Origin of the sequence: Paenibacillus sp. SC116 (genome assembly GCF_024733555.1) — a bacterium.
GTDB lineage: Bacteria > Bacillota > Bacilli > Paenibacillales > Paenibacillaceae > Paenibacillus_B.
Map to the genome: position 1 here is coordinate 1,837,240 of NZ_JANIOF010000001.1, position 57,671 is coordinate 1,894,910.

Annotated in this window: 55 protein-coding genes (2 of these 55 only partly in view); 20 read left to right on the forward strand and 35 right to left on the reverse strand. The window is 43.9% G+C overall.

Features of this window, described 5'->3' with window-relative positions; all coding sequences use genetic code 11:
• Together NQ117_RS08050 and cydS are read left to right on the forward strand one after the other, a co-directional pair.
• Window positions 1-259: the 3' end of a cytochrome d ubiquinol oxidase subunit II gene (locus tag NQ117_RS08050; protein WP_258277451.1), read on the forward strand. 770 nt of this gene lie to the left of the window's left edge; 259 of the gene's 1,029 nt are visible here — the last part of the coding sequence; its start codon lies off the left edge, out of view; the stop codon is at window positions 257-259.
• Window positions 260-276: 17 nt separating this feature from the next.
• Entirely contained in the window at window positions 277-381 is a 105-nt protein-coding gene (gene cydS / locus NQ117_RS24155) for a cytochrome bd oxidase small subunit CydS family protein (protein WP_375163031.1), read from the forward strand.
• 210 nt (window positions 382-591) lie between these two features.
• Here cydS and NQ117_RS08055 read toward each other — a convergent pair whose 3' ends face one another.
• The 4 genes from NQ117_RS08055 to NQ117_RS08070 all read right to left on the reverse strand — a co-directional run bounded on the left by NQ117_RS08055 (window position 592) and on the right by NQ117_RS08070 (window position 5,873).
• Window positions 592-1,317 (reverse strand): response regulator transcription factor, encoded by a 726-nt coding sequence (locus NQ117_RS08055; protein ID WP_258277452.1) that lies wholly within the window; start codon window positions 1,315-1,317, stop codon window positions 592-594.
• A 96-nt stretch (window positions 1,318-1,413) separates the two neighbouring features.
• Complete coding sequence (gene pnpS, locus NQ117_RS08060; RefSeq protein WP_258277453.1) at window positions 1,414-3,237, reverse strand: two-component system histidine kinase PnpS; 1,824 nt, start codon at window positions 3,235-3,237, stop codon at window positions 1,414-1,416.
• Between the two features lie 84 nt (window positions 3,238-3,321).
• A complete protein-coding gene (locus tag NQ117_RS08065) occupies window positions 3,322-4,296 on the reverse strand; it encodes a bile acid:sodium symporter family protein (protein ID WP_258277454.1) in 975 nt (324 codons plus the stop codon).
• A complete protein-coding gene (locus NQ117_RS08070; protein ID WP_309137856.1) occupies window positions 4,296-5,873 on the reverse strand; it encodes a fumarate hydratase in 1,578 nt (525 codons plus the stop codon). Before NQ117_RS08070 ends, NQ117_RS08065 begins: the two co-directional genes overlap by 1 nt.
• Window positions 5,874-6,048: 175 nt before the next feature.
• Between NQ117_RS08070 and yfbR the strand changes: the two genes are divergently transcribed.
• On the forward strand, window positions 6,049-6,651 hold the full coding sequence (gene yfbR / locus NQ117_RS08075) for a 5'-deoxynucleotidase (RefSeq protein ID WP_258278203.1): 603 nt from the start codon (window positions 6,049-6,051) through the stop codon (window positions 6,649-6,651).
• A gap of 92 nt (window positions 6,652-6,743) precedes the next feature.
• Here the strand turns inward: yfbR and NQ117_RS08080 are convergent, their stop codons facing one another.
• The 4 genes from NQ117_RS08080 to citZ all read right to left on the reverse strand — a co-directional run bounded on the left by NQ117_RS08080 (window position 6,744) and on the right by citZ (window position 10,870).
• Complete coding sequence (locus NQ117_RS08080; RefSeq protein ID WP_258277455.1) at window positions 6,744-7,169, reverse strand: hypothetical protein; 426 nt, start codon at window positions 7,167-7,169, stop codon at window positions 6,744-6,746.
• 184 nt (window positions 7,170-7,353) lie between these two features.
• Window positions 7,354-8,295 (reverse strand): malate dehydrogenase, encoded by a 942-nt coding sequence (mdh, locus tag NQ117_RS08085; RefSeq protein WP_258277456.1) that lies wholly within the window; start codon window positions 8,293-8,295, stop codon window positions 7,354-7,356.
• Window positions 8,296-8,308: 13 nt separating this feature from the next.
• Window positions 8,309-9,607 (reverse strand): NADP-dependent isocitrate dehydrogenase, encoded by a 1,299-nt coding sequence (icd, locus tag NQ117_RS08090; protein WP_258277457.1) that lies wholly within the window; start codon window positions 9,605-9,607, stop codon window positions 8,309-8,311.
• Between the two features lie 150 nt (window positions 9,608-9,757).
• Window positions 9,758-10,870 (reverse strand): citrate synthase, encoded by a 1,113-nt coding sequence (gene citZ / locus NQ117_RS08095; RefSeq protein ID WP_258277458.1) that lies wholly within the window; start codon window positions 10,868-10,870, stop codon window positions 9,758-9,760.
• A 361-nt stretch (window positions 10,871-11,231) separates the two neighbouring features.
• Here citZ and ytvI (NQ117_RS08100) point away from each other — a divergent pair, with 361 nt between their 5' ends.
• Window positions 11,232-12,347, forward strand: coding sequence for a sporulation integral membrane protein YtvI (gene ytvI / locus NQ117_RS08100; protein ID WP_258277459.1), 1,116 nt, complete (start codon window positions 11,232-11,234; stop codon window positions 12,345-12,347).
• A 388-nt stretch (window positions 12,348-12,735) separates the two neighbouring features.
• Here the strand turns inward: ytvI (NQ117_RS08100) and NQ117_RS08105 are convergent, their stop codons facing one another.
• From NQ117_RS08105 to NQ117_RS08140, 8 genes are all read right to left on the reverse strand, one after another.
• Window positions 12,736-13,125, reverse strand: coding sequence for an FxsA family protein (locus NQ117_RS08105; protein ID WP_258277460.1), 390 nt, complete (start codon window positions 13,123-13,125; stop codon window positions 12,736-12,738).
• Window positions 13,126-13,152: 27 nt separating this feature from the next.
• Window positions 13,153-13,677: an acyl-CoA thioesterase gene (locus tag NQ117_RS08110; RefSeq protein ID WP_258277461.1), complete on the reverse strand. Its 525-nt coding sequence runs from the start codon at window positions 13,675-13,677 to the stop codon at window positions 13,153-13,155.
• A 92-nt stretch (window positions 13,678-13,769) separates the two neighbouring features.
• Entirely contained in the window at window positions 13,770-15,200 is a 1,431-nt protein-coding gene (pyk, locus tag NQ117_RS08115; RefSeq protein ID WP_258277462.1) for a pyruvate kinase, read from the reverse strand.
• Window positions 15,201-15,366: 166 nt separating this feature from the next.
• Window positions 15,367-16,332, reverse strand: a complete 966-nt coding sequence (locus tag NQ117_RS08120; RefSeq protein ID WP_258277463.1) for an acetyl-CoA carboxylase carboxyltransferase subunit alpha — start codon at window positions 16,330-16,332, stop codon at window positions 15,367-15,369.
• Window positions 16,322-17,206 (reverse strand): acetyl-CoA carboxylase, carboxyltransferase subunit beta, encoded by an 885-nt coding sequence (gene accD, locus NQ117_RS08125; RefSeq protein ID WP_028594235.1) that lies wholly within the window; start codon window positions 17,204-17,206, stop codon window positions 16,322-16,324. Before accD ends, NQ117_RS08120 begins: the two co-directional genes overlap by 11 nt.
• A 137-nt stretch (window positions 17,207-17,343) precedes the next feature.
• Window positions 17,344-17,532 carry a hypothetical protein gene (locus NQ117_RS08130; protein ID WP_028594234.1) on the reverse strand — a complete coding sequence of 63 codons (189 nt, stop codon included), beginning with the start codon at window positions 17,530-17,532 and terminating at the stop codon, window positions 17,344-17,346.
• 198 nt (window positions 17,533-17,730) lie between these two features.
• A complete protein-coding gene (locus NQ117_RS08135; protein WP_258277464.1) occupies window positions 17,731-18,225 on the reverse strand; it encodes a phosphatidylglycerophosphatase A family protein in 495 nt (164 codons plus the stop codon).
• 168 nt (window positions 18,226-18,393) lie between these two features.
• Entirely contained in the window at window positions 18,394-22,008 is a 3,615-nt protein-coding gene (locus NQ117_RS08140) for a DNA polymerase III subunit alpha (protein ID WP_258277465.1), read from the reverse strand.
• Window positions 22,009-22,207: 199 nt separating this feature from the next.
• On the opposite strand from NQ117_RS08140, the gene NQ117_RS08145 reads away from it, so the two are divergent.
• The 4 genes from NQ117_RS08145 to NQ117_RS08160 all read left to right on the forward strand — a co-directional run bounded on the left by NQ117_RS08145 (window position 22,208) and on the right by NQ117_RS08160 (window position 24,209).
• Window positions 22,208-22,534: a YtrH family sporulation protein gene (locus tag NQ117_RS08145; protein ID WP_258277466.1), complete on the forward strand. Its 327-nt coding sequence runs from the start codon at window positions 22,208-22,210 to the stop codon at window positions 22,532-22,534.
• A gap of 5 nt (window positions 22,535-22,539) precedes the next feature.
• Window positions 22,540-23,022 carry a sporulation membrane protein YtrI gene (locus tag NQ117_RS08150; RefSeq protein ID WP_258277467.1) on the forward strand — a complete coding sequence of 161 codons (483 nt, stop codon included), beginning with the start codon at window positions 22,540-22,542 and terminating at the stop codon, window positions 23,020-23,022.
• Window positions 23,023-23,104: 82 nt separating this feature from the next.
• Window positions 23,105-23,401, forward strand: a complete 297-nt coding sequence (locus NQ117_RS08155) for a YtpI family protein (protein WP_258277468.1) — start codon at window positions 23,105-23,107, stop codon at window positions 23,399-23,401.
• 181 nt (window positions 23,402-23,582) lie between these two features.
• On the forward strand, window positions 23,583-24,209 hold the full coding sequence (locus tag NQ117_RS08160) for a nitroreductase family protein (protein ID WP_258277469.1): 627 nt from the start codon (window positions 23,583-23,585) through the stop codon (window positions 24,207-24,209).
• 67 nt (window positions 24,210-24,276) lie between these two features.
• Here NQ117_RS08160 and NQ117_RS08165 read toward each other — a convergent pair whose 3' ends face one another.
• From NQ117_RS08165 to NQ117_RS08180, 4 genes are all read right to left on the reverse strand, one after another.
• Window positions 24,277-25,611, reverse strand: a complete 1,335-nt coding sequence (locus NQ117_RS08165; protein ID WP_258277470.1) for a DRTGG domain-containing protein — start codon at window positions 25,609-25,611, stop codon at window positions 24,277-24,279.
• A 240-nt stretch (window positions 25,612-25,851) separates the two neighbouring features.
• The gene (locus tag NQ117_RS08170; RefSeq protein WP_258277471.1) at window positions 25,852-26,160 is read right to left on the reverse strand and encodes a hypothetical protein; all 309 of its coding nucleotides are present in this window, start codon (window positions 26,158-26,160) and stop codon (window positions 25,852-25,854) included.
• 191 nt (window positions 26,161-26,351) lie between these two features.
• Window positions 26,352-26,702, reverse strand: a complete 351-nt coding sequence (locus NQ117_RS08175) for a YlbF family regulator (protein WP_258277472.1) — start codon at window positions 26,700-26,702, stop codon at window positions 26,352-26,354.
• Between the two features lie 162 nt (window positions 26,703-26,864).
• Window positions 26,865-28,043: a DUF445 family protein gene (locus tag NQ117_RS08180; RefSeq protein ID WP_258277473.1), complete on the reverse strand. Its 1,179-nt coding sequence runs from the start codon at window positions 28,041-28,043 to the stop codon at window positions 26,865-26,867.
• 144 nt (window positions 28,044-28,187) lie between these two features.
• Here NQ117_RS08180 and NQ117_RS08185 point away from each other — a divergent pair, with 144 nt between their 5' ends.
• Genes NQ117_RS08185 through NQ117_RS08205 form a run of 5 tightly spaced genes read left to right on the forward strand, consistent with a single transcriptional unit; the run spans window position 28,188 to window position 34,388 of the window.
• Entirely contained in the window at window positions 28,188-29,558 is a 1,371-nt protein-coding gene (locus NQ117_RS08185; RefSeq protein WP_258277474.1) for a YheC/YheD family endospore coat-associated protein, read from the forward strand.
• 24 nt (window positions 29,559-29,582) lie between these two features.
• On the forward strand, window positions 29,583-30,731 hold the full coding sequence (locus NQ117_RS08190) for a YheC/YheD family endospore coat-associated protein (protein WP_258277475.1): 1,149 nt from the start codon (window positions 29,583-29,585) through the stop codon (window positions 30,729-30,731).
• A complete protein-coding gene (locus tag NQ117_RS08195) occupies window positions 30,728-32,104 on the forward strand; it encodes a YheC/YheD family endospore coat-associated protein (RefSeq protein WP_258277476.1) in 1,377 nt (458 codons plus the stop codon). Before NQ117_RS08190 ends, NQ117_RS08195 begins: the two co-directional genes overlap by 4 nt.
• Window positions 32,101-33,210, forward strand: a complete 1,110-nt coding sequence (locus NQ117_RS08200) for a YheC/YheD family endospore coat-associated protein (protein WP_258277477.1) — start codon at window positions 32,101-32,103, stop codon at window positions 33,208-33,210. Before NQ117_RS08195 ends, NQ117_RS08200 begins: the two co-directional genes overlap by 4 nt.
• 23 nt (window positions 33,211-33,233) lie before the next feature.
• Window positions 33,234-34,388, forward strand: a complete 1,155-nt coding sequence (locus tag NQ117_RS08205) for a YheC/YheD family endospore coat-associated protein (protein WP_258277478.1) — start codon at window positions 33,234-33,236, stop codon at window positions 34,386-34,388.
• A 114-nt stretch (window positions 34,389-34,502) separates the two neighbouring features.
• On the opposite strand, the gene NQ117_RS08210 is transcribed toward NQ117_RS08205, so the two are convergent.
• Window positions 34,503-35,186 carry an HAD family hydrolase gene (locus NQ117_RS08210; RefSeq protein WP_258277479.1) on the reverse strand — a complete coding sequence of 228 codons (684 nt, stop codon included), beginning with the start codon at window positions 35,184-35,186 and terminating at the stop codon, window positions 34,503-34,505.
• Window positions 35,187-35,551: 365 nt separating this feature from the next.
• Here NQ117_RS08210 and NQ117_RS08215 point away from each other — a divergent pair, with 365 nt between their 5' ends.
• Entirely contained in the window at window positions 35,552-36,535 is a 984-nt protein-coding gene (locus tag NQ117_RS08215) for a YpdA family putative bacillithiol disulfide reductase (protein ID WP_258277480.1), read from the forward strand.
• A gap of 106 nt (window positions 36,536-36,641) precedes the next feature.
• On the opposite strand, the gene ytvI (NQ117_RS08220) is transcribed toward NQ117_RS08215, so the two are convergent.
• The 5 genes from ytvI (NQ117_RS08220) to NQ117_RS08240 form a co-directional block, all read right to left on the reverse strand.
• Window positions 36,642-37,664 (reverse strand): sporulation integral membrane protein YtvI, encoded by a 1,023-nt coding sequence (gene ytvI, locus NQ117_RS08220; RefSeq protein ID WP_258277481.1) that lies wholly within the window; start codon window positions 37,662-37,664, stop codon window positions 36,642-36,644.
• A gap of 82 nt (window positions 37,665-37,746) precedes the next feature.
• The gene (gene yfkAB / locus NQ117_RS08225; RefSeq protein WP_375163032.1) at window positions 37,747-38,904 is read right to left on the reverse strand and encodes a radical SAM/CxCxxxxC motif protein YfkAB; all 1,158 of its coding nucleotides are present in this window, start codon (window positions 38,902-38,904) and stop codon (window positions 37,747-37,749) included.
• A gap of 20 nt (window positions 38,905-38,924) precedes the next feature.
• Entirely contained in the window at window positions 38,925-41,177 is a 2,253-nt protein-coding gene (locus NQ117_RS08230; RefSeq protein ID WP_258277482.1) for an MMPL family transporter, read from the reverse strand.
• Between the two features lie 57 nt (window positions 41,178-41,234).
• A complete protein-coding gene (locus NQ117_RS08235) occupies window positions 41,235-42,326 on the reverse strand; it encodes an HD-GYP domain-containing protein (protein ID WP_258277483.1) in 1,092 nt (363 codons plus the stop codon).
• 119 nt (window positions 42,327-42,445) lie between these two features.
• Complete coding sequence (locus NQ117_RS08240) at window positions 42,446-43,270, reverse strand: undecaprenyl-diphosphate phosphatase (RefSeq protein ID WP_258277484.1); 825 nt, start codon at window positions 43,268-43,270, stop codon at window positions 42,446-42,448.
• Window positions 43,271-43,594: 324 nt separating this feature from the next.
• Here NQ117_RS08240 and NQ117_RS08245 point away from each other — a divergent pair, with 324 nt between their 5' ends.
• The 3 genes from NQ117_RS08245 (at window position 43,595) to NQ117_RS08255 (ending at window position 46,031) form a co-directional block, all read left to right on the forward strand.
• Window positions 43,595-44,704 carry an HD-GYP domain-containing protein gene (locus tag NQ117_RS08245; RefSeq protein ID WP_258277485.1) on the forward strand — a complete coding sequence of 370 codons (1,110 nt, stop codon included), beginning with the start codon at window positions 43,595-43,597 and terminating at the stop codon, window positions 44,702-44,704.
• Window positions 44,705-44,903: 199 nt separating this feature from the next.
• On the forward strand, window positions 44,904-45,344 hold the full coding sequence (locus NQ117_RS08250) for a hypothetical protein (protein WP_258277486.1): 441 nt from the start codon (window positions 44,904-44,906) through the stop codon (window positions 45,342-45,344).
• 228 nt (window positions 45,345-45,572) lie between these two features.
• The gene (locus tag NQ117_RS08255; protein WP_258277487.1) at window positions 45,573-46,031 is read left to right on the forward strand and encodes a hypothetical protein; all 459 of its coding nucleotides are present in this window, start codon (window positions 45,573-45,575) and stop codon (window positions 46,029-46,031) included.
• A 389-nt stretch (window positions 46,032-46,420) separates the two neighbouring features.
• Here NQ117_RS08255 and sufB read toward each other — a convergent pair whose 3' ends face one another.
• The 7 genes from sufB to NQ117_RS08290 form a co-directional block, all read right to left on the reverse strand.
• Entirely contained in the window at window positions 46,421-47,818 is a 1,398-nt protein-coding gene (sufB, locus tag NQ117_RS08260; RefSeq protein ID WP_258277488.1) for a Fe-S cluster assembly protein SufB, read from the reverse strand.
• 58 nt (window positions 47,819-47,876) lie between these two features.
• Entirely contained in the window at window positions 47,877-48,296 is a 420-nt protein-coding gene (sufU, locus tag NQ117_RS08265; protein WP_258277489.1) for a Fe-S cluster assembly sulfur transfer protein SufU, read from the reverse strand.
• A complete protein-coding gene (locus NQ117_RS08270) occupies window positions 48,283-49,509 on the reverse strand; it encodes a cysteine desulfurase (RefSeq protein WP_258277490.1) in 1,227 nt (408 codons plus the stop codon). Before NQ117_RS08270 ends, sufU begins: the two co-directional genes overlap by 14 nt.
• Window positions 49,506-50,816: a Fe-S cluster assembly protein SufD gene (gene sufD / locus NQ117_RS08275; protein ID WP_258277491.1), complete on the reverse strand. Its 1,311-nt coding sequence runs from the start codon at window positions 50,814-50,816 to the stop codon at window positions 49,506-49,508. The genes NQ117_RS08270 and sufD overlap by 4 nt, the downstream gene beginning before the upstream one ends.
• Window positions 50,817-50,852: 36 nt before the next feature.
• Window positions 50,853-51,635 (reverse strand): Fe-S cluster assembly ATPase SufC, encoded by a 783-nt coding sequence (sufC, locus tag NQ117_RS08280; RefSeq protein ID WP_028594200.1) that lies wholly within the window; start codon window positions 51,633-51,635, stop codon window positions 50,853-50,855.
• Window positions 51,636-52,122: 487 nt separating this feature from the next.
• Window positions 52,123-52,902 carry a carbonic anhydrase family protein gene (locus tag NQ117_RS08285; RefSeq protein WP_258277492.1) on the reverse strand — a complete coding sequence of 260 codons (780 nt, stop codon included), beginning with the start codon at window positions 52,900-52,902 and terminating at the stop codon, window positions 52,123-52,125.
• A 215-nt stretch (window positions 52,903-53,117) separates the two neighbouring features.
• The gene (locus NQ117_RS08290; protein WP_258277493.1) at window positions 53,118-53,570 is read right to left on the reverse strand and encodes a Dps family protein; all 453 of its coding nucleotides are present in this window, start codon (window positions 53,568-53,570) and stop codon (window positions 53,118-53,120) included.
• A 306-nt stretch (window positions 53,571-53,876) separates the two neighbouring features.
• On the opposite strand from NQ117_RS08290, the gene mtnK reads away from it, so the two are divergent.
• Together mtnK and mtnA are read left to right on the forward strand one after the other, a co-directional pair.
• Window positions 53,877-55,124 (forward strand): S-methyl-5-thioribose kinase, encoded by a 1,248-nt coding sequence (gene mtnK / locus NQ117_RS08295; protein WP_258277494.1) that lies wholly within the window; start codon window positions 53,877-53,879, stop codon window positions 55,122-55,124.
• Window positions 55,121-56,257, forward strand: a complete 1,137-nt coding sequence (gene mtnA / locus NQ117_RS08300) for an S-methyl-5-thioribose-1-phosphate isomerase (protein ID WP_258277495.1) — start codon at window positions 55,121-55,123, stop codon at window positions 56,255-56,257. The genes mtnK and mtnA overlap by 4 nt, the downstream gene beginning before the upstream one ends.
• A 102-nt stretch (window positions 56,258-56,359) precedes the next feature.
• Here mtnA and NQ117_RS08305 read toward each other — a convergent pair whose 3' ends face one another.
• Complete coding sequence (locus NQ117_RS08305) at window positions 56,360-56,662, reverse strand: YunC family protein (protein WP_258277496.1); 303 nt, start codon at window positions 56,660-56,662, stop codon at window positions 56,360-56,362.
• A gap of 195 nt (window positions 56,663-56,857) precedes the next feature.
• On the opposite strand from NQ117_RS08305, the gene NQ117_RS08310 reads away from it, so the two are divergent.
• Complete coding sequence (locus NQ117_RS08310) at window positions 56,858-57,427, forward strand: hypothetical protein (RefSeq protein ID WP_258277497.1); 570 nt, start codon at window positions 56,858-56,860, stop codon at window positions 57,425-57,427.
• A gap of 64 nt (window positions 57,428-57,491) precedes the next feature.
• On the opposite strand, the gene NQ117_RS08315 is transcribed toward NQ117_RS08310, so the two are convergent.
• A protein-coding gene (locus NQ117_RS08315) for a GGDEF domain-containing protein (RefSeq protein WP_258277498.1) crosses the window boundary here: on the reverse strand, window positions 57,492-57,671 show its end. 1,803 nt of this gene lie beyond the right edge of the window; the window shows 180 of its 1,983 coding nt (coding positions 1,804-1,983); the start codon falls outside the window, past its right edge; its stop codon occupies window positions 57,492-57,494.

Below are 57,671 nucleotides of genomic sequence, written 5' to 3' on the forward strand. Positions count from 1 at the left end.
TTACGGTGTGTCGTTCATTGCTGTTATTTTGCAATTTGGATTCGCATGGTTCGGCTATGGCAAAGCCCATTTACCCTACTTGCTCTATCCATACTTAACGATCGAAGAACATTTTACAAATGCGACAATGGGCGCTACGTTAGTGACCGTGTTTATGTTGGGCTTGCTCTTTCTTATCCCGTCTCTATACTTGCTGCTGCGATTGTTCCTATTCGACACCAACTACGTTAAAGGCAAGCATAGCAAGCCAAAATATTAGAAGGGAGCAACCTGCTCGTGACTGTGTTTCTTATTTTCTTCCTTCCTTTGATTATTGTCGTACTTTCCATTGTGGCTGTTTTTACTTGGGGAGCGATGGCAAGTACAAAAGAAGATGCATAATGTTCATTGGACATAAATGTTAGATAGTAAAATGACTCAGATGTATACCACTAATACAAAGAAAAGAGCATCCTTCTATCACATTGGATAAAGGGATGCTCTCTTTTATGAATCATTTTATGATACGCTTGTCCTACGCTGCCGTTTACATCATTTCTAAATTAGAATAGATTCATGCAGACATATGACACCGATATAAAACACTATAAATTATGACGAAGATGTCTTACTTACAACCAACTTGTACCCTACGCCTCTTATGGCGTCAATATGCACCGATTGCTGATTAAGCTCTAACTTCTTTCGCAATGAGCTAACATGAACATCCACTGTACGTTGACCACCGATATAATCAAATCCCCATACTTGGTTCATCAGCTCATCACGGGTTATGACAGTCCCAGGTCGTTTAGCCATATGCAGCAGTACTTCAAACTCCTTAGGACGCAGTGATATTCCTTCTCCCATTAACGTAACCTCATATTTGTCAGGGAATATATGAAGTTCTCCAAGCTTAATGCCTGTATTGATAGGCTCATCGATTGCTTCAAGTGTCATACCGTCTGCGGAAGTGCGGCGCAGTACTGCACCTACACGAGCCAGCAATTCAGCTACTCCGAATGGCTTCGTAATATAATCATCCGCACCATATTTGAGTCCTTGTACGACTTCTTCTTCCGCATTGCGAGCTGTCAAAATAATAATCGGTGTAGCCACCTTCGCTTGACGAAGCTTCTGCAACACTTCGAATCCGTTCATACCTGGAAGCATAATATCAAGTACAATGAGCTCGAATGGTTCATTCAAGGCCATCTGAAGTCCATCACGGCCATTATCAACAAGTGTTGTCTTGTACCCTTCTTGGGTCAAATTATAAGATAGGAGCCGCGCCAAAGTAGGCTCATCTTCCACGACTAATACTTTTGGTTCCGACATGTTCTCCTCCATGTTACCAATAGGAATCACCATTCCATCTATATTGCTATCCTATCACATTCTATTGTGGATGCATAACCTCTTATCCCATCCAAATTATTCGAAATCAATAGGAACGTCTTGAATGATCGGCAGTGTAATTGTAAAGGTAGTGCCTACACCAACCTCACTCTCAACTTTTAGCGTCCCTCGATGTGACTCTACAAGATGCTTCACGATAGACAAACCTAGTCCCGTGCCTCCTGAGCTGCGGGAACGAGCCTTGTCTACCCGATAGAATCGTTCGAAAATACGAGGCAGATCTTTCTTCGGAATGCCAATACCCGTATCGGTAATCGAAATCTCAATTTGCTCATCGGGCTCACTATCGTTAAAGGCATCAACAAGTATCGGCTTGGCACTAAGCTTCACTTTACCTCCCTCAGGCGTATAGTTAATGGCATTGGACAATAGGTTCAACACAATTTGACGCAGCCTGTCTTCATCAGCCTCGATAAACAAGTCATCGGTTACTTGCAGCGTAATTTCAATTTCTTTGCGATCTGCATTTTTTTCCAATATGTGAACAGTCTGTTCCAATAAACTCGGTAGGTGTACCGGTGAGTACTGCATCGGCACTTGTCGTGACTGAATCTTGGACAGCTCCAGTAAATCTCCAATTAATCGATTCAAGCGTTCACTTTCATCATGAATAATTTGCACAAAGGAATGAGCCGTCTCAGCATCCTGAATTGCCCCATTCAGCAGTGTCTCAGCAAAGCCCTTGACAGCAGCAATCGGTGTCTTTAATTCATGGGAAACGTTAGCGACGAATTCACTTCTCATTCGTTCAAGTCGACGCAGTTCGGATAAATCTTGCATCATCAATAGCAAGCCTGCCCATTCCTCATCCGTATAATAAACAGGCACAGCGTGAATATCCAATAGTCTCTCTTCTGGATAATACACTGTCGTTTCGTGCTGAACGTAGTTGCGATACATCATGACTTCCGAAATAATGACCTGTAGCTCACTTGGAATTCGAATGTCCGTGTAGTTCTTCCCTAGACATTCTTTACATGACAATCCGAATAGCTGCTCTGCTTTACCATTCATTAAGCCAACCTTACCGTTCGCATCTATCATAACTATGCCATTCATCATATGGTCAAGTACGCTTCGCAAGCGGCTTTCATTTTCACGGATTTCATCCACCTGCTCCTCCAAGCTATCCGCCATTGCATTAATAGCGGAGCCCAGCTGTCCAAGCTCGTCCTTCCCAGTTGCTTCTACCCGTGCTGAATAATCCCGCTTCGCAATGCGCAAAGCAACTCGCGTCATATTCTCCATCGGACGGGTAAGTTTATACGCAATTCGGTAACTGACTATAGCCGCCGCTAAGAACAGGCCAGCTAAGCCAATTACTAAATACTCAAGAAACTGACGAACACCCGCTTCTACTTCAGCGAGACCTTTGGCTAAACGAACATATCCTTCAAACTTACCAGGATGTTGAATTGGACCTGCGACATAAAGCATATTTTCGTTTAACGTGTTGCTAAATCGAGTGATAGAGCCGAAGTATCCATTGGCAGCTTGTTGAATCTCTTCCCTCTGCAAATGATTGTCCATCGAACTTACATCATAATTAGAGTCTCCCGTTACGGTTCCATCTGACAGCACAAAAGTTACCCTTGTATCTGTCGCTTCTTGTAATGCTTTCGCCCATGTTGTATAGTACGCGCTTCTGTCCTCAGCAGAATCAAATGAGCGCCATTCGAGCATCGTATCAAGCATTTTAATTTCCTGTACCATCGTCTGTTCCAATTGCTCAATATGGCTGTTTTTAAAGGAATAAGCCATATAAATTCCGGCAACCAGCACAGATAAACCGACCATAAGTACATAAGTTAACGTTAATCGATTGCGAAATCTTGACATACGTATACGCTCCATCTTCCATTCATTGTTGTTCAAATATCTATTCATCAATCGAACAACGTTTCCTCTATATCCTAGCTTGTATCAGTTCAAATTACCAGCAATAACACGCTGTCTCCTCCGAATGATCGAATAATAGATCGTCGCACCCGGCTGCTGAATCAAAATGGCTAGTACAACAGCAACCGCTGTTTCTGCCCCAAAGTGCTGTAAAGCTAGCACTAAACCTAACGATATATTGCGCATGCCCGAAGCAAAGCCAAGTGTCGATTGAGGCGGGCTTGAATCAGGTGGCCATAGACGTTCTGTAAGATGTCCAAGCGCATAAAAGGCGGCAACTAAGCTGCATACAGCAGCAAACACAATAAAGGCCTCTGTATCCCAAGTCCTAACGAATGGTCCGATTGCTGCTGCATTTAGCAATACCACACCAACGAACGCCAGCTTAGATAACGGCAGCAAGACTGGTGCCATTCGAGGCTTCGCTTGTCCTTGTGTCCACTCATGTACGACAATGCCAGCCAACGTTGGTAATACGATAATAAGAAGCAGGTCAATCAACATCGTCCAGCCATCAAACGGGATCGATTGCTCATATAACAACGAAAGCGATAACGGAACGACAATGGGACTTAGTAAACTATCTACAACAACTAAGGCGAGCATGATCGGTACAGCTCCACGTGCCATCTCTACCCATAGAACAGAGGAAATGCCCAATGGAATAACGGCAAACAGTACCAGCCCTATCGTATAAGAAGAGTCTGAACCAAACAATGCAGCTCCAAACCCGTAAGCTAACAGCGGCGCAACGAGATGCGTTATTACAAAAACAATGAGGAACAAAAGTGGCCGACGAAAAGCCGCCATAATATCTTTCCAACCGCATCCTAGTCCCATAACGAATGTAACCAAGCCAAACAGCCATGGTACCAATGAAACATGCTCAATAAGCAGTGGACTACAAAGAACCCCCAGTACAAGACTGAGGGGTATCAAAATAAACATATATTTTTCAAACCATGCATTCATCTGTATGCCTAACGATTGTCGAGCCATTAAAATACGGTCTCCTTGAACTGAGATAATTTATCGAAGGAATTTTTGTCCACATCCGCATGCAAGCTGTTGCCATGGGAATCCATGGTTACAATCGCTGTAAAGCCTGTTGCTTGCAGATGCCACATTGCTTCTGGAATACCAAACTCAATGAAATCAACACCGTTTACTTGTTTAATGCAGCGCGCATAGTACTGAGCAGCACCGCCAATAGCGTTCATATATACGCCACCATGCTCTTTCAGTGCAGCAAGTGTCTTCGCTCCCATGCCGCCTTTTCCGATAACTGCACGGATGCCAAACTTTTTAATAATATCACCTTGATACGGCTCTTCACGAATACTTGTCGTTGGACCTGCGGCTTTTACATGCCACTCACCATCTCTATCCTTCATCATAACAGGCCCGCAATGATAAATAACTCCGCCGTTCATATCAACAGGACAATCATGATCCATCAAATGCTTATGCAGCGCATCGCGCCCGGTATGAATCTCACCATTAATGACTACGACATCACCAACACGCAGCGCACGAATGTCTTCCTCGCTAATTGGCGTCGTAAGCACAACTGTACGTCCACTTTCTTCATCAGAATCTGTATCTACAGATGTGTTATTCTCGGATGCAGCAGATACAGCCACTTCCTCAGCTGCGTCCTTCATAGGTACATCTGTGCCGCGTTCATACACCCACTGTTTCAGAGCGCCTGTTTCCGAATCCAACAATACGCCCTGACGACGATATGCCCAACAGTTGTACGCCACAGACACAAAGAAGCTTGCCGGCAAACGATTCATCACACCGACTTTGCAACCAAGCAGCGACACTTCACCGCCAAAGCCCATCGTACCGATGCCTAGCTGATTCGCTTTGTCCATAATATACTGCTCAAGCTGATCCAGTTCAGGAATTGGGTTGCGATCTCCTACTTCACGGAACAGTTGATGCTTCGCAAGCTCATATCCAGTCGTACGGTCTCCACCAATTCCAACGCCGATAAAGCCTGCGCTGCATCCTTGTCCTTGCGCCTGATAAACAGCGTGGAGAATACACTTGCGGATTCCATCAAGATCACGTCCTGCCTTACCCAATCCTTCTAATTCTGTCGGCAAGCTGTATTGAATGTTTTTATTCTCACAGCCACCTCCCTTAAGGATCAGCTTCACTTCTATATCATCTTGTTCCCACTGCTCAAAATGAATAACAGGTGTTCCAGGGCCTAAGTTATCGCCGCTGTTCGCTCCTGTCAAAGAATCAACGGAATTCGTGCGAAGTTTGCCATCTTGCGTTGCTAGACGAACAGCTTCACGAATTTCCTGCTTCAGAACGATTTGATTAACTCCAACAGGGGTATGTACGATAAAGGTAGGCATCCCTGTGTCTTGGCAAATAGGAGAAACATTGGTTTCTGCCATCTCAATATTTTGTGCAATGGTGCTCAATGACAAGCCTGAACGCGTAGCGGCATCTTCCCGCTCTCTCGCTTGTCGGATCGCTCTGCGGACGTCTCCCGGTAGGTTTGAAGACGCTTCCACGATTAGTTGATAAACACTCTGTCCAAACTGCTGCAACATCCTCCAACTGCTCCTCTCTATATTCCCTCGTTCCCGTCTGAAGACTGGTCTAAGCTGTTTATTTAATGGTATCAGCAGGATTGATTGGCAACCTATCTATTATCTATTCAAAAAAGTGCCAATAATCATATAATAGCATAACAAACCCTTTTTGAGAGGATGGAATCTATTGAATATGCCCGATACGCCTGCTTCCCATTTTTTAGCCTATATGTATCGTCTTAAATATATTGAGCGCTGGAGCTTAATGCGCAATACGAATCGGGAGTCCGTAGCCGAGCATTCCTTTCATGTAGCACTAACCGCTCATTTGCTGTGTACGATTGCTAATGAGCAATTTCATCGCGGAATCAACACCGACAAAGTCGTCACCATGGCGCTATTCCATGATGCTACCGAAGTGTTCACAGGAGATATCCCTACTCCAGTCAAGCACCATAACCCTAGGATTCTGAAGAATTTCAGAGAAATTGAGCAGCTTGCCGCCGACAGACTACTCGACATGGTGCCTGTACAGCTAAGAGCCGTATATGGACCATTAGTAGGAGCAGGGCACCAAGACCCAGAGCTTAAGAAATACGTAAAGGCTGCTGATTTAATCGATGCTTATTTAAAATGTACATTAGAGCTTGCTACAGGCAATCGTGAATTTGCAGAAGCAAAGCGCCAAACCGAGCAAAAGATGAAACAGCTCCAGATGGAGGAAGTGGACTATTTCCTTAACGTGTTCTTGCCAAGCTTCGAAATGACACTCGATGAAATGTCTAGATCTGAATAAAAATTTCTGCAAAATAAAAAGGCTATCTCTGACCTGGTTACTAAACCAAGCGATCGAGATAGCCTTCAATAATTAACGGTAGCAATTAACCATTAGATGATTGACGAATTTTGCATCAAAACAAGCATACCGATGAAGAGTACGAAAATAACAGAGCTAAATGTAACAACCTTCGAAATAGAAGCTGAATCCGTTTGATTGTTTTTAGCCGCTTGCAAAGCAACCTTCATCTTCTTGCCCATAATACCGCTGAATGCGAACATAGCTAGCAATAGAACCGTAACGACAGCCATCCACACATGAGTAACGCCCGCTTTAGTCATCATGTATCCGCCAGTAATAAACTGAACGACGAGAATATACTGTGCAATGCGGTTACCCACGATCATTGTGGACAGTACGCCCTCTTGAGCGCCGGGAGCAGCCTTCTTAAGCTTGTTTGCAAAAAATGGAGCTAGCCCGTAGAAACCAATTAAAGCTACTGCCATAAAGTGAATTGTCCAAAATACTGAAGCCATTGTTCCAAATCCTCCATTACCTCTATTTTATGTATTTCTATGAATGAATCTTCCCTTTAACAAGTAGCGCCATAGTAAAGAATCATCCTTTGTCTATGATTTATTATACTATAAATTTGCCATTGAAACATAGAAAAGAGTTGCCCGCACGCGAGCAACTCTAATAGGTTATCCCAAAAATTCACTATCCATTCACAACTTGAATGACGTTACGAACAGATTGAGCAGATTTATCAAGAGCAGCTTTCTCTTCAGCAGTCAGCTCGATCTCAATAATTTTCTCAATTCCGTCACCGCCAAGCACTGCCATAACGCCCATGAACAAGTTGTCATAGCCGTATTCACCTTCAAGCAATGCAATGACAGGAAGAACGCGCTTCTTGTCTTTAAGGATAGCTTCTGTCATTTGTACAATAGATGCTGCAGGAGCATAGTAAGCACTGCCGTTACCGAGCAAGTTTACGATCTCACCACCGCCAACACGTGTACGTGCTACGATTGCATCAATGCGATCTTGCGGAATAAGCTTTTCAATTGGTACCCCACCTACGCTCGTATAACGAACGAGTGGAACCATATCATCACCATGTCCTCCAAGAACAACACCACGCACATCTTCCACAGATACATTAAGCTCTTGTGCGATAAACGTACAATAGCGCGCTGTATCCAATACACCGGATTGACCAATGACACGGTTTTTAGGGAAACCAAGCGTTTCGTTCGCTACATATGTCATTGCATCTACTGGGTTACTCAAAAGAATAACATAGGAGTTCGGGCTGTATTTCTTTACATTCTCACAAACAGAACGGACAATTCCAGCATTGGTGTTAACCAAGTCATCGCGACTCATACCTGGTTTACGAGCGATACCTGCTGTAATAATAACTACATCAGAATCTTTCGTATCTTCATAGTTAGAAGTACCGATAATGTTGCTGTCGAATCCTTGCACTGGGCTTGCTTCAAGCATATCCAATGCTTTACCTTTCGTTGGGTTCTCCAACTGAGGAATATCTACTAGCACAACATCTCCAAGTTCCTTCTGTGCAAGCATCAATGCTGTAGTTGCTCCTGTGAATCCTGCACCTACTACTGTAATTTTCGCGCGACGAATTGCCATCTGTTTATCCCCTTTACTTCAAGTTGCTGATAATTTGGTCAGCGAATTCTGAGCATTTGATTTCTGTAGCGCCTTCCATCAAGCGTGCGAAGTCATAGGTAACCGTTTTGTTATTAATTGCTGTAGTTATACCTGCATAGATAAGGTCAGCAGCTTCTTGCCAGCCCAAGTGCTCCAAGAGCATAACGCCGGACAAAATAACGGAACCAGGGTTAACCACATCAAGATCAGCGTATTTCGGAGCTGTACCATGTGTAGCTTCGAAGATCGCATGACCTGTTACGTAGTTGATATTTGCTCCTGGTGCAATACCAATACCACCAACTTGTGCAGCCAAAGCATCGGACAAGTAGTCACCGTTCAAGTTCAATGTCGCGATAACATCGAAGTCCTTCGGACGAGTCAATACTTGTTGAAGCGCAATATCAGCGATCGCATCTTTAACCAAGATCTTGCCTGCAGCAAGTGCTTCTTCTTGAGCTTTGTTCGCAGCTTCTGTGCCATGCTCGTCCTTAATGCGGTCATATTGACCCCAAGTGAACGTCTTGTCACCGAACTCTTCCTCTGCCACTTCATAGCCCCAGTTCTTGAAGGCACCTTCTGTGAACTTCATAATGTTGCCTTTATGAACGAATGTAACGCTCTTACGATCGTGCTTGATTGCAAACTCAATCGCAGCGCGAGCAAGACGCTTGGAACCTTCGGAAGATACTGGTTTCACACCGATACCAGATGTTTCAGGGAAACGAATCTTGTTCACGCCAAGCTCGTCTTGCAAGAACTTGATCAATTTGTTCACATCTTCGGAACCAGAAGCGTACTCGATACCAGCATAGATATCTTCTGTGTTTTCACGGAAAATAACCATATCAACCAGCTCAGGACGCTTAACTGGAGAAGGTACACCATCGAAATAACGTACTGGACGTAAGCAAGTGTACAAATCCAACTCTTGACGAAGCGCAACGTTCAAAGAACGAATACCGCCACCGATTGGTGTTGTCAAAGGTCCTTTAATTGCAACGATATATTCACGAATTGCTTCCAACGTATCGTTAGGCAGCCACTCGCCATATTCATTGTAAGCCTTTTCACCTGCAAATACTTCGTACCAAGCAAGCTTGCGCTCACCGCCGTAAGCTTTCTCAACTGCAGCGTCCAATACACGCTTGGATGCACGCCAAATGTCACGGCCTGTACCGTCACCCTCAATAAATGGAATGATCGGTTGTGTAGGTACTTGCAACTTACCGTCTTTAATCGTAATTTTCTCGCCCTCTGTAGGTGCAGCAAACTTCTCCAATTGCAACATAATATATAGTTCCTCCTTCAGAATAATGCTGAATGGTATGAATCCGCGTATAAAGATACGCTGCGATGACGGGCACTACATCCTTATTGTAGCAACCCGCCATTTTCTATGACAAGCTAAAATATGAAAATTTTTGATACCTTAGATAAATTAACGTTCAGAAATCGGAATATAAGCTTGAGTTGACGGTCCAACATACTCAGCGCGCGGACGAATAATACGATTGTTCTCGTATTGCTCGAGAATGTGCGCTGTCCAACCAGATGTACGGCTGATTGCAAAGATTGGCGTAAACAAATCACGAGGGATGCCAAGCATCGTGTAAACCGAAGCGGAGTAGAAGTCCACATTTGGTTTAAGTCCCTTTTGACCCGTTACCAATTCTTCAATACGCACGCTCATCTCATACAAATCGAGCTTACCTTTCTCTTTGCCAAGCTCCTCTGACATCTTCTGTAGATGCTTAGCACGCGGATCTCCGTTCTTGTACACACGGTGTCCGAAGCCCATAATCTTAGCTTTGTTGTCCAACTTGTCTTGAATGTAATCGTCTACATTTCTTGATTCGCCAATCTCTTCCAGCATAATCATAACTGCTTCGTTCGCTCCACCATGCAATGGTCCCTTCAAAGCACCAATTGCCGAAGTGATACCGGAGTACATATCGGACAAAGTGGCAACGGTTACACGACTTGCGAAAGTAGAAGCATTCAATTCGTGATCAGCATGCAGAACGAGCGCTTTATCCATTGCTTCAACAGCACGCGGCTCAGGCGCTTCGCCTAGCAGCATGTACAGGAAGTTGTAGGCAATAGACTTACCTGTTAACGGTGCAACTGGATCCTTACCTTCACGAATACGAGCATACGCAGCTACGATGGTAGGTAACTGAGCTTGAATCTTAATTGCTTTATTCAAGTTGGCTTCTGCACTCATATCATTCGCGCTATCATCATACAGCGCCAATGCAGATACAGCCGAACGAAGGACAGCCATTGTATTCGCTTCAGATGGGAACAACTTCAATTGCTCGATAACACCTTCTGGAATCGATGCATGATCACTTAGCTTCGCTTGAAGCTCTTGGAGCTCTGCCTCATTAGGAAGCTTTCCATACCATAACAGATAAGCAACTTCTTCAAACGTAGCATGTTCAGCCAAATCATCAATATTGTAACCACGGTAGGTTAATATCCCATCAATAATGGAACTGATAGACGAAGCCGCTGCAACAATACCTTCTAGCCCTTTGGTTGCTGTCATAGCCCTCTCTCCTTTGCATCATACTGCTCTTTTGTGTACAACGTTCGACTGCATTTTTAATGGTGCGTAAGTATTTCTATGAAGTAATTAAAACTTCTAGTTAAATGATATAGGATATTGTCGGTTCTGTGAACGCAAAAAGGCAATTTTAGGGATAGAAATGCTTTATCACCTACATAAACGGATTTTTAAGGGACGAATCAGAAATAAGATGAAATTGTTTAAAAAACCAACATATATATAAGATAATCTTTATCTACGCGTGCTCAAGAACGTATATCGACCATATAGATGGAATACAGCGTCTGTTGTTATTACATAGAACAGAATGGATTGGACTAGCTTGCAGAGGGGGCGTATCGTGGATATCAACATAACAAAACGAGTCGTACGAGCCGTGGTGGTTATGATCTTGATTATGGCTAGCATAACTATATGTGTATTGCTGCTCCCCTTACTCTATCCATTTTTGCTGGCATGGATCATTGCAGCACTTATGAATCCGATTGTCAACCTTTTGGAATATCGCCTACGATTCCCACGGTGGTTGGCTGTTACTCTTTCTTTATCTATCTTTGTAACCTCGATGTTCACCGTGCTTGCTGCCGTTATCACACGCATCGTCAAAGAAATTATGACCTTGACAGAGACGATTCAATTGTATTTGCAAGCATGGCGCGAATTGTTGCTTTCCCTTATGAATAATGAACATATTGTTTCGCTAATCGAGACACTTAGTATGCTATATAAAGATAACCCTAACATTCAGAACACGATCAATACGAACATCTCCCGTACTGCTGAAACGGTCACGAATACCGTAACTGATCTCGTTACATACATGTTGAATGGCATTGTAACTCTACTATCACGTCTGCCTAACATTGCTACAATCTCGGTTGTCGTATTTCTTGCAGCCTTTTTTATCAGCAAAGATTGGCGGCACTGGCTTAACATCGTAACCGATTGGTTCCCAGATCAATTGCGCAAACCCGCCTATACCGTATGGGCAGATCTAAAGAAAGCTCTATTTGGCTATTTGCGCGCTCAATTCATCCTTATCTCCATAACAGCCGTCGTGATTACGATCGGCTTGCTGCTGTTAGGTGTACCTTATGCCGTCACAATCGGGCTATTAATTGGTCTAGTTGATCTACTACCGTATCTCGGAGTCGGAGCCGTAATGGTACCATGGATAATGTACAGTTTTATAACAGACCCTTCTTCACTAGCCATTGGTTTAACCATTCTCTATGCAATCGTGCTCGTAGCTAGACAAATTATAGAACCGAAAGTACTCGCATCCAGCATCGGGCTCGATCCGCTCATGACCTTGGTCGCCATGTTTGTTGGGCTAAATTTATTCGGGGTACTCGGACTTATTATTGGACCAGTCACACTCATTCTGCTAACTGCCGTACATCGAGCACATGTATTCCGAGATCTTCGCAACTACATCATGATAGGGAGAAAATAGAGCGATTAGATGAATGCTGAATATTGTACCCTAATAAAAAAGAGCAAGAAAACAACGAAGCATCCAGCAGTTCGTCATTTCCTTGCTCTTTTGGTATTACTCTCCAAATAAAATACCACTTGATATGGCTTCTTCAACACACTCTAGAGTTTGAATTTGCTCTAACGGGCGCCATCAACGTTATTTTATGAAATCATCCATATCCCGACATGTAACGGTTGTAATGGAGCTTATTTAAGCAATTTCAGTCCATTTTATGGCTCGATATGATAAATAAGCTCACTGACAACCTTTACATTTTAAAATGAGTAACTATGAGCCAAATAGCCTCAATGGCAACCGTTAGCTCGAGTCAAAACTAGAGTCATCACTAGTTCATCACTAGATGTTATCGCAAAATATGAAAATTACCATTCTGCATCTTCTTCTCAATCCATTTCAACATATAGTGTCTATAAATAGGTCGAGTTAACGGAAAGACCATCGTGAATCCGATAATATCGGTTACAAAGCCAGGTGTTAGCAGTAAAATACCACCCAACATGACGCAAAGGCCTTCCACTAGCTTGCGGCCAGGAATTTGTCCAGACTGCATCTGCTGCTGTACGTCCCCCCATACTTGCGCTGCTTCATGACGGGTAATAAGGACGCCTATAATCGCCGTCACAATGACAAGCAGGAATGTATTCCATCCGCCAATTTGGCCGCTTACAAAAATAAATCCCCATATTTCCATCGCTGGAATAAGTACGAGTAATAACAGGAACCACATATGCATTCACTCCCTATTTACCAATTCAACCTTCTATTCCTTTTGTGCAAATGGTTGCAGCATCGACCACAGTTCAGGCTGCTCACGACTCACTCGCTTCGGACGCCAATCACGCCCGATCCAAGCATGATCTGTACCGCCTTCGTAAAGAAGCTCCCCAATAGGCTCTGGCAACCATCCTGCTGTCTGAATCTGAACAACTTGCTCCTCCGTCAATCGACAAACAACAGATTGGAAGGACATACGAATCGTTCCCAACTGATCAAGCCTCGTAAACACAGCCACCCAATCATCATAATGGGCAGGGCGCTTATAGCTGATTCGTAGATCAGTCACAGGAAACAAAAGCCCTTCCGCTTCGAGCTGTTTGTAGTCAACACCAAGTGCTCTTATCCATTCAGTACGTCCAACTTCGAACCACGTTGCAACATTTCCATGGAAAACAACAGCCATAGCGTCCGTCTCCTGATAACGAACCCGCATAGCAACTCCGTACCAAGGATTTTTAGCAACATGATCGGTTTTGAGATGAGTCGATTGCTGCTCTTCATTCTTCATTTTTACTCCCCCTAACGGAAAAGAAAAGTTAACGATACAACAAAAGCAATGGCTGCGACACCATTGCTTCTGTAGATACTTCTATTTATAAATTAGTTGCAAGCTTGACCAATTTGTGTAACTTTCATCAAGTTCGTAGAACCTGCACAGCCAACTGGCACACCAGCTGTAATTACAACAAGGTCACCGTTTACTACTAGACCAGTCTCAAGACCGCCTTTAACAGCTGTATCGAACATCTCATCTGTAGTTTTAGCTGGCTCACCTTTAACAGGTACAACGCCCCATACCAAGGACATGCCGCGCATTACTTGCTCAGATGCAGCTACAGCAACGATTGGAGCTTTCGGACGGTATTTGGATACCATACGAGCTGTGTAACCTGTTTGCGTAGATGTAATGATCGCTTTTGCATCAAGATCCAAAGCAGAGTTAGCTACTGCTTGACCGATTGCATCTGTAATTGTAGATTGCTGCTTCGAACTTTGACGAACGAAGATTTCACGGTATTCAAGCGCAGATTCTGCTTTCTCAGCGATACGAGACATCGTGAGTACAGATTCAACTGGGTATTTACCAGCAGCTGTTTCACCAGACAACATGATTGCGTCTGTGCCATCGAAGATAGCGTTAGCTACGTCAGAAGCTTCCGCACGTGTAGGACGTGGGTTGCGCTGCATGGAATCCAACATTTGTGTTGCTGTAATTACTGGTTTACCTGCCAAGTTACATTTCTCGATCATGCGCTTTTGCACAAGAGGAACTTCTTCAGCAGGGATCTCAACGCCGAGGTCACCACGAGCAACCATCAAACCGTCGGACAATTCAAGAATTTCATCCAAGTTGTCGACGCCTTCTTGGTTCTCGATCTTGGAAATGATTTGGATATGATTCGCGTTATGCTCTTTAAGCAAGTTGCGAATTTCCATTACGTCGCTAGCTTTACGCACGAAGGAAGCAGCGATAAAGTCAACGTTTTGCTCGATACCGAAACGGATATCGCTAGCGTCTTTCTCTGTAATTCCTGGAAGAGAAATGCTTACGCCTGGAACGTTAACGCCTTTTTTGCTCTTAATTGTACCACCGTTAACGATCTTACATTTGATTTCTGTGCCTTGAACTTCAACAACAGTCAATCCAATCAAACCGTCGTCGATCAAAATTGTAGAACCTACTTCAACATCACGCGGAAGATCAGCGTATGTAACCGATAGACGGTTCGCATCTCCTTCGATCTCTTCTGTTGTCAAAGTGATGAACTGATCTTCTACAAGTTCAATTGGTTCTACAGCCAATTTACCCGTACGAATTTCAGGACCTTTTGTGTCAAGCAAAATGGCAACTGTTTTGTTTAACTCTTGAGCTGCTTTACGAATATTAATGATACGATTGCCATGCTCCTCAAAGTCACCATGAGAGAAGTTCAATCGTGCTACATTCATACCAGCCATAATAAGTTGTTTCAGTTTATCCAACGGTTCGCTGGATGGGCCAATCGTACATACAATTTTAGTTTTGCGCATTATGAGTTTCCTCCAATTGTTCGGCTCTCTACTATCCACTTGATATATTTATTATAACAAGTTCACAACTATTTAATTTACTATACCTTCTTCATTTTGTACATGAAGATTGTCATATTTTTAAGTTTTACCAAATGAATAAGCCGTTATGACTGTAAATTGTTAGTTAAGCTTGATCTAAATAGGTGAATCGACCGATAGAACGGAACTTTTCATATCGATTTTCACGAAGTTCATCTGGTGTCATTGCTAGCAGTTCTGTTAGCTGTCTTACTAATGCATGCTTTACAGAATCTGCAGCTGTAGGAATGTCTTTATGTGCGCCGCCTTGCGGCTCTGGGATTACTTCTTCAATAATCCCCATCTCAAGCAGATCAGCAGCTGTAATCTTCATTGCTTCTGCAGCCTGATCCGCCTTTGACGCATCTTTCCACAAAATGGACGCTGCCCCATTCGGAGAAATTACCGAATAGATGGCATTCTCAAGCATCAACACTCGATTGCCTACACCAAGAGCAAGCGCTCCACCACTACCACCTTCACCAATAACAACGCAAATAATCGGCACACCCATCAGCATCATATCGCGTAAGTTGCGAGCAATTGCCTCTGATTGCCCTCGCTCCTCCGCTGTATTACCAGGATATGCGCCTTTTGTATCGATAAAAGTAATAATGGGACGCTTAAATTTGTCGGCCTGCTGCATAAAGCGCAGCGCCTTTCGGAATCCTTCAGGATGAGGGCTTCCAAAAAAACGTGCTATGTTTTCTTTTGTATCTTTGCCTCGTTGGTGGCCTACAACGGTAACTGGCATGCCATTCAGCTTCGCAATGCCGCCGACGATAGCTAAATCATCTCCGAATAGTCGATCACCATGCAGCTCAATAAAGTCAGTAAAAATATGATTAACAAAATCCAGCGTCGTTGGACGCTGGTGATGTCTAGCTAGATGCATCTTCTGAGACGGTGAAATGCTCGAGTAAATCTCCTCAGCCAGCTTAGCATGACGCTCTTCCAGTCGCGAAATCTCTTCGCTGAAGTCTATGTTCTTCTCATCACCAAAGCGCTTCAATTCTGCAATCTTCTGCTTCAATTCTGCTAGCGGTTGTTCAAATGGAAGCTCACTCGCCATTCGCCATTTCTCCTTTCACGGTATGAAGGTCAATCAACTTCGTTAACGTTTGACGCATATCTTTGCGTGGCACGACCATATCAACCTGACCGTGCTTCAAGTTGAATTCAGCGGTTTGGAAGTTGTCTGGCAGCTTCTGACGAATGGTTTGCTCAATAACAATTCGGCCTGCAAAACCAACAAGAGCCCCTGGCTCGGCCAAATTTATATCGCCCAACATAGCAAAACTCGCGGATACGCCCCCCATTGTCGGATCCGTAAATACGGATATGTAGAGGCCTCCGCTTTCATGGAACTTTGCTAATGCGGCACTTGTCTTCGCCATTTGCATCAAGCTCAGTATACTTTCTTGCATACGAGCTCCACCTGACGTAGAGAAAATAATAAGCGGATACTTTTTTTGCATCGCCATCTCGATCGCACGAGTTATTTTCTCTCCAACAACAGATCCCATACTTCCGCTGAAGAAGTCAAAACTCATGACAGCAACGACAACGGGATATCCGCCAATCGTCCCTTCACCGGAAATAACAGCCTCATTTAAGCCAGACTTTGCATGCTGCTGCTCCAGCTTCTTCGCGTATCCAGGGAATTCGAGCGGATCTTCAGACACCATATTAGCTTCATATTCAAACAAACGACCATCATCTAAAGTCATCTGTATGCGTTCCCATGCACTGAGACGGGCATGATGTCCGCATTCCGAGCAAACTTTCAAGTTCTTTTCCAATTCCTTATGATATTGAATCGTGCCGCACTTGGCACACTTTGTCATCAATCCCTCAGGTATTTCGCGCTTAGGACGATCACTGTCATCACGTATGGATGGAATCGTCGCGTATTTCTTCTTTTTGTGGAATAAGTCTTTGAACACTCATGACACCTCTTTAGGCTGATTTACGCTGCATGTAAACAACATCCACTAGGGCTTGTCCACTGAACGAATGCGCCCGATTGTAGGCAACAAAAAGCGGCTGTCTCAACAACAATGACGTTCGTCAAGCAGCCGTATTATGCGTGCAAAATAGAGTTGAGCACTTCCTGCACTTCTTCCACTTCACCGGAAGGTACGAGCACTTCGAATTGTTGTTTAGACATATGGACAGGGCGGACTTGTACTAGAAATCCTTCCTCGGTCAATCTGTTGTTAATTCTTTCAGCAATTTTAGCTGTCGGAGCGATGTAGATAACTGTCCACATTCGCGTGAGTACCTCCTCACGTTTGTTGCATGGTCATTAATGCACCTATGATAACATAGTGCCATTTTCATAGCAACAAAATCGAGCCTTCGTTAGTATAGAATCTACACATTATTCCAGTTATTGGGCTAGCATTTTTTCATAAAACGCTGCTGCGTAAGCAAAAGTCAATGATAGCTATCACACCATCAACATAAGTTACGAATCTACTTTATCATACTTGATCGCATTCGGATCTTGATGTGCAATCCGAGCAGAGGCTGCCGCCGCGAGACCAGCTACCAAATCGTCAAGAAACACATGTATACCGCTATCGTCATTATTCAATTGCCCTAGTATCCCTAGCTTATTCTTGTCCAAGTATCCAAAGCTTGTCAGACCTATCATACCAAACATGCTCGTGATTCCCAGTGCCAGTGTCTCATCTACTCCATAGAGAGATTCATCCGCTTCCAACATGGATTGCAGCGGTTCCGGCCATTGTTTGCGCTCTGCCATCATATCCATTGCGATGCCTGTCATCAGCGTATATTGCACTTCACGTTTGTGCAATACCGACTTCACACTATCAAGGCACTGTTCCAATTCTAGTAATGCATTGTAAGGCTTTTGCAGCTTGTATACGATTTCTGCTATCGCTTCGAGCTTCACTCCACGCTGTTCCAACCATGATACCGCCATTGTATAACTCAAAAGGCACTCCCCCTGTCACACGATCCCGCAGCCTTGTCTCTACACAAGGTGTAAAGACAATATATGCTGGATAGTAGAAAATGGTGAGTGCCTTATACGAAATTCAATCGATTATGCTAGTCAAGCAGTGACATTGCCATAAATACATTGTAACGGTTCAACTCGTTATTATTTGACGCGTACGCTGCCTTCTCCAAATAAGCTCTCAATGCGCTTAAACAGCTGCGGCGAAGGCTTTAGCGTATAGCTTCCGCTAAGAGCGCGAAGCTGCTGCTCGCGCTCGTAGAAGAGCACGGTCGGCAGCGTGCCATGATGCTCTTGAATGAGCGACTTCAGCTCATTCAAGAGTTCAGGCCGTTCGCATTCGGCCGTGATCTTAATGTACACGCGCTGGCTCTGCTTGGCGCGTGATGCGCCTGCGGCTTGCGCGTCAGGGCGCGATGCCCCGCCCGCGACATGTGCGGCGGCGGGCACGGCTTTGCCTGCCATAGGCGCACTAGCGCGCGGCGCATGGCCAGCCGCGGCTGAGGCGTTGCCGTCGGCCGCAGACGCAGCCGTTGTGCGCTGCTGCCGCACACGCCGTGTCAACTGCGCCACAGCGTTCAAATCCAGCGGCGCGACATCATGCGCCAGCAGCTTGAAGCCTTCGTCCTGCTGCTGGACTTTGGCACGCACTGCGATTAAGGCTCCTTTTGAAACAAGTGGCTGAGCACGCCTCCATACTTCTGGGAACAACACAACCTCTACGCGCTCGATGCGATCCTCAAGCTCGATAAATGCCATTGGCTTGCCCTTCTTCGTCATAATGCTTCGTTCCGATACGATCATACCAACAACGACAGATTCGCTCTCATCTGGCGCATCATGCAAATCCACGATGCGATCCGCGTCCGCTTCCTGCAACAGTTCTACATATTCATCAAGCGGATGTCCGGACAAATAAAGTCCAAGCAATTCTCGCTCAAGTTCCAACTGCTGACTCATCGTAAACGGCTGAATATCTGGATAATCAACCTGCCTGTTATTAACTTCTACAAAGTCAAACATTTGAATTTGCAAGTCTTCACGTTGCTTGCGCCATTTCACTGCGGCTTCCAGCATTTCATCGAGCACAGCCAACAATTGAGCCCGATGCCCAGGCAATGAATCCATCGCCCCTGCTTGAATCAATGATTCAACGACACGACGATTGCACACGCGCAAATCGACGCGTCGGCAAAAGTCTTGCAAATCCTCATAAGGCTGGTTGCGGCGCTCCCGTATAATACTTTCGATCGCCTGCGTGCCCACATTTTTAATCGCGGCTAATCCAAAACGAATGGCGCTGTCTACAGGCGTAAATGTCACTTCACTCTCATTAATATCAGGGGGAAGCACCTCTAGCTGCGTGCGACGACAATCTTCGATATATTCAGCTACCTTTCGGTGATTGCCCATCTGAGCCGTGAGCATAGATGCCATAAATTCCGTTGGATAATGTGCTTTCAAATAAGCAGTTTGGAACGCCAACACGCCGTATGCAGCCGCATGGGCGCGCGGGAAACCATAATCCGCAAATCGTACAATCATATCATACACATGATTCGCATCTTCCAACGTATAGCCTAACGCTAAACTTCCTTTAACGAAGTGCTCCCGCTCCTGATCAAGCACTTCTCTCTTCTTCTTCGAAACCGCTCTGCGGAGCAAGTCCGCTTCGCCCAAGGAGAAACCTGCCATCTTCGAGGCGATATGCATAATCTGCTCTTGATATACAATAATCCCATACGTATCCTGCAAAATTGGCTCCAGATCTGGATGAGGATACTGTACAGGCTGTTTGCCATGCTTGCTTAAAATAAAATTCGGAATAAACTCCATCGGACCAGGTCGATACAATGCTAATACAGATACGATATCTTCAAAAACAGATGGCTTCAAATCTCGCAGCACACGCCGCACCCCAGCTGATTCTAACTGAAACAGTCCTGTCGTCTCACCTCTGCCAAGCAATTCATACGTCTTCGCATCTTCATCATCGACTCGATTCAAATCAAGGCTTTCTCCGGTCTTCGCCTTGATCCAATTCAATGTACGTTCAATAATTGACAACGTTCGTAAGCCTAGGAAATCCATCTTCAACAATCCGATAGCTTCTAGATGTTCCATAGAGAACTGTGTCAGTGGTACGCGCTCCGTTCCTTCCTGCAAAGGCACGTAATTCGTTAACGGTTCAGGACCGATAATGACACCAGCAGCATGGGTAGAAGCATGTCGAGGCATTCCCTCTACTTTAAGCGCCATATTGATAAGGTCATCAATACGTGTTTCCTTCTCCCGCCACTCCCGCAGTTCATTGCTAAGCGACAACGCCTTGTCCAGCGTCATGCCAACTGCTGATGGAATCAGCTTAGCGGTCTTATCTGTCTCGTGATACGGGACATCCAACACACGACCGACATCGCGTACGGCAGCTCTAGCAGCCATCGTACCGAACGTAATAATTTGAGCCACATGATCTCGCCCGTATTTCTCTGCCACATAAGCAATAACTTCATCACGACGCTCATCGTTGAAGTCAATATCGATATCAGGCATCGTAATGCGCTCAGGATTCAAAAAGCGCTCAAACAACAGCTTGTATTTCAACGGATCTACATTCGTAATTCGCAGCGTATATGCAACTAAACTTCCAGCTGAAGAGCCACGTCCGGGCCCCGTCATAATGCCTTGCTCATGCGCAAAACGAATGAAATCCCAAACGATAAGAAAATAATCAGAAAATCCCATCGCTTCAATTGTCTTCAACTCATAGGAAAGACGTTCCTGAGCTTGAAGTCGGAACTGCTCATCGTTCCATTCTGGCAAATGCTCATATCGAGCGTTCAATCCTGCCTGGCACAGTTCAGCCAAATAAGAAGCAGCCGTCATTTCATTCGGGATCGGACTAAACTCAGGGAGTACATGCACACCAAGCTCAATCTCAACATTACACTGTTCAGCAATAACAGCCGTATTCGTGAGTGCTTGCGGGACATGAGGGAACAGCTTCATCATATCTGCCCCAGATTTCATATACATTTGATCGCTTGAAAAGCGTAATCGAGCCTTCTCTTCTACTGTCTTTCCTGTACCGATGCAAATAAGCACATCTTGAACAGCGGCATCCGATTGTTCCATGTAATGAACATCATTCGTGGCAACTAACGGAATACCTAACTCTTCACTTAATGCAATGAGACCTATATTGACCTTCTTCTGCTCAGGAAGCCCATGGTCCTGCAGCTCCAAGTAGAAGCCATCCTTAAATATATCTCGATAAGTTATAGCAACTTGACGAGCTTCATCTATTCGATCATGCAGCACATGCTGTGCCACTTCCCCACCTAAGCAAGCGCTCAAAGCGATGACACCTTCGGAATAGCGGCGCATCGTTTCCTTATCGATCCGCGGCTTATAATGGAAGCCTTCTAAGTGACCGATACTGCACATGCGCATCAAATTACGATAACCTTCGTTATTTTTCGCCAACAAAATCAAATGATAAATCGGCTGTTCCTTGCGCGTTCCACGATCCGACATCGTGCCTGCAGTGGCATATGCCTCCATGCCGATAATCGGCTTAATTCCATGCTTGCGGCATGCCTTATAGAAGGCGATCGTGCCGTACATGACACCATGATCAGTGAGCGCCAGCGCCTTCATACCATAGTCGGCCGCTCGCTTCGCCAATGCGTCAATACGGGCTGCCCCATCCAGCAGACTATATTCGCTGTGTACATGTAAATGCACGAACTGTTCCATGCCTTTTCACTCCATTTCATTTCAAAAAATGCAATCTATATGCTCATTCCATCAACTTGCCACCGAACATACTTTCGATCTTTATTGTATCATATTTTCCCGCCAAAGTTCTATATATGTAGTAAGAGGTTGTCCGCCTGACTATTGGGATAGCGCGCATTCCTTCGACCTCCAATCCGTTCGAAAGGACGATTACAAAATGAGCCCATTTATGTCCAAAGCTATCATCGATTTTGCCATTGCACTAGGTGTTGTTATCGGCGGCTCCCTATTAGCAGGCATCGCTAGTGTAATCGCACTGCAATCCCCAATCGAAACTATGAGGCAAGTCAGCGAGCATCTGAAAATATGGGCGATCGTCGCAGCTGTTGGCGGTACCATTGATCCGCTCCGCGTCATAGAAACAAATTTTTGGGTAGGCAATTTATATCCTGTATTCAAACAGCTTATGTTTATTTTAGTGTCCTTCCTAGGCGCACATATGGGGACTGAACTCATCCAATGGATATGCAGGGCCAGGGGGTGAGGCTAGTGCGGCTGCAGCGGATATTTCAAGGAGCAGCTTTATTTATCGTGGGTGCAATCACAGGTGCTGCGGTATATCACGGTATATTTTTGCATCAAATCGATGAACTCGTCATGCGTAATCTTGACCTTCAAGACCGTCTTGCTCACTATAAAGCAGAAGCAGAAGCCTTATTGAAATATAAAAATCGCTCTACCGTAATTAAGAGCATAACGATGCACATCTATGAATCTGCCGATCAGAAAATGTCGCCTTCCGATGAAACCGAATTGCGTAAACGTCTGCTCAAAGACTTGGATGGATTGAAAGGACGCAACGTCTATCAAATAGACGAATACGTTAAGCTCATTGAGGGATTGCTAACAAGGAAGCTGTACACAGATGTCCATCATCAAAACTATGTCGTTACTTTGCGGACGATGCTGGTCACAGAAGGAGTACTGCATGTCTGGGTAGATGTGAAAACCGAACTTCCCTCCCCAGGCTAATGATGTCTAACTGTATCGCACACACCTAACATATGGTAAAATAAGCACGTTACCTATTAGCAGGAAGGAGCGTATCACTAGCATGTACGCCATTCAAATTACCTTACTCGTGCTTATTTGTGCAACATCCTTGCTTTCTCTTATTTTCAGCATTCGCTCCCGCCGATCTCAAGACCAAGTTAAACGTGGACTTTTCGCAGCTCGTACAAATATTTGCATGGGGTTCATGCTTATATTTATTTCCATCATCCAGATGACGATGTTCCCGACAACAGGAACACTACGAATTGTATTCGGTGCTATTTTACTCGCAATAGGGGTATTCAATCTGGTCGCAGGACTACGCAATCACAGTTACTTCGCCAGACTGCAGCACTAGAATCCCCAATAGAATCCAATATGCCAATTTAATGATTTAATGTTTATTTTCAGACTGTTAAGCTGCCCTTAACGGTCTTTTTCATGTTTCATAAAATCTTTACATAATTTCTACTTACTTTTTGTGAGTGTGTGATATAATTATATTAATTATTGAACATACATAAAAAGGAGCATGGCTCATGAACACTTTCGAGGAAGTCGTAACATCACGCCGATCAGCAAATAAATTTCTAACGGATGTCAAAATTACCGAGGCCGAACTAGATGAATTGTTTGCGCTAGTTAAATACGCACCTTCCTGCTTCAATTTGCAGCACACACAATATCTTGTTGTTCATGAAGATGACAAAAAAGAGCTAGTCTATGAAGCAGCATTTAGACAATACAAAATCAAATCGGCTTCTGCCGCTGTCGTCGTCCTAGGGAATAAGGAAGCTCACAATGATGCAGCTAGAATCTACGAAGGCATGCTTCACCTAGGCATGCTGAATCAGCAGGAATTTGATATGATGGTTTCCGACACAATCAATTTCTACGAGCAGCGCGGAGATACGTTCAAGCGCGATGAAGCGATTCGGAATGCCAGCTTATCTGCTATGCAATTTATGTTGATTGCAAAAGACAAAGGCTGGGATACATGCCCAATGAGCGGTTTTAATCCAGAAGCTATCATCCGTGACTTCAACATTCCTGAGAATCTAGTGCCTGTTATGCTAATTGCAATTGGCAAAGAGGACAAGAAAAGCCGTCGTCCGCGCGGTTACCGCAAGCCTACAGGCGAATTTGTATCGTATAACTCGCTCTAGACGTAAACACGTCAACGTATAACATACGAAGCCCCCTATTCAACGACGACTGAATAGAGGGCTTTTATTAATTATGGTCAATCGATTGGACTGTCATCATTACTTTGGCAACAAGCTGCTCGCCTTTTTTCATTTCAATTTCCAATTTGCACACTTTGCGTCCCATCTCAATAAACCTAGGAACAAGCCTTACGATATCTTCAATTTGAACCGGACGTACGAAATACGTCGTCATATTTTCCATAATATGATCATGCTGCCTTACATCCTTCGCTGCACGAAGAGCCCCGTTCGTAAGCAGTGATGTCATAATTCCTTCAGATACAACACCAAAGCTATTTACCATCTGCGGTGTAATAACCCCCTGGAAGTAAATACGCCCTTCTTCGTCCCTCATCTCGCTGAACCCGTTCCAGATCAAATCGTCAAACGTCTCTCCTAACTGAGGTTCATTCGGAACATCCCGCATTGCATTAAGGACATCCTGTCTCGTAATGACTGCCAGCAGCTTGCGGCTGCGGTCGACAACAGGCAGCAGCTCTATTCCTTCCCACACCATTGTATGCGCCGCTGAAGCAAGCGTTGTATTCATGGTAACTGTAATCGGATTTCTTGTGTACAGTTTCTCGATAGCCTGATCTTTGTCCGCGTATTCTACATCCTTAATCGTAATCATACCAGCTACTCGATTCCACTCATCTATGATCGGAAAACGATTATATCCTGTAGACTCTCTTAACTCTTCAAACTGACGGACCGTACTTGATGGCCGCAGGACAGACACTGATAACTTAGACCCCACAATATCCTCGACAAGTAAAATTTTCTTCTTAATTAAGCGATCGAACAACGCCCTATTAATCATAGATGCTACTGTAAAGGTATCATACTTGGAATTAATAACAGGCAAATCCAAAGAATCGGCGAGCAGCTTTACTTCACGACTTGTCGTAAACCCACCTGTGATCAGCACTCCCGCACCATGCTGCAAAGCACTTTTATGCGCATTTTCCCGGTTACCAACAATAAGCAAGCTGCCAGCATCTATGTAACGAAGCATCGCGTCAAGTTTCATCGCACCAATCGCATATTTATTGAGTGTTTTATTCAATCCCTGTGCTCCGCCTAGCACATGGCCTTCAACAATCTCAACGACCTCTGCAAATGTAAGCTGTTCCGAAAGGTTACGCGGCTTCTTCTCTACTCGCACCGTTCCGATACGCTCTTTTGTCACGACAAGACCGACATTTTCAGCCTCTTTTACTGCGCGATATGCAGTCCCTTCACTCACGCCCAGCCCTTTTGCCAATTTACGAACAGAAATTTTAGTACCCGGTTTAAGCCCTTCAATATGGTGAAGCAGTTGTTCGTGCTTCGTTACGGTCGCATCATGAACGTCCATTCTGTTACACCCAACCTTCCCGAACTGTATTAATCTGTTATGTTAGTGTAACACAGTAAAGATAACCTATACAAACTTGATGTTGACCTATTCAGATGTTCATATATGCTCCGAATGCTCATAGATGTTCACAACCAGAAATGTACTACCATTTTCTATGCAGCCAACAATCAACACAAAGAACCGATCACTGGCTGACGCCCGCTTCGGCTCTCTTAACGGAATGGCTTACAAACCTGTTTATTTCATTCGTTCTGACATACGAACGATACGTCGTTCTACTTGGCGATAACGCTCCGCCCGAACTTGTCGCATTCGATTTTCTTTTTCTTCATCGACACGAAGCAAACGATATAAATGAGCTCCGACAATCAGCAAAGCGAACAAAGACCAAATACTGCCGAAGACGACAGCCATCGACCAGCCTTCCCGAAAAGGAATCGTAGGTAATGCAATAAACAACATGATCATGACCGCCGCAATCGATAATACAGATACCCAAGAGCCTCTGCTTCTTCTGCTTCTACGGTTTATCGGCGTCTCGTTCATAGACTCACATCCCTCATCGTTCATAGTGAAGCTGCCGCTTCCCTATCATCTTATGCGGACAAGTTGCAGGCTATGACCGATATGATCAGCCTAAAAGAAAACAGCTCCAACACTCAGTTGTAAGAGAAGTAAGAAGCCCTAGCTTCTCTCTCAACTTACACAGTGGGGAACTGTTATCACGGTCTATTTACTTAACCTTCTTCGGTTTGATAAAGGAAGCTCAAAGAATCGGTTACAATTTTATTCACATCTTGAATAACAAGTGCAAGACGACGCTCTGCTTCGAACAATGCTGTGATGTCAGCGTTCATGCTGATGACTTGGAACAACTTTTCCATTTCTTCCATTTCCTCAGGGTTAGGCATTGCACCAGTCATCATTTGCTGTTGCATTTCAGCCTGACGCTTGCGGAAATTATCAAACATTTGTTTCGTTTCTGGTTCAGCAGCAATCACCTTCATCGCTGTATCAACAGCAGCAGCCTCCTCAGATTGCTGAAGAGCCCGCGCCAAATCGTGGGCTTTGTCATATACATTTGTCATAGTCGTTCAAACATTCCTCTCTGTACGCTCATGTACGACATCGATGTATCGCCATTCCGCATCTATAAAATTAGTGCAGTATAAATGAGCTGCATCGCTTTTCAATTACACCTTTTTTATATTACTGGATTACAAGACGTCTGTCGAACTTCAGATCATGTTTTAACCTGCTGCGAGCAAAACGAGAGCTTGCACACCGCCAATAATGCCCCCAAGCAGTACACCTAGCCATGTAATAGCTCTGAATTCTTTGCCCGATACGCTAAGTAGAATGTGCTCCAATCGTTCAATCGGGAATTTCTCGACTTGAGCACGAACCACGTCTTCCAGACCGATGCTTTTTATAAGCTGATCTAAATGTTGATCAAGCTTATTCACCCCAAATTGAACAATGCGCGGTATAAACGGCTCCCAAACTTGCCGATATCCCTGAATCCAGTCCGCCGGGCGCAAATCTGCTAGTCGCTGAGCAAGGTGAGCAAATGGTATCACATCGTTCAAACGCTCGGCTACCCACAATTCCGGCTTATCATTTTCCGTTTCACCGCTAAGCTCTTGCACCAATTCAGCTGGTGTTTTATCCATCCACTCATCAAGCTTACGTTCTACGATGCGAGCAACGGTACGACGAACATCAGACGACTTTAGCTGTTCAGCCAATAAAGGAATCATACGGCTAACCAACTTGTCTTCATCTACAAATATCGCAGCCATCGTCCCAAAAAATCCTTGCGAACGATCTAGCACCTTGCTTAACATGTTCGCCAGCATACGCTGACCTTCAAACGATTGAATTTGGCTGCTTACCGCATTCAATAATGCTTGTGCCGCCTTATCAGCAGCACGCGAGCGTACTTCAGACGGCAAACCAGGCAGCAGCTCATGAAGCGAGCGTTCACTCCAACGCTCTGATTGCCACAAATGCGCAATCCCTTGTTGGGCGATCATTCGCAACTTCTGTTCCCACTCCTGTAAGAGTACGGCGCGATCTTCTTCGCCTGCATCAGGATGGATCCATTCCATCAAGGTCTTCGGATTAGTCGCCAATCTGTCTATGTTTGCAGTCAATGTCTGTGTCAGTTGTTGCTGCATACCAGGTTTCTCTAATACAGAACGCAGCCCGTCTGATGTTACTAAGTACTGTGCCACTACTTCCCCTAGCGATTCTGCTATATCCTGTTTGCGCTTTGGAATTAACCCTGGCGTGAAGGGCAGTTTCCAAGAACCTATGTAGATTGGGCGCCGCGGATGAAATAACATTTTGATGGCAAAGTGATTGGTAACACCGCCAACGATAGCCGCTACCGCAATACTAAAAATAATTAATAACCATGCTTGCAAGAAAAGTCACTCCTTTTTACAAAATAGGTCAATCACCAAGGATAATATGTCCTCATATGATACATTAACATTTGCGGTTCACCTGTATGCGCATGGAGCGCTTACCACACTCATACGGCATCTGTTGTTGGAAGGAGATCCTTTATGTCTAAGTTGAAATTAACGCTCCAAGTTATGAGTCCAGGACTTATGCGTGAACAGACTATTATGCTCGGTGACGCTTACGTGAAGAAATGTAAAATCCCCGTCAAACAGCCAATCACCCTTTGCTTCGGCTCACTTAAACTACCCATATCGGTCACTCCCATTCCTCACTTCGACGGAATTCGAATTAGCCAGCAGCTAGCTATGAAAATGGGGATGCATTCGGGCATTAAGCTGCGCACTATGTATAAGCCACAGGAGCGAACACTTAACCTAGGCCCCCTTATTGGCATCTTGATAAGCCGTGATCGACCAGATGCACCAGACAAACCATTCGGACAAATTACAACGTTCTGCACAGAGCTCGTAGAAGCTAGTCAAGATCAAGGAGCCTTCGTGTGTTTTTTTACACCGGACCATATCCAGGATCATGTAAACAGCATAACGGCATGGGTTCACCGCAGCGGGAATTGGATGAAGACTGAAATGCCCATTCCGAACATCGTCAACAATCGACTCACATCGCGCAAGACAGAGAACAAACCTAGCGTACAGCATTTCATGAAAGAAGTAAAACTACGTTACCAATCCAGCATTTTCAACGAAAAATTCCTTGATAAAACCGAAGTGTTTGATGCCTTAAAACATGATCAAAATGTGGCTAAATATTTACCTGAATCGTACCTGCTCAAATCTTTTAACACCTTGAAAACAATGTGCAGTCGTCATTCCCAAGTGTTCCTTAAACCCGCCCGAGGCAGCTTGGGCAAAGGAATTGTAAGGATTTCTCGTTCGGAGGATAATAGCTTTTATGCCATGTACTCCACTGTAAACGGGACGAGGAAGCAGCATTTCCCTAGCCTTCTCAAATTGTTCTCTAGTTTAACAGGCAAAATGAAAACGAATCGCTATCAAATCCAACAAGGTTTGCAGCTTATGGAAAACGAAGGTCGACCTGTTGATTTTAGAGCACTTGTTCAAAAAAATGCGACCAATGAGTGGTCCATCACCTCAATCGTTGCTCGAACTGCCGGCACTCAGCATTTTGTCTCCAACCTTGCGCGCGGCGGCACTCTATCCACCGTAAAAGATGCTGTTACGAAATCCAATCTTGCTCCCAACTCTCGAACGGATGTATACCTCCGGCTCAAAAATGCCTCTTTGGAAATCGCACAAGGTATCGATATGCATATTCCCGCTCACTTTGGTGAATTAGGCATTGACCTTGCTGTAGACACTTCCGGCAAGGTGTGGCTCATTGAGGTCAATTCCAAGCCTTCCAAAAATGACAACACCCCGCTGCAAGAAAACAAGATACGGCCGTCTGTCCGAAAAGTAGTAGAGTACGCACGCTACTTGTCAGGATTTTGACGAGAGGACGATAGGATGAATAGGATGAACAGACTGAATCACAACACACTTGGCGTACTGCAAGAAGAATCAACAGCGGAGCTGCCTTTTACCGAGCCCCATTTCTGCCGTCAACTCTGTATAGCTGGAGAAAAGCACGGCATTCCTGTTATCGTGTTTCACGCTGGATGGATCGATTGGGAATCTCGCACCGTCAAAGCTTATACGTACAGTAAGAAAGCTTGGAAGTATCAGCATTTCCCTTTACCCAAACTCATCTACAACCGTCTATCACGAAGTCATCATGAGCGAGCCGATCAGCAACATTTACGAAATAGCCTGCAAAGATTGTATCGTGACGATGTGGAGTGGCTCAGCAGACCGCTGCCTGGAAAATGGAATTTGTACCGAACTTTATCTCGCTTCGATTTTTTAAAGACCTACCTTCCCAACACTTATCCATATCACGGACCAAGAAGCTTATTACGCATCATAAAACAACACAATGGATCGGTCTTCCTCAAGCCAAGCGGAGGACAGCATGGACGATCTGTCCTTCATCTCGAAGCTCCTGCTTACGCCGCTTCCTCTCCTTGGTCCCATGCATCAATTACGATATCGGGGAGAACGAAACACAATGATCACATTCATACTCCGTTTACAACGATGATGGATGCTCTTAAGTGGATTCATCAATTTATCGACGGACGCCAGTATGTGACCCAACCTTATCTGACACTTCTCAGTCAGCAGGAGGAGCCATATGATGTACGCGTGCTCATGCAAAAAGACGGCAGCGGACATTGGCAAATTACTGGATCAGCTGCTCGCGTGGGCTCCGCCGGACATCTAACTTCCAATCTACGTGGAGGTGGGCGTGCCGAACCAGTTGAATCCTACTTGGAGCAGCAATTTAGCCGTAAGCAAGCAGAAAACATGTTGTCTTCCATTGCACACGTCAGCAAACAAATTCCAGCAGCCATTGAATCTTGCTATGGCAGGCTAGTTGAGTTAGGGCTTGATTTTGGCATCGATCAGAAAGGTCGTATATGGCTTCTCGAAGTAAATTCGAGACCAGGCCGTTCCGTCTTCTCCTTAACCGGAAATGAGAAAGCCATCCGGCTGGCGGTAGAAAATCCCATCCTTTACGCACGCAATGTAATGGTCCGACATCTTAGGAGGGTTTGTCCATGAGTTTGACGCTGTGCAACGTGCATTTAACGCCAAATCCAGAAAAAACATTATACGTATCCACTCCATTGCTTAAGCAGCTGAACTTATCCGGCAAGAAACAAATTCGACTGCGTCTCGGCAAAACAAGTGTACCTACTGCCATTAAACCGATCAAAAAATCCGGTAAGCATCTTTATATAACAGCCGGACTACGCAGCCAATTCCGTATTCCGAAGGGAGGAAGTGTATATGTCCTTAATGAGATCGAAGGAGGTATTCACATCGGCCCCTTGATCGGCATTATGAGCGACTCTTCCAATCGCACGAGCACAAGTCCTTTCGGAGGAAGAACGGGTTTTATTAAACAAATATTGCGCACCGGAAATAAAAAAGCATTTGTATTTGCCTTTACTCCACGTGATATTGATTGGCAAAAAGAAAACGTCTACGCCTATTTTCTCAACGATGCAGGCAATTGGGTTAGACGCACCGTTCCTTTGCCCGACGTCGTATACAACCGCCTTCCTAGCCGCAAAGCAGAAATATCTTCGAATATGAGTCAGCTTCGCGAACGCTTCAACCGCAAGCAGATCCCATACTTTAATTGGAGTTTCTTCAACAAGTCGGATGTATATGAGCTGCTAGAAGATGAAATGGAGGCTAATCAGCACGTACCCGAATCGATAACCAATCCGTCTCCGGAAATGATTAAGGAGATGCTGGACCGACATCAATTTGTTTATTACAAACCGACGGCTGGAAGCCTAGGCATTGGCATTTATCGATTAACTTATTTGCCGAAAAAAGGCTACTTCGCACGTTATACTTCTAGCGGCAAAAACATTTTGCTGCGGTTTAAACAGTTCTCCAGCCTCATCCGTACACTAGAAGCGCGTCATGGTCGTAATCTTCGTGAATATGTCGTTCAACAAGGTGTCAGATTGGTTGAAATAGATGGCTGCCCAATCGACTTCCGCTTCCATATGCATAAGGATGGAGATAACAACTGGGTGGTAGTAGGTATCGGGGCCAAGAAAGCTGGAAAAGGCAGTGTGACAACCCACGTTAAAAATGGTGGCCAGCTTATGACACCCCAACAGGCACTAGAGCGCGCGTTCGGAACTCGAGCGAAAGAAGTATTGGAACAGGCAAAAGTGACAGCTATCGATCTCGCCGAAGCCATTGAACGTAACCACCCTCATTTATTAGGTGAGCTTGGATTCGATATCGGCATTGATCGAAACGAGCAAGTATGGATGTTTGAGGCGAATTCAAAGCCTGGACGCTCCATATTTAACCACCCTCTACTTCGCGATGAAGGGCAATCGTCTGTCGAGCACATTTTAGATCACTGCCTATATTTGAGCCATTTCCGCAGGGGGGATGACATGTGAGCGGCGCATCCCAGCCCAACCTCCCCATTGTCGCTATATTAACGATCGATGATGACAAAGATCATTTCCGGGGCAACCGAAGCAACTTTGCCGACTTGCTCTTAACTGCCAAAAAAATGGGCTATACTTCCTACATCATCACGATTAAAGATTTGAAGCTGCAAGCGAAAAGAGTCATTGGTTACCGTTATGTAGCGGATAAGGATGAGTGGCGGCAGGAATGGTTCCCGCTGCCCCATATCTTATATAACCGCATCCCGCAAAGGGAAGATGAAATGCAGCCTGCGGTCAAAAAGAAACTGCAAGATATTATGAAGCATCCGACCATTCGCATGTTCAATCCAACCTTCTTCAATAAATGGAAGCTATACAAATGGCTTAACAAGTCAAATGCAACTCGCCCCTACATCCCTCACACCTTAAAGCTTACGAATGCCGAGCAGTTAAGTAAAATGCTGCATCTTCACTCTTATTTATTTCTCAAACCCGTTTCTGGAAAAGCAGGTATGGGCATTATGACCCTTCGCCTTAATCTGAACAACGGGTTTAAATACCGCCTGCGCATTCAAGATAAATCTAAAAATATTTCCTATAACTGCACCTCCATATCTAAACTATGGTCGAGAATTATAAAACAGGCAGGCACTGCAAAATATATCGTCCAACAAGGCATAGCGTTAGCTTCGATAAATAAGCGACCGTTCGATCTGCGCGCACTCATTCAAAAAACGGAACAAGGCAATTGGGACATTACAGGAGTCGGAGCACGCCTAGCAGGCAGTGCAAGCATTACGACACATGTCCCTCGCGGAGGAAGTATTGAAGACCCCTCAAAGCTTTTAACTAGTTTATTTGGTGAGCAGGGTTCCGCTCGTATTTTGGCGCGCATTCGCAATACCGCACTAGTCCTTGCTAGGCAGATTGAACAGGAGGCTGGCAAACCTTTGGGCGAGATGTCGATGGATCTAGGTGTTGACGCAGCAGGAGGCATCTGGTTCTTCGAAGCAAATGCAAAGCCGATGAAGTTTGATGAACCTGATATTCGTAAACGCTCCTTGGAGCGAGTATATCAGTACAGTACTTTTTTAATGAAATCAGGCGGATAACAACGTGAAGAAGGTGAAGGTAATTGGCACAACCGGTTTTGGGCATTTTGACTTTATACTTAAACGAGCATAAACATCTTGAAGAGCGTCACATTTATCAAAAAATGATAACGGCAGGCCAATCCATCGGTCTTCATGTATTTGTGTTTACGCCGCAAGATGTCGACCACAGGAAACATCGAATCTACTCCATGGTATACCAACACGATAAAAACCGCTGGCTTCGGCAATGGACCCCTTTTCCCGACGTCATATTTGACCGTTGTCGACTTCAAAATAGCTCTCGTTTTGAACAGCTTCGCCGCTTCCGAAAAAGGTACCCTGATTTGCTGTATTTAAACAAACCACTGCGTAATAAATGGACTGTTCACCAAGTACTTTCTGAAGATTCTTATCTACGTCAGTTCCTTCCCCAAACGAAGTTGTATAGCTCCTTAGCTGACGCACAACAGGTGCTTAAGCATCATCCCCTCATTTACATGAAGCCAATCAACGGTACCGGCGGCAGGGGCATCTTGCGAGTAGAGCGAATGGCTCCTACTTTTATGCTGTACGTGCAAGGAAGAGATCAGAAGCGCAAAATTATTAGCCCGCAACGTATGACATGGTCACAACTTGCCGCTAGGCTCAATTCTTGGAATGCTACCGGACGATATATCGTGCAGCAAGGAATTTCGTTGAACTTGCCGAACGGTCGTGTTCATGATTATCGTATGCTTGTGCAAAAAGACGAAACAGGGAACTGGACATTAACAGGCTGTGCAGGCAGAATAGGAGCTGCCAAAAGTATCACCTCCAACCTACACGGAGGAGGCGAAGCTATTTCTATGGATGAGATGCTGCGCAATTGGATTGGCGATGATCAGCTCATAACAGATGTGAAACAGGAAGCAGAGAAAATGGGCATCGAAGCTGCTTCTTATCTTGAACGTAAATATGGAGCTCTGTGTGAGCTTGCACTCGATCTTGCCATTGATAAAAACGGAAAGATATGGATGTTGGAAGTAAATCCAAAACCTTCTCGGGAAGTATTTCAACTTATAGGCGATCAAAATACGTACCAGAAATCATTAATAAAACCTTTACAATACGCGCTCTGGCTGCATCAACAGCGTACTTTAATACGCAGCAATCCTGAAGATCTTATCCCAGTCGAAGCCGTTCAAGATCCACAATGACTCACAGAGACAGCGATAGCAATCTATTCATGCAATTTCATATTACGTGTACATTGAAATATAAAAGGCGCAGACACTCAATTGTGTCTGCGCCTTGCACGATTTGTCATGCGGTTATCCAGCTTGCTTCTCTTCACTTGTCTGGTAAAGCTGTACAAGCTCCTCAAAATGCTGAATAAGAACATGAGAACCTTCCAGTTCCTCATCAGCACCGAATCCTGCATATGCACATCCGACGATCCCCAATCCATTCTTTGCGCCTGCTTCTATATCCGAAGAGCGATCACCGACCATCCATGCGCTCTTAATGTGATGTTCATCTAACAAAATGCGAACAAGATCGACCTTCGATGCGGTCTTCCTTCCGCCTGCACTATATAATTCTTCAAAATAATCCGCTATTCCGTGTGCACGTGCTACACCCTCCACATATGGTGCTGGGCCGTTGCTCGCAACGAACAACTTCACCCCGTGCGCACGCAATGTTTGCAGTGTCTCTACTACACCTGGATACAATTCGGACCCGCCGCTCTCAAGTCCACGCTCTTCCTCTTCTAGTAGAAGCACATCTGCTCTACTTCGCGCTTCCTCTGAAGCATCTGGCATAACCCGCTTCCATATTTCCTCTAACAACATACCTAAGCTTCCAAGAATACGCTCTACCGGCGGCGTCTCTTCTGTATACAGACCTTCTGCACGCAATCGGTCGAATAAACGGTGGTAGGCCGGAATCAATAATGTCTCTGTCTTGAATAATGTGCCGTCCATGTCAAATATAATTGCTTCTGGTTTCTTCATATTCGCATCCCGTCCTCTTCTATCAAGTTCTTCTAGACCCCCTTACTATATCATAAATCTTACATAGTCATCGTTTGTATTCAAATTGGCTTGTCGGGTTAATTCTGCTACGATACTTACAATATCAAAAATAACCTTTTGCCCTCTGTGTAACGAGCAGATCCTGTTTCCGATCGCTGTTGTAGTCGAGTTCTTTTTGATTTGGGCTCTACAGTTAGAACTCGACTACAAAGGCGAACACTTCGTTTCTTCAACAGGATTCTGCTCGCTTTTCCTTGGCAATAGAAATTAAACTCGACTTATAATAAAATGACCTATATATTCGTTAGTAAATTATAATTGCATAGTTTGGAGGCATAACCACTATGGAACATCGCGTTATTATTATCGGTGCCGGCCCCTGTGGTCTATCCGCAGCAATCGAGCTGAAGCGTGCAGGCATTGAAGCACTCGTCATTGAGAAAAACTGCATGGTTCACTCTATTTATCGTTATCCGACGCATCTTCAATTTTTCAGTACACCTGAGTTGCTGGAAATTGGCGATCTGCCATTTACAACGCCAAATGACAAACCTTATCGTCATGAAGCACTCGTATACTATCGTAAAGTTGCTGAACGCTATCAATTAAATATTCGCACTTATGAGGAAGTTACTTCTGTCCATAAAGCAGACGGCAAATTTCAACTAATAACAAAAGCGATTAGCGGACATGAGCTTCACTACGAGGCTCAAAATGTCGTCATCGCAACTGGATATTTTGACTATCCCCATATGCTGAACATACCTGGCGAACAACTTGCTCATGTTTCACATTACTTCCAAGAAGCTCACCCTTACGCAGGTAAACAGGTTGTCATTATTGGTGCAAACAATTCTGCAGTCGATGCTGCATTGGAATTAATGCGGGTAGGAGCAAAGGTTACCGTAGTCTCTCGTGGGTCAGAATTGTCGGCAAGTGTGAAGCCATGGGTAAAACCCATTTTTGAAAGCATGGTTGCGAAGGGCGCTATCTCTCTTTGCACAAGCTCACAAGTACAAGAAATTATGGCGGATAAAGTTATCATTCGGGAACAAACAGATGCAGGCGAAGTACGTTATGATCTTCCGTGCAGCTTCGTATTGGCACTAACTGGATTTAGACCCGATCGTAAAATGTTAAGCCAACTTGGTGTGCAGCTCCAAGAAGATGGTGATAAGCCCGTATTTAATCCTGATACGATGGAAACAAATATTGCTGGCCTGTATGTGGCAGGTGTAATTGCATCAGGTAAAAATGCTAACGAAATATTTATTGAATCAGGTCGAAATCATGGTAAGTGGATCACACAGCATGTATTGCAGCAATAACGAAACGTACAAAGAGAACGTTTCGTTGATTAAGCAATCATTAACTAAGAAAAAAAGAGCTACCCTTTCGTGCCATATGCACATTAGGGACAGCTCTTTTGTTTTGTTAGAATTTAATTTTAATCTCCATTAAGCCAGCTTTACGTATTGCGTTATAAATAATAACGACCAAGGGTCCAATAAAGAAACCAATGACTCCGACCAATTTGAAACCAACATACAAACTGACAAGTGCAGGCAAAGCTCCGATGCCCACGGAATCTCCGACTACCTTCGGCTCAATGATACGACGCAATGCCGTAATGACGATGAACATGACCACAAGGCCAATTCCCGTAAATAGATCACCAGTAGCCATACAATAAACAGCCCATGGCATTAGTGCTGATCCAACACCTAGTATCGGAAGTAGATCTACGATCATAACGAGCAGTGCAATAGCTAGCGGATAACCTGTATCCAGAATCAGAAGTCCACTTAGTGTAATCACGTATGTGAACAAACACAGAATAATTTGCGCTCTCACAAAACCGAATACCGAGCTTTTTAACGTAGTAATGACTTGATTCACTTGATTATGAGACTTGCTATCAAAGAAATGCAATATAGCTGGACGTGTGCGATCCAAGCTAAAGCTGATTAGGAACAAAGCAACCATAAATACGATAAAGAAAATAAACATATTCGGAAGCACTCCTGCTAAAGACACCGCTTTAGCAGAAACGGTCGCTGCAGCATCTTGCAAATGACCCGACACCGTAACAAATAGCTGCTCAAACATACCTTCCCAATGCTCAGGCATATTGACTTGCGCTTCAGACATCGTCTGCTCCAGCCATGCGCGCACTCCTTCAATATAGGTAGGAGAATTTTTGACCAACTCCACTAGCTGTTTAATAATCTGAACGACGATATAATACATCCCTGATAGCAAAAACAGAGTAAATAATGTACAGCTTAGTACAGCAGCCGGAATGCGGCCCCACTTGAACCAACGCATCCATGCTTTTGTCAATGGCTCTAATCCCATTGCGATTACACAAGCCAGCAAGAAAGGAGCGCCGACGGTAAACAAACCGTACAGCAATAGAAGCCCCACTGCAGCTAAAAACAAATGTTTGAACGACATAGTTCACTTCCTTTATCCATTCATCTTGCGTTCATTTATCGTTGCTTATACCCGATTGCTGCTCACTTCTGCTTATCGCGCACTACACAGATATGACTGCCTTGCGCTCCTTGAAGTTTACATTAGGATAATACATGTCTGCCACGAGCAAATTAGGTCCACAGCAGCTAGCTTGCGGACAATAGCAATCTACCGTTTTGGACAATGGATGATGATGAAGCCATTTATCGAATATAGCATCGAGCTTATCCTCATAAATGCTGCCGAAGGAAGGAATATCGGCAAAGTCTGTAACAAATACATCTCCATTGAACATATTTACATTCAAACGATTACGCCCGTCTGGATCGTTGCGTACCGTTACTTTTTTCTCGCTGTACAGTCGTTGGAGCAGTTTCGTATCTTCTTCATTTACACTACATCCGTAGAACGGAAGTGTCCCAAACAACATCCACATATCTTGATGACGGATGTCTAACAAGCGATGAATGGATTGACGCAGTTCATCGATCGACAATACTGGCAAATGTTCTGCAAACGAGCTTGGATACATCGGATGTACTTCATGTCGTTGACAGCCCATCTCATAAATGAGCTGGTGAATGTCATTCATCTTGTCATGCGTACGATAGTTGATCATAGACTCCGCTGATACGAAAAGCCCACCCTCAACTAAACGACGTGTATTATCAATCATCTGCTCATAAAATTTCACAGTTAAGTTATTGGATAAATCACGATCACGATGCACAAATCCAACTTGGCGGAAATCTTCCACATTCGTATAGTTGAATGAAATATGCATAACATCCAAGTACGGCGCTATCATTTCATAGCGTCCGTAATCCAAGGTAACATTAGAATTCAACTGAGAGCGTACGCCTCGCTCTCTTGCATATTTAAGCAATGGAATCACATAGTCTTTCACCGTAGAGAGATGGAAAGTAGGTTCTCCACCCGTGATACTTATCGTCTCCAAATGCTCTACCTCGTCAAGACGCTTTAACATCACATCAAGCGGAAGCAGATCTGGCTCTCGCATCACAAGTGTATGTCCCACCGCGCAATGCTCGCAGCGCATGTTGCATACTTGAGCCACAGTCATTTCCACACTTGTAAGTCTGTGCTCTCCATATAGTCTTAGTGATCGAATCGGATCCCAAGGGTCATATTGAGGTGTTATCGGTTGTAAGGCCGGAGGTGTAATCACCGACACATTCGCATGCTGTTGTTTACTCATTTCACTCACCTATTCTTCCTCTATTCGACGGTATCCTTCGAAGATGCAAACCTTGCCCAGCGCGGTGCCCACCAATTGGCTCGACCCATCAACTTCATAAGAGCGGGTACGAGGAACAATCGAATAAGCGTCGCGTCCAGCAGCACGGATACCGACAATCCAAGGCCAATCGCCTTCATCAATTCATTGTCCGTAAAAATAAACGCCCCTACGACAACGATTAAAATAAATGCTGCACTCGTAATAATACTTCCTGTCTTCTTCAAGCCTTCGGCTGTACTTCGCTCATTATCCCCTGTACGTTCATATTCTTCTGCTATACGAGACAATAAGAATACTTCGTAATCCATAGATATGCCGAATACAACACAAAAAATGATAACAGGCAGCATCGCTACTACAATTCCTGTAGATGTTACCTGTAACAAATCTGCCATGTATCCATGCTGGAAGACTAGAACGACAATACCTAAGCTCGCACCTAAACTAAGCACGTTCATAAATACTGCCTTCAATGGCAATATGACAGAACGGAATGCAATAAACAATACGACATAGGTTACTGCCAATATAAATAGTACCACATACGGCAGTGCAGATGTGATTCGATCTACAATGTCTAATCGATAAGCAGCCGTTCCAGTAACCAATATGTCCAATTCAGCTGAGTCAATCGCACGAAGATTACGTACTAGATCGTAAGCCTCTTCTCCATCTGCGCCTACATTAGATACAATACTTACTAGCATATGGGAGTCATTCACAAGATGGCTGGCCTTCAATTGCTGCTGTAATTGCTCATTCTGCAAGGCTTGCGACTTCGCTTGCGTGTTCGGTACATTTGGCAATGCAGTTAAATAACTATCTACACGTTGAACACCTTGAACTCCCTTTAGAGTTTCAGTAAGCTTAGTCACTGCCTCAATGGTACGCTCTTCATGGAATGGCTCTTTTGCCTTCACAATCAGCTGAATCGGATTCAGCTCCCGTTCGTCGTAGACTTCTGTCATCAGATCCGAGCCATATCGGGATTCATATTTGGGCGGCAGCATTTTTGCATCAGGAATACCTATGTTCATGTTCAATACAGGCCATATACAAGCAATAAGCACCGTACATAGCAGAAGTACAATCGGTATCGGGCGCTTCATGACAGCATAAGCGACTCGCCCCCAAAATGAGTTGCCGCTTTCATCACGGTTATGATCCTTCTTCCGACTTCTCCATCGCTTTGGAATAACGGCATAACGATTAATTCGTTCCCCGAGCATGCCAAGCAAAGCAAGCAACAATGTGTTCCCTACAATGACAGACATCGATACGACGAGAACCCCACCTAAGGCAAGGGATTGGAATAGTGCTAGATCAATAAACGCCATTGCGATAAGCCCAATTAGAACAGCTACTCCAGAAAAGAATATGGATTTTCCTGCTTTCTGCGCAGTCATCGCAACCGCTTGTCCAACATCGACTTGTACGTTAAGCTCTTCTCTAAATCGACTGACCATGAACAAAGCGTAGTCAATACCAACCGCCAACCCTAACATACTAACCATGTTAGGAAGGAAGTTACTCAAGGAGTCTGTCCCTAAGGCAATAAAATAAATAATGCCCAACGTTGTCGTTACACTCAACATCCCAACGACAAGCGGAAGAATACCTGCAAGCCATGTGCCAAATACAAGCAACAGCACGATCAAAGCAATAGGAAGTCCTATAATTTCAGACTTTATAATATCGCGCTTGCTCGCTTCTTGAACATCATAGAAGACCGCTGTACTGCCTGTAACATAAGCTTTTATACCAGGCGGATCAGGAATAAGCTTACGAATCGAAGCAAACTTCTCGATTGCTTCGTCTGCCTCGAGATTCATCGTAACGGTAACAACCGTAACATCATTCCGCACTTCGCTTCTTCCCACATCTCGGAAGGAAACACTAGATACATAAGACGTTTGTCGTAATTCGGTCAATGTATTCATAATTTGTTCCCGTTTAGACTCTGATAATAATGATTCACCGTCACTGCTCTCATATACGATATCAAGCATCACTGGCGCGATCTGCAACTGCTCTTGCATCAGTTTCAATCCTCGATCTGAATCACTACCAACTGGAGTAAACCCATTATCTTTGAGCATGGAAGGAGCCTGTACAGCAAATACCCCCATACCTATAAAAATGGCACACCACACTCCGAATACGGCCCGACGATAACGATAAATGAAATGTCCCATTCTCCAAAAAAGCCCTTGTTCATCCGTTTCGCGCAACTCGATTCCTCCCAAGCAATTGATGCTGATCCATACTCGTTCAGGCGTTTATTTCTTTTATTCTACATCGACCATTTCAACAATCATTATATGAAGAAGTTGCGACAAATCAAGCTCCGTTCCTTGAGGAACTGACGCACCTTCCGCATCATACAAAACTCTTATAATCGGGCGTTGCGGGTAGTTCGCATTGATTTCTGCTACGATACCGATCTCACCTGTGCTCAACTTAACGGACATGCCAAGAGGATACACAGCAATTCGATCCCTAAAGAGAGATAGCATCCACTGTTCATAAAGAGTACCAGATCCTGTATATAAAATTTCCAACGCCTCATGCGGCAGCATGGCTGGACGATATACACGATTCGTCGTCATCGCATCATAAGAATCCGCAATTGCAATCCATTTCGAAAATTCATGAATGTTATCAGATGTTAAGCCCCTTGGGTAGCCGGATCCGTTCAAACGTTCATGATGTTGATAAGCACAATGAGCAACAACACGCGGAATATTAGGATCTTCCCTTAAAATGCGATATCCGTATTCCGCATGCATCTTAATCATATCGAATTCAAGCTTCGTAAGTGGACTCGTCTTATTAAGAATAAGTGGATCCAGATGCATCTTGCCAACATCGTGTAGCAGTGCCCCCATCGAAAGCAGTTTAAGATCGTCTCGTGCATAGCCGTGGTATACACCGAACAGTGTCGTATACACACATACGTTTAAGGAATGACGAAATACGTAGTGATCCGTCGTCTGTATATCATTCAACATCACCATTGCTTTATTATGTTTCGAAATATCATGGACAAGATTGTCGAGCATTCCCGAAACGGTAGCATCAAAGTCATGATCATGTTTACGCTTGCGAGAGCGTCCGTCAGACATATGCCGCATGAATTGCTGGCGAATCGTTTTATTAGCCATAATTCTAGTTTCATCACTTAATAGATCGGGAGCTACAATACCTTCCGTTCGCTCATCTTCTACATAAATATAAGATACGTCCCTTTCAATCAAACGACGAATAAAAGTATCCGTCATCTCAACTTGTTCTTGAAGCAGAACCATACCTTCTTCATTATAGATCTTTTTAGCAAGTCTCATGCCGGGACGGCAATTCATAATCGGTATCCACCGCACTGTCAGTCAACCCCTGATTCTTTCAAGATGATATTCGTTCTACACGCAAGGAGTTATCTTATCATCATACCATATTGTTGCTACCATCATGGCGATATGATGTTGGTGTTGGCCTTTTGTCAATACATAATGATGAACCAGAACAGGCCAGCGAGTACGAATCGGTAAATAGCGAAGTATTTCAATTTGATAGCTTGTATATATTTGAGGAAAGAAATAACGACAATATAAGCTACTATAAATGAAACGATAAAACCCAATAAGAAGACCGCAAGACCGTCGCCACTTATATATTGATAATTGCTAAGCAATTCATAGCCAGTTGCAGCGATCATAATAGGTATCGCAATTAAAAATGAAAAGTCCGCGGACGCGCGATAACTTACTCCACTTAGTAATCCACCTGAAATGGTAGATCCGGAACGTGAAAATCCCGGCCATAGCACAGAGATTATCTGATATACACCAATTAATAACGCTTGCTTATATGTAATTTGATCGATCGTATGTGCCGTTGGTTCACGCTTGGAACTGAATGACTCAGCCAACCACATAAAAATACCACCCACTACCAACGCCCACATCACTGTACTTGCGCTGAACAAAGACTTAATGAAATCTTTCGCAAAAAAAGCAACTACCAGCGCAGGCAATATACCTAGTGCCACATGAAAAAGATTCAAACTAACGCTTCTCTCCGCGCCTCTAGCTACAGTAACAGGACGAAGTCTGAGCATGGTTAATAATCGGCCTCGATATACAATCGTAATCGCCAAAATAGCACCCAACTGAATCATAATCATAAACGTTTTTAGCAGCGGATTATGTTCATCTAATCCGATAAATGAAGCTGTCAAAATCATATGCCCTGTCGATGATACAGGAATAAATTCTGTTAATCCTTCTACAACCCCTAAAATAACAGCGATAAACACAGTCAACATGCGTACTCCCTCTTTCTCCAAAAATGTAATGGCATCAATGGTTATTGGGATGTATTGCAGTCTTGATGCGGATATATCGCTTGTTATGTGCACCTATAGTGCACATAACAAGCATATCAGAAAACCCACTAAAACTCTATGAATAAGCAAGTAAGCTCTAGCCATAAGAACATTTTCTTTCTATCATTCGAACCTTCATCATTTGACAAATTTTCAATAAATACGACAACTTTCTATCTTTAATTGGTAAATGTTGTTGATAGACCCCTAATTTATTGATATGATGAAATCACAAATTTACGAATAGGAACGGTGAATCGCACGATGCGTGTACATGTGAATGATCTGCAACCTGGAGACATTTTGCAGAACGCTGTCTTCAACCAACATGGTGTTCATGTACTCTCTGCTGGTACGGTACTGAGAGAAAGAGACATCGGCATCCTTATCGGTCACTTGATTGACGATATTGACATCATAGCTCCTACACCATTCAACTCACCACAAGACCATCAGACTCATACTTCTACAACAAGAGCCACAGATTTCAATACTCCCGATTCACATTCAAGCTTTTCGAATGATGTGAACAGCTACGAGAAACTATTCCCTTACTATCAAGATGCAGTCAAATCAACAAATCTTTTGTTTCATTATGCGCTTACGAACGGGCGCCTTGCACAAGAGGCTGTGGACTATACGATTACCCCGCTGTTAGAACAATTTCAACAAGAACGGGATGTCGTTTCCTTGCTGCTTCGTCTTAACTCACAAGATGATTACACCTGCCAGCATTCAGTCCAAGTCGGGATGTTGTCCTACTATTTAGCTACATGGCTTGGCCATACAAAGGAAGAAGCCCTGCGTATCGGGAAAGCCGGATATTTGCATGATATAGGAAAGTGCCAAGTAGATCGTGACATCTTAAATAAACCCGCCCCATTAACACAAGAAGAATATGAACAAATGAAGCTCCACCCACTTGCAGGCTATCAAATTATTCGTTCTACCTATGAGGACAAATGGATTGCAATTGCTGCATTACAGCATCATGAGCGTACAGATGGTACTGGATATCCAGAAGGGCTAACAGGTGAAAATATACATTTGGTAGCCAAAATCGTATCTGTTGCAGATGTTTACAGCGCAATGATATCTTCTCGTACTTATCAAGATAAGAAGGATCTACTAACGGTGCTGAAGCAAATGTACCAGTTGAGCTTCTCGAAGCTCGATCCGATTATTACGCATACGTTTATCCGCTACATGCTGCCTAACTTCCTTCATAAACGTGTCAAACTAACAGATGGTCGTGACGGCATTATCGTCATGAATCACGCAACCGACTTTTTCAGACCGCTTATTCGAGTAGAACAAGAATTTATCGATCTTACGGTCAATCGCAATTTGGATATCGATTATGTATATGTATAAGGACAAGATTTAAGAAGAAAGATGACTTCACTTATTAGTATAAGTAGTCATCTTTTTTTGTTATCTGAGTGCTCAAATATTCTATCATGCAAAGAACACCGCAATTAAATTGCGGTTTCTATCAATATATTTACGTTCCGTTAATTTTCCAAATTTGATATGATAGCCTACGAAATACAAATATAGGGAGGAAAATTTCGTGAAAAAAGGATTCAAAGCATTGCTTGTAACAACTATTCTTAGCTTAACAGTAGCTTCGTCGGTTTTCGCAGCTGATCCTTACGAGAATCCAGTTAATGATTTTTATTTCCAAGCCCAGACTGTTAGCCCAGGAACTGGTGCATGGGGATACTTAAGCTCTGGCGATACTGATTGGTACAAATTCACTCCTTATTTTTCTGGACAGCAGCGCATTTTATTCCACCCTCCTGATGATCAAGTCTATAACGTTCTCATCTTTGAAGCGTCGACGATGGAATCTGGTGGAGGAACTGCAATTGCTTCTAAAACGATTGTTAATGGATCGACCTCAACGAATGAGTTTTCATTTAATGTTCAAGGTGGCAAATCCTATTATGCCTTAGTGTCAGGATCTGCTAACCTTTCAAGACAATATGTCTTTGCAGTAATAGGACAATGATAACATTAGTTTCTACAGAATAATGTTATTAAATATAACCTTATTACAATTGAAGAAAGTGACCGACCCTGTAGCTCAAAACACCTAACAAGGTAAAAATCCAGCCACAAGTAATCAAATTGGACACCGCAATTAAATTGCGGAATCTAAAAATATAATCACGTTAGATAATAACTCCATATTTTATAGTAATAATAAATCTAAATAATGTAGGGAGATGAATTTGTTATGAAAAAAGGGATTAAAACTTTACTTTTAGCAACTATGCTCACTTTTACTTCGATTTCATCCGTATCCGCTGCACCTGATCCATACGAGAACCCAATTAATGAAGTGCCACACCAAGCTGTTTACATCCCTCATGCCAGTACAGTATCTGCCCATCTAGGAAATAACGATCAAGATTGGTTTTATCTATCAGCTCACAGTACTGGACAACAGAGAGTGTTATTTTTCCCACCTGATTATCCTAATAACCAGGTATATAACTTAGCAGTCTATGAGGAAAGTGTACTCAATCCAGGAAGTTCTTCTGCAATCACACATAAAGTCGTATACAATACCAATGGTTCTTCTACAGAGCTATCGTTCCCAGTTCAAGCGGGAAAACGCTACTATGTCGTAGTAGCAGGATCTTCGATCTTATATCATCCTTACACCCTTCTTGTAGTTGGTCAAATCACATAACATTTCACTATAAGCATATAAGTCAGCCTAGCTAAATTCATTAATCAATAATCTACTATTAGATGTCCCTACCACTAACTACCCTTTTGTGTAGAGATAACTATAAAGTACAAACCTCAAAAATAACAGAAGGCGAACTTATTAAGTTCGCCTTCTGTTTATGGAGGAATTTATAGCAGTCTACATTTTCTTTTTCTTATGAAATTTGATGAAGAAAAATTGTTGCTTATGCTTTTATCCACAGCATGATACAAAAAAAAAGAATCCGCAATCATTTGCGGATTCTTTTTCGTCTATAGTGATAATAAAACAATTAGCGCACTCAACTGATTGGGTCCGTACAATTACCATAGTTAATGTACTCCCGTCAGAGATACAGTTGTTTTATATTATCCGATAGAACCTTCCATCTCGAACTTGATGAGACGATTCATCTCAACCGCATACTCCATCGGCAATTCTTTCGTGAATGGCTCGATGAAGCCCATAACGATCATCTGAGTTGCTTCATCTTCCGTCAAGCCGCGGCTCATCAGGTAGAAGAGTTGCTCTTCAGATACCTTAGATACAGTCGCTTCGTGCTCAAGCGTGATGTTGTCATTCAAAATCTCGTTGTACGGAATAGTATCAGAAGTGGACTCGTTATCAAGGATAAGCGTGTCGCACTTTACGTTCGACTTAGCTCCGTCCGAGTTACGTCCGAATTGAGCAAGACCACGGTACGTTACTTTACCGCCATGTTTCGAGATCGACTTGGATACAATTGTAGATGTTGTATCTGGAGCCAAGTGAATCATCTTAGCACCCGCATCTTGGTGCTGACCTTTACCTGCTACAGCAATGGAAAGTACGGAGCCTTTTGCGCCGCGACCTTTCAAAATAACTGCAGGGTATTTCATTGTCAGCTTGGAGCCGATGTTACCATCAACCCACTCCATATTTGCGTTTTCTTCACATACAGCACGCTTTGTAACCAAGTTGTAAATGTTTGGTGCCCAGTTCTGAATCGTCGTGTAGCGAACGCGAGCGTTCTTCTTCACGATGATTTCAACAACTGCAGAGTGAAGAGAGTTTGTGCTGTAAACAGGAGCTGTACAGCCTTCTACGTAATGCACGAAGCTATCTTCGTCCGCAATGATAAGCGTACGCTCGAACTGACCCATATTCTCGGAGTTGATACGGAAGTAAGCTTGCAAAGGAATTTCACACTTCACGCCTTTAGGCACGTAGATGAAACTTCCTCCGGACCATACCGCACTGTTCAATGCAGAGAATTTGTTGTCTGCGATTGGAACAACGGTAGCAAAGTACTCTTTGAAAATTTCAGGATGCTCACGAAGCGCAGTGTCCGTATCTGTAAAGATAACACCCTGATCTTCAAGCTCCTTTTGCATGCTGTGGTAAACAACCTCAGATTCGTACTGTGCAGATACACCTGCAAGGAACTTCTGTTCCGCTTCAGGAATACCAAGCTTGTCAAACGTCTCTTTGATCTCCGCAGGAACTTCTTCCCACGTCTTACCTTGTTTCTCAGAAGGACGAACATAGTATTGGATATCGTTGAAGTCCAACCCATCCAATTCTCCGCCCCAACGAGGAGTTTCCATTTTCTCAAACTGCTTCAAAGACTTCATACGGAAGTCCAGCATCCATTGCGGCTCGTTCTTGATGCGCGAAATTTCTGCTACGATTTCAGGTGTTAAGCCTTTACCCGATTGAAAAATCGCTTGGTGATTATCTCGGAAGCCATATTTGTACTCTTCCATTTCCGGCATTGATTTAGCCATCACCGTATACCTCCTTCAGTAATGTCACCTGAACCTTATCGGTTCAACTGACTTCGATCTATGATTCAATACCTTTTCGCAATGCGTTCCACGCAAGTGTTGCGCATTTGATTCGAGCTGGGAATTTCGATACTCCCGATAGAGCTTCAATATCCTCTGCGTCGTCCTCAAAGGTAACCTCTTCACCTTTTACCATGGCAGAGAATTTATCAGCCATCTCCAGTGCCTCTTCAAATGTCTTACCTTTGACAGCCTGAGTCATCATCGATGCACTTGACATACTGATCGAACATCCTTCTCCCGTAAAACGAGCGTCTTGTACGATACCGTCTTCTACCTTAAGCTGCAAAGAAATACGGTCTCCACAAGTCGGGTTGTTCAAATCGATCGTCACCGCATCGCCTTCAAACAAACCACGATTGCGCGGTTGTTTGTAGTGATCCATGATGACGCGGCGGTATAGATCATCCAATTGCATCGCTAAAATACTCCTTCGTCTCCAGCAATCCTTTAACGAGCTGGTCAATGTCTTCCTCTGTGTTGTACAAGTAGAAGCTGGCACGTGCGGTTGAGCTCACCTTGAGCCAGCGCATTAACGGCTGACAGCAGTGATGACCTGCACGAATCGCAATTCCTTTTGCATCAAGAACCGTTGCCAAATCATGCGGATGAACTTCATCAAGATTAAAAGTAATAAGACCTACACGGTTTGTAGATGGACCGTAGATCGTAATTCCTCCAACCTCCGAGAGTTTATCATATGCAAGTGAAGCAAGCTTCTGCTCATGCTCATGAATCGCATCCATTCCAACTTCCTGCAAGAAATCAATCGCTGCACCTAAACCAATAGCACCTGCGATAATTGGCGTTCCGCCTTCGAAACGCGTAGGCGCATCTTTCCAAGTTGAATCGTAGAGATCAACAATGTCGATCATCTCACCACCGAATTCAATCGGTTCCATCTTGTTTAATATTGCCTTCTTGCCGTATAATACACCAATTCCAGTCGGGCCGCACATTTTATGTCCCGCAATCGCAAAGAAGTCACAGTCCAGATCTTGAACATCAATCTTCATATGCGGCGTACTTTGTGCTCCATCCACAACCATAACGGCGCCGTGTCGATGAGCAATAGCAGCAATCTCTTTAACCGGATTAATGACGCCAAGCACGTTGGAAGCATGCGTCATCGCAACGACTTTTGTACGTTCCGTAACGGTTGCTTCAACATCTGCAAGCGCAATCGTTCCATCCGGCTGCAGCGGAATATACTTCAACGTAGCTCCCGTTGCTTTTGCAGCCTGCTGCCAAGGAATTAGATTGGCGTGATGCTCCATTGGTGTTATGACAATCTCGTCACCCTCCCCACACACAGAACGTGCATAGGAAGAAGCAACTAGATTCAATGCCGTTGTCGCACCACGTGTAAATACGATTTCATCGGTGCTCTTCGCATTGATGAATCGTGCTACTTTTTCACGCGCACCTTCGTAAGCGTCCGTCGCACGTGAACCAAGAGTATGCACTCCACGATGTACGTTGGAATTATCCCACTCATAGTATTTACGTACTGCATCGATAACACTGCGCGGCTTCTGGGAAGATGCCGCACTGTCCAAATACACTAACGGATGCCCATTAACGTTCTGATGCAAAATGGGAAACTGCTCACGAAGTTCGCGTCCGATCATTGTCCTAACTTCCTTTCGATATAACGACGAAGCAATTTTTGCAATTCTTCGTTAGGAAGTTCTGTTACGACTGGATCCAAGAATCCGCGAATAATCAGCTTCTCAGCATCTTCACGCTTAATACCGCGAGACATCATGTAGAACACTTGCTCTTGGTTCACTTGTCCTGCAGAAGCAGCGTGACCCGCTGTTACATCATCTTCGTCGATAAGAAGGATCGGGTTCGCGTCTCCACGAGCTTTAGGGCTAAGCATAAGCACACGCTCAGTTTGCTCACCGTTCGCTTTTGTAGCGCCTTTTTCGATCTTCGTAATTCCGTTAATGATTGAGCTTGCTTGCTCACGCATAACCGCACGCGTAATCATTTGGGAATCCGAGCTCTTACCGAAATGTACAGCTTTCGTCGTGATGTTCAGCTTCTGTTCGCCGTTACCGACACAGATTATCTTTGCATCAGACGTGGAGCCGTTGCCTTTCAAGATGGAAGTCGTCTCGGAAACAGCATTACCATTATGCATTTCACCTACGACCCACTCAATGCGACCATCATTCTCTACGTGCGCACGACGGTAAGAAATATCAGCCGCTTGCGCTCCCATATGGTGAATAGACGCATAGTTCACTTGAGCTCCGCTCTTAACGAATACCTCAACAACGCCGTTAATAACAGATGGTTCGCTCATTTCAGCAGAGATGAAGTTGTCGACATAGTTCACGCGGCTGTTAGAGTCAGCTACGATCAATACATGCGGTGCAAACGTTGCAGATACATTGTCGTGACCGAACAATGCTTGCAATGGCACACTTACTTCTACATTTTTAGGCACGTACAAGAATACGCCGCCGTTCCACAATGCAGCATGGATAGCCGCAATACGGTGCTCATCATAAGCAACCGCTTGGAACAAATACTCTTTAACGAGCGCTTCGTGCTCGCGTACAGCTGTCTCAAGGTCTGTAAAGATAACGCCTTGCTGCTTCAAATCTTCTTGCAGCTGGCTGTATACAGCTCCTGAGTTATGTTGTACAACAACATTATTTAAATCCGCTACTTCGTCTTCAAATACTTCACGAATGAAAGCTGGAACGCCATTCCACGCTGTCACCGCATTTACGCTTGCTGGCGCACCGTATGCTTGAAGATTCCAACGGTCAATTTTTGTTTTTTCCACGATAGGCAGGTTTAGTTCTGCCGCTTTCTCCAACGCCTGCACACGAAGCTCAGCCAACCAGGCTGGTTCGTTCTTGCTGCGGGAGAGAGCTGCGACCGTCTCGCGGTCAACTGGTACGATCATTTCTGTACTCATCGGTCTATCGCTCCTCCTGTCCGTCATTGATTACGACTATTCGTCTTGTCCTACTGTCTCGTCTTCGATACCCAACTCTTCTTTGATCCAGTCGTAACCTTCTGCTTCTAGACGTTGAGCGAGTTCTGGTCCACCAGACTTCACGATGCGACCTTGCATCATAACGTGAACGTAGTCAGGTGTAATGTAGTTCAATAGACGCTGATAGTGCGTAATGATAAGGAAGCCGCGTTCTTCGCTGCGCATAGCGTTAACACCGTTAGCAACGATACGCAAAGCATCGATATCAAGACCGGAGTCGATCTCATCAAGTACGACAATTTTCGGATCCAATAGCATCATTTGAAGAATTTCGTTACGCTTCTTCTCACCACCGGAGAAGCCTTCGTTCAAGTAACGGTGAGCGAACTCTTGGTTCATCTCAAGTTCTTTCATTTTGCCTTCCATTTGACGGATGAACTTGATAAGGGAAATTTCATTGCCTTCACCGCGACGAGCATTGATAGCACTGCGCAAGAAGTCAGAGTTCGTTACACCAGCAATCTCACTTGGATACTGCATAGCAAGGAATAGACCTGCACGAGCACGCTCGTCTACTTCCATTTCAAGTACATCTTCGCCATCAAGTGTTACTTTACCATCTGTTACTTCATATTTCGGGTGGCCCATCAATGCAGAAGCCAATGTACTTTTACCAGTACCGTTTGGTCCCATGATTGCGTGCACTTCGCCGCCCTTCATTTCAAGGTTGATACCTTTCAAAATTTCTTTACCTTCAATGGTCGCCTTCAGACCATCAATGACAAATTGAGTCGCCATGTGTGTAGTACCTCCACTAATTGAGAGTAAGTGTTAATTTTATTAAAAATGAGTTGTTCACAATTATAGAAAAGCAAAATTTCTATAACATTTATCACATAGTACTTATTATAAAGTGATTCTCAGTGATTCTCAATATGATTTTATAGGTTTAAGTCATGTATTTCAACTTTTCCAGCAAGCTTTCGCGAATTGAACAAATAAGTAGCACGAGTTCTCCATTTCCGCCACACTTTTACCACAAACAGCACTATACAAGCTAAACCGTCATGTAACTATAACATATACCGCCAGCAGTTGCTTGCTAACAACCCTTTCTTTTCGACCTATTTCTTACTTTCGCTCCTCTTCTCATCCTAATGCACTCTTGAAAAAATACCACATCCTGCCACCGCACTCACTACTACAACTAAAGAGCCGTCTAGTCAGCAATGTAAAAACAAAAAACTCCCTCATCACATAACGAATGGGGAGCTTCAAGTCATTGCTATTTTACACCTCTGTAAATAACTCGATTGTTGCGACTTTTGGGGGCACGGTCATTATTTGGATATATGGCTTTCAAATTTTGAATATGTGCAGCAGTTAACGTAATTGGGTTTTTAAACACATACCAGTTTACCCCTTCACAATAATCTGGTGTGGTTAAAGATCCATTATAGTGATAGTACGCGCCAGATGGGATTAAAAGGTTCAAATTTATAACATCATCAAGAAGATAGGAAGTATGAGGAACTGTCGGGAGATTATTGAATATTTCTGCTAGTTCACCGCTAGATTGCCCTGCTTTAATAAATACTGCAACAACAACGACGCCTCTAACTTTATTCGGGTTAGTAGGGTCTTTAGCTTCTTTGTGAACAAAGTGAATTTCAAGTGGATATTCTATTGCCGTCAAGTTTTGAACTTTTAGATGATGCTCCGCATTAGAGTGAAAGTGGAACTGCTCCAAAAAATAATCTACATGATTCACAGTAACCTTTCCACCAGAAAGAGGGTCATTCTGATTCTCTGAAATTTCAATTTCACCCCCAGTATTTTCAACTACTGGAGAATAAGCAGGGTAATAAAATGAAACTTGTTTCGTTGCAGGGAGCGTAGTAAAAGCTGGCTCAATTATAATTGGCGACTGGACTTGATTAGTAGGAGGTGTGGAACAAGGGGTTGCAGCAGTCGTTCCCTCAGCGGATGCTCCCATTGTAGGCAATAAAATAGTTATCGATAATCCGATGGCTACCAAATATGCCTTAATCCTGCTTCCTTTCATGACATCATCCCTTTCCTAAGTAAGATGATCAAGCTTATTTTCCAATATTGTTTTGTTGCCATCCTATAGGTATGAACATTTTATAATTGATATGTTATGTAATTCCCAAAAAGCAACAACGAAAAGCGCACCCTTCGCAAGGATGCGCTCGCTATATACTCACATATATCAAATCAGCGTTGAATGGTGAGCAATCATTGGATCAGTCGTCAAAACTATCCCAAATATGCTTCAAACATCCATACATGCTTCTCGAAATCAGCTTTCATGCCAAGGAATACGTCCCCAGTAGCCTCATCGTTTGCTTCTTCTGCTGCTTCCATAGCTTGCTCAAACTCGGAAACGAGCTGCTTCAAGTCCGCCACAAGTTGCTTCACCATTTGCTCTGCATTCTCATTGCCTGTAGACTCTTTCAGCGTCGTGTGCTCCAAGTATTGTTTCAATGTAGAGTGTGGTTTGCCACCAATCGTAAGCAAGCGTTCTGCTACATCATCCATTTTCAATGTGATTTCATTATAAAGCTCTTCAAATTTCTCATGTAGTTGGAAGAACATTGGCCCTTTAACGAACCAGTGATAGCTGTGAAGCTTTACATAAAGAACATTAAGATTCGCTACTTGTTGATTTAAAAGAGTTTTGATGTCTTGTTGTACAGCTACGTTTGTCATGATTGTTACCTCCGCTAATTGAACTTATTTTTAAGTTATAATTATTCTAATATAGAAATAAAACTAATTCAATAACTTTTTTCTTAATTTAACTTGTAAAATGTTCCTGTCTATTGCTACCATGTATATTGTTACATTCCTACGCCTTCTCCACACATTTACCCACCTACAATTACAATGAAACATTTTTTAAAATATAGTATTCCCATCGGAAATAAAATCCTATATACTATTCCGAAAGCGTGTTTACAAGAAATACCTTTATTCACCGTGTATGATTATAGCTCAGGAGGTGCCGCATAGCCTATGACGGAAAACACATCTGCTTATCATCCGCTTACCGTCGACGAAGCGATTAACGTGGCTAGGTCTGTTACAAATGTATTTTATCCAACTGATGATTTGATATGTGATGAAATTGGTGACGGAAACTTGAATCTTGTGTTTCGTGTACGACTCGCTCATTCAGAGTCTGCTTCCCATACACCAAGTCTTATTGTGAAACAGGCACTGCCTTATGCCAAAGTTGTAGGCGAATCTTGGCCACTGACATTAGAACGCGCACGTATCGAAAGCGATGCCCTTCTGTTCCAAGGCAAGCTCGTGCCACAGCTTGTACCCCATGTTCATTTATATGATGAAAAAATGTCCATGACGGTTATGGAAGATTTAAGTGATCATGTCATTATGCGCAAAGGGTTAATCGAAGGAAATCGTTATCCTTTATTTGCCGATCATATATCGGAGTTTTTAGCCCATACTCTTTTCTTCTCATCTGATCTAGGCATGAACCAACAAGAGAAGAAATGGCAGGTGCAGCGCTTTATTAATCCTGAGCTATGTAAAATAACAGAAGATCTTATTTTTGATGATCCGTATACAGATTCACCTAACAATAATATCGATGAACAACTGCTCGCTGATCATGCCAAACTTTGTTCTGATCATAAACTTCACCTTGAAGTTGCATTACTTCGTCAAAAGTTCCTTACGAGTGCACAGGCTTTGCTGCATGGCGATCTTCATACAGGAAGCATTTTCATCACACCGGATTCGACGAAGGTTATCGACCCAGAGTTCGCCTACTATGGACCTATCGGCTTCGATATCGGTGCTATCTTTGCTAATTTGCTGCTTAATGCAGCAGGTCATGAGCATTGGAGCCAAGATGATAAGACACGTGAAGAACATCGTAATCATTTGTTATCAACCATCTGTGAAATATGGAATCGATTCGACGAGAAATTCCGCAGCTTGTGGAATGAACATGGCGTTGATCGTATATCTCGCACTAAGGGCTATCAAGATTTATACATGGAACAAATTTTGCAAGATACCATTGGATACACCGGAAGCAAAATGATCCGTCGCATCGTCGGGCTTGCTCATGTAGCTGATGTTGGATCCATTCCTGATTCAGCAGCCAAGCTGCGTGCTCAGCGAATCGCTCTGCAACTTGGTACTGCACTCGTTAAGTCCAATCGCCGTATTCGTTCAATTGAAGAGATGTTTACAATATGTGAACATGCTTATAAAGGAGTCTATACATCATGACAAACCCTACTAGCATGACTGCATCACAGGAACAATCATTACATGTAGGATCAAGTGAGAAATTAGAACGTAATCCTGGAGAACAGCTGCAGTCTGTGCGCTGGTCCGAGGACTATGTGCTTGAACTTCTCGACCAAAGAGCATTGCCAAACCAAATTACATTCCTTCGTCTTAATGATGTTCAAGAAGTATGGCAAGCGATCTATGATATGGTTGTCCGCGGAGCACCGGCTATTGGAATTACTGCCGCATATGGCGTCATACTTGGAATTCGCAATGACCAAATCGATCAAGTTGAGGAGTGGCTGCGCCAAGTGGAGCAGCATGCTGCATATTTGGCAACATCCCGCCCTACTGCTGTTAACTTGTTCTGGGCCCTTGATCGCATGACTGCTCGTGCTCATGAATTAGCCAGTACAGAAATAGAAATTCCGCTTGAACAGCTGAATGAACAACTGTTGCAAGAAGCACTCGCGATTCACCAAGAAGATGAAGAAATATGCCGGCAGATCGGCGAGCATGCACTTACTTTGTTTAACGATGGCATGGGTATTCTCACGCACTGCAATGCAGGCGGATTAGCTACTGCCAAATACGGTACTGCACTTGCACCTATTTATTTAGCAAAGGAACGCGGCATTTCACTTAAAGTATTTGCAGATGAAACAAGGCCCGTCCTGCAAGGCGCAAGACTAACGGCATTTGAACTGCAGCAGGCAGGCGTTGATGTCACATTAATTTGTGACAATATGGCTGCTATGGTTATGCAAAAAGGCTGGGTACAAGCCGTTATCGTTGGAACGGATCGCGTTGCTGCCAATGGTGATGTAGCCAACAAAATAGGGACATATGGCCTAGCTGTATTGGCCAAAGCTCATAACATACCTTTCTATGTCGCTTGTCCTATCTCTACCATTGATTTGAATACACCTTCAGGGGACCTTATTCCTATAGAAGAACGTCATGAGAAAGAAATAACGGAAGCGTTTGGGAAGCGAACTGCACCTGAAGACATTAAGGTGTTTAATCCTGCTTTTGACGTTACGCCGAATGAGCTGGTTACGGCGATTATTACAGAGCGCGGAATTCTAAAGCCTCCTTATCATATTTCCTTAAAAGAAGTTATCGGATAGAAGCGGTTACAAGAGCATTATCTATGAAGAAGAGCGGACTAACTCCTTGGCCCGCTCTTTTTATTTTGTCACCCATACCTTTTCATGCAACATAAGTAAGTCCTAAGACATAAGGAGCATTGCTTCTTTTCCCGCCATTCCAACCTTTACTCCCACACTGGCAGCTTCATCGGTTATCGATTCCAACGGAGCTTCCCAAAGCTGTTCAAGCGTCTTTACTCCTACTGCACGCCCTGCTAGTATACGGCGCTCCTTTAATTTCTCATTAAGCAAGCCTACATCAAGTGCTCCACACATAATATATCCTCGATCAGACGTTATAACTAACAACGTTGTTTTAGGCAGCAGCACCTCTATTCCGATAAATGTCTTGCCCTGTTCTGTTATAGGTACAATATGAACCACGAGCAGCAACCTCCCTTTCAAACCGCTATCCAGCAGCATTTATGCGGTCATCACAACATATGCAGGAACCCAATATATGTTGAAAAGGAAGCTTTGCAACTCGATTGATTTGTAAAAACCACTATTTTTTAGACAAAAACCATAATATAATAAGATCGATCAAGCTATTCACCACTGTAAGGAGAACTAGGAACAATGACTCAGTTGAAGAAGGCACAACATTCGGTTTACAAATTTTCAATCGACATCTTAATACAGGGACCTTCTAACGCTGCCGCTATGGAGAAGCTTCTCCACTTGCTGAACCGTGATGCTGACGTATTGGATATGAAGATCCAGTCAGGGGCAGATATCGGCTCACTACTAGACTTGATGGAGTTGATGCAACAGCACAACCTTGCAGCTCCCCCGTTTGGAAGCAGCAGCACTGGGCAGAAGTTGTTCAAACCAACCCCACATTCTAATGCTTTCGAGAAGCAAGGTATTGAAGGTAATAAGAAAAAAACATCACCAACAACGGAACAGGCTCCATCGCAACAACAAGAACAACCATCACCACCTAGCTTAATGGAACAAATAAATGATCATATCAAGAAGCAGCGACTCATTCGCTTGCATATTAACAAAGGCCACGGCGTAAAGCTCAGTATTCCCTGTAGAATTTTGAATTTCGATCCTGATTCACAATTAATGAACGTTTACCATGTAGACGAAAAACAAGTGTATGCTTACTACATAAATGAAATCGAAGAAATGATAATATAGCTGAATGATAGCTAAAAAGCCGCCTCCTTTATTCAAGGAAGACGGCTTTTTGTTTCACTTCGCCTTATGAAGCCAATTGATCTTGCAGCATCACTTCAATTTCTGGAACGGGTATAGGAGGACTAAAGTAATAGCCTTGAATTTCGTCACAGGCATGCTCCTGCAAAAACCGAAGCTGTCCTGTATTCTCCACTCCCTCAGCAATGACATGAATATTCATAGTGTGGCCCAGCGCTATAATAGC

Coding starts and splice junctions, on each gene's coding strand:
- NQ117_RS08055 (WP_258277452.1), bottom strand. CDS start 1,317: ATGTCGGAACCAAAAGTATTAGTCGTGGAAGATGAGCCTACTTTGGCG.
- pnpS (WP_258277453.1), bottom strand. CDS start 3,237: ATGTCAAGATTTCGCAATCGATTAACGTTAACTTATGTACTTATGGTC.
- NQ117_RS08065 (WP_258277454.1), bottom strand. CDS start 4,296: ATGGCTCGACAATCGTTAGGCATACAGATGAATGCATGGTTTGAAAAA.
- NQ117_RS08070 (WP_309137856.1), bottom strand. CDS start 5,873: ATGTTGCAGCAGTTTGGACAGAGTGTTTATCAACTAATCGTGGAAGCG.
- yfbR (WP_258278203.1), top strand. CDS start 6,049: ATGCCCGATACGCCTGCTTCCCATTTTTTAGCCTATATGTATCGTCTT.
- NQ117_RS08080 (WP_258277455.1), bottom strand. CDS start 7,169: ATGGCTTCAGTATTTTGGACAATTCACTTTATGGCAGTAGCTTTAATT.
- mdh (WP_258277456.1), bottom strand. CDS start 8,295: ATGGCAATTCGTCGCGCGAAAATTACAGTAGTAGGTGCAGGATTCACA.
- icd (WP_258277457.1), bottom strand. CDS start 9,607: ATGTTGCAATTGGAGAAGTTTGCTGCACCTACAGAGGGCGAGAAAATT.
- citZ (WP_258277458.1), bottom strand. CDS start 10,870: ATGACAGCAACCAAAGGGCTAGAAGGTATTGTTGCAGCGGCTTCGTCT.
- NQ117_RS08105 (WP_258277460.1), bottom strand. CDS start 13,125: ATGCATATGTGGTTCCTGTTATTACTCGTACTTATTCCAGCGATGGAA.
- NQ117_RS08110 (WP_258277461.1), bottom strand. CDS start 13,677: ATGAAGAATGAAGAGCAGCAATCGACTCATCTCAAAACCGATCATGTT.
- pyk (WP_258277462.1), bottom strand. CDS start 15,200: ATGCGCAAAACTAAAATTGTATGTACGATTGGCCCATCCAGCGAACCG.
- NQ117_RS08120 (WP_258277463.1), bottom strand. CDS start 16,332: ATGGCGAGTGAGCTTCCATTTGAACAACCGCTAGCAGAATTGAAGCAG.
- NQ117_RS08130 (WP_028594234.1), bottom strand. CDS start 17,532: ATGTGGACAGTTATCTACATCGCTCCGACAGCTAAAATTGCTGAAAGA.
- NQ117_RS08140 (WP_258277465.1), bottom strand. CDS start 22,008: ATGGAACAGTTCGTGCATTTACATGTACACAGCGAATATAGTCTGCTG.
- NQ117_RS08145 (WP_258277466.1), top strand. CDS start 22,208: ATGAGCCCATTTATGTCCAAAGCTATCATCGATTTTGCCATTGCACTA.
- NQ117_RS08155 (WP_258277468.1), top strand. CDS start 23,105: ATGTACGCCATTCAAATTACCTTACTCGTGCTTATTTGTGCAACATCC.
- NQ117_RS08160 (WP_258277469.1), top strand. CDS start 23,583: ATGAACACTTTCGAGGAAGTCGTAACATCACGCCGATCAGCAAATAAA.
- NQ117_RS08165 (WP_258277470.1), bottom strand. CDS start 25,611: ATGGACGTTCATGATGCGACCGTAACGAAGCACGAACAACTGCTTCAC.
- NQ117_RS08170 (WP_258277471.1), bottom strand. CDS start 26,160: ATGAACGAGACGCCGATAAACCGTAGAAGCAGAAGAAGCAGAGGCTCT.
- NQ117_RS08175 (WP_258277472.1), bottom strand. CDS start 26,702: ATGACAAATGTATATGACAAAGCCCACGATTTGGCGCGGGCTCTTCAG.
- NQ117_RS08185 (WP_258277474.1), top strand. CDS start 28,188: ATGTCTAAGTTGAAATTAACGCTCCAAGTTATGAGTCCAGGACTTATG.
- NQ117_RS08190 (WP_258277475.1), top strand. CDS start 29,583: ATGAACAGACTGAATCACAACACACTTGGCGTACTGCAAGAAGAATCA.
- NQ117_RS08195 (WP_258277476.1), top strand. CDS start 30,728: ATGAGTTTGACGCTGTGCAACGTGCATTTAACGCCAAATCCAGAAAAA.
- NQ117_RS08210 (WP_258277479.1), bottom strand. CDS start 35,186: ATGAAGAAACCAGAAGCAATTATATTTGACATGGACGGCACATTATTC.
- NQ117_RS08215 (WP_258277480.1), top strand. CDS start 35,552: ATGGAACATCGCGTTATTATTATCGGTGCCGGCCCCTGTGGTCTATCC.
- ytvI (WP_258277481.1), bottom strand. CDS start 37,664: ATGTCGTTCAAACATTTGTTTTTAGCTGCAGTGGGGCTTCTATTGCTG.
- yfkAB (WP_375163032.1), bottom strand. CDS start 38,904: ATGAGTAAACAACAGCATGCGAATGTGTCGGTGATTACACCTCCGGCC.
- NQ117_RS08240 (WP_258277484.1), bottom strand. CDS start 43,270: ATGTTGACTGTGTTTATCGCTGTTATTTTAGGGGTTGTAGAAGGATTA.
- NQ117_RS08245 (WP_258277485.1), top strand. CDS start 43,595: ATGCGTGTACATGTGAATGATCTGCAACCTGGAGACATTTTGCAGAAC.
- NQ117_RS08255 (WP_258277487.1), top strand. CDS start 45,573: ATGAAAAAAGGGATTAAAACTTTACTTTTAGCAACTATGCTCACTTTT.
- sufB (WP_258277488.1), bottom strand. CDS start 47,818: ATGGCTAAATCAATGCCGGAAATGGAAGAGTACAAATATGGCTTCCGA.
- sufU (WP_258277489.1), bottom strand. CDS start 48,296: ATGCAATTGGATGATCTATACCGCCGCGTCATCATGGATCACTACAAA.
- NQ117_RS08270 (WP_258277490.1), bottom strand. CDS start 49,509: ATGATCGGACGCGAACTTCGTGAGCAGTTTCCCATTTTGCATCAGAAC.
- sufD (WP_258277491.1), bottom strand. CDS start 50,816: ATGAGTACAGAAATGATCGTACCAGTTGACCGCGAGACGGTCGCAGCT.
- sufC (WP_028594200.1), bottom strand. CDS start 51,635: ATGGCGACTCAATTTGTCATTGATGGTCTGAAGGCGACCATTGAAGGT.
- NQ117_RS08285 (WP_258277492.1), bottom strand. CDS start 52,902: ATGAAAGGAAGCAGGATTAAGGCATATTTGGTAGCCATCGGATTATCG.
- NQ117_RS08290 (WP_258277493.1), bottom strand. CDS start 53,570: ATGACAAACGTAGCTGTACAACAAGACATCAAAACTCTTTTAAATCAA.
- mtnK (WP_258277494.1), top strand. CDS start 53,877: ATGACGGAAAACACATCTGCTTATCATCCGCTTACCGTCGACGAAGCG.
- mtnA (WP_258277495.1), top strand. CDS start 55,121: ATGACAAACCCTACTAGCATGACTGCATCACAGGAACAATCATTACAT.
- NQ117_RS08310 (WP_258277497.1), top strand. CDS start 56,858: ATGACTCAGTTGAAGAAGGCACAACATTCGGTTTACAAATTTTCAATC.